This is a genomic window from Streptomyces sp. NPDC052396 (assembly GCF_044593195.1).
GTDB lineage: Bacteria > Actinomycetota > Actinomycetes > Streptomycetales > Streptomycetaceae > Streptomyces.
Window position 1 is genome coordinate 55,312 of record NZ_JBIUAW010000013.1, and the last position, 55,044, is coordinate 110,355.

The following is a 55,044-nucleotide window of genomic DNA, read 5'->3' on the forward strand; positions in this document are numbered from 1 at the left end:
GACGAGGGTGGGGCGCTGGTCGACCGGGCGCTGCCGGACCATCTGGCCACCGGGAACCGGCTGTTGGCCGGGCTGCCGGACGCCGAGCACGAGGCGCTCGCCGGCGTCCTGCGCCTGCTGCTGGGGTCACTGGGTGACGCCATGCCCTGAGCCCCGCCTGTCGTGGGCCCACTCCAGTAGCCGCTCGGCGCTCCAGGTGGTGAGGACGCGATCGGCCGGCACCCCGCACTCCTCGGCCCGGGCGCAGCCGTAGATCTGCCAGTCCAGCTGGCCGGGGGCGTGGGCGTCGCTGTCGATGGCGAACAGCGTCCCGGCCTCCAGGGCCTCGCGCAGCAGCCGCCGGGGCGGGTCCAGCCGCTCCGGCCGGCTGTTGATCTCCACCGCGGTGCCGAAGCGGGCGCAGGCGGTGAAGACCATGGTGGCGTCGAACCGGGACTCGGGGCGCGGCGAGTCGATGCCCACCAGCCGCCCGGTGCAGTGGCCCAGGACGTCCACCAGCGGGCTGGCCACCGCGGCCACCAGCCGGCGGGTCATCGCCGCGGCGTCCATCCGCAGCTGGGAGTGGACCGAGGCGACCACGATGTCCAGGCGGTCCAGCAGCTCCGGCTCCTGGTCGAGCGAGCCATCGGGCAGGATGTCGCACTCGATGCCCGTCAACAGCCGGAAGTCCGGGCCGAGTTGGTCGTTGACCTCGGCTACCTCGGCCAGCTGGGCGCGCAGCCGCTCGGCGGACAGGCCGCGGGCCACCTTGAGCCGGGGGGAGTGGTCGGTGAGCACCGCCCACTGATGGCCGAGGTCCCGGGCAGCGCGGGCCATCTCCACGATGGGGCTGCCGCCGTCCGACCAGTCGGAGTGCAGATGGCAGTCGCCGCGCAGCGCCGCCCGCAGGGCCAGCCCGCCCTCGGTCAGCGGTTCGCCGGCCTCCTCCTCCAGCCGGGCCAGATAGCCGGGGGTACGGCCGGCCAGGGTCTCGGTGACCACGGCGGCGGTTTTGGGGCCGATGCCCTTGAGGCCGGTCAGCGAGCCGGCGGCGGCATGGCGCCGCAGCTCGTCGGCGGGCAGGGCGGCGATGGTGCCGGCGGCGGTGCGGAAGGCCCGTACCCGGTAGGTGGGGGCCTTGGCGCGCTCCAGCAGGAAGGCGATGCGCTCCAGGGCGTCGACCGGTTCCATGGCCGTCACCGCCGCAGGGCCGCCGGGGGCAGGAACTCCCGGGCCAGGGTGCGGTGCCACCAGGCGCCGGTGGTGCGCAGCTCGTGCCAGGTGGTGAAGCGGTAGTGGTAGAGCCGGGCGCGCACATGGGTGGGCGGGGCGCCGGGGAAGGGGTTGTGCCGCAGCAGCCGCAGGGTGTCCCGGTCGCCGGTGAGCAGCCGCTCGATCAGCGGGCCGAACCAGTCATGGGCGAAGCCGGGGGAGATCCCGGCGAACCACATCAGCCAGTCCAGCCGCAGATGGTAGGGGGCGAACTGGCGGGGCAGCCGGCGGAGGTCGCCGGGCTTGCCGCGGAACTCGTACTCCCGCCACCGGGTCCGGTCGGTCAGATGCTCGTCCTCGGTGCCCTCGATGACCACCTCAAAGCGGGCGCGGTTGACGCTGCCAAAGGCGCCATAGGTGTTGACCAGGTGAAACGCGTTGAAGGACATATTCATCCGCTGCCGGGCGGAGAGCATATTGCGCACTGGCCACCAGCTGAGCACCACCACCAGCACGGTGGCCGCCAGCACCAGGACCTGGTACCACACCGGCGGTCCGGGCTGCGGCGCGTGGTGCGGCAGGCCGAAGAGATCCTCCCAGGCCGTGCCGTCCACCGCGGCGAGGGCGAGAACGATGGTCAGCCAGTTGAGCCAGGCGAAGTTGCCGGAGGCGACCAGCCAGAGCTGGGTGACGATGACCAGGCCCGCCGCCACACTGGCCAGCGGCTGCGGGGCGAACAGCGCAAAGGGCACCACCAGCTGGGCCAGGTGGTTGGCCGCGGTCTCCACCCGGTGCAGCGGCTTCGGCAGGCGGTGGAAGAACCAGCTCAGCGGACCCGGCATCGGCTGGGTCTCATGGTGGTAGTAGAGGCAGGTCAGATCGCGCCAGCAGCGGTCCCCGCGGATCTTGATCAGGCCGGCCCCGAACTCCACCCGGAACAGCAGCCAGCGCATCAGCCAGAGGATCAGCACCGGCGGCCCGGTACGGGCGTTGCCCAGGAAGACGGCCAGGAAGCCGGCCTCCAGCAGCAGTGACTCCCAGCCGAAGGCGTACCAGGTCTGGCCCACATTGACGATCGAGAGATAGAGCGCCCACAGCACCGCCCAGACCGCCATCGCCGCCCCCAGCGGCACGGCGTCCGCGCCGCCCGCCATCACGGCCGCGGACAGCAGCGCCCCGCCCCAGGCGCACAGGGCGAAGAAGCGGTCGGAATAGTGCAGCCGGAAGAGGCTGGGTGAGCGCCGGGTTGGGACATAGGCGAGGAACCGCGGTACCGGCAGCATGCCCCGCTCCCCGATCAGGGCCCGGAACTGCAGGGCCGCCGAGAGAAAGCCCACCAGGTAGAGCGCGGCCAGGGCACGCTGCAGCACCAGCCTGCTCAGCCAGTACCCGGAACCGGTGAACCACTCCATGCCGCTCCCTGGACCAGGCCCCCTGCCTATGGGTACCCCCAGGTGCGCCCGGGACCGTGTCCCTCCTGTCGAAGAAATAAAGAAATATCGAAGAAAAGGGCAAAAAGTGACAGAGTGGCCCCATGGTTGATCGGGGAGCGACGCCTGCCGCCGTACCGCCGCCGGACGACTGGCCCGCCCGCCCGGAGCTGAGCCTCGCCCTCAACCGGATGGGAAGCTTCGACTGGGATCTGGTCAGCGGCCGGCTGCACCTGGACGCCTCCGCGCTGGCCGTCCTCCAGGTGCCGCCGGAGGCCTTCGACGGACGCCTGGCGGACCTGGCCGGCCGGGTGCCCAGGGCCGAGGCCGCCCGGCTGGACGCCCTGGTCTCCCAGGCACTCAAGGACGGCAGCCAGAGCTATGGCGCCTACTACCGCATCCGCACCGACGACGGCTCGCTGCGCTGGACCTACACCCAGGGCCGGATCCACCGCGACCGGCAGGGCCGGCCCTGCCGCATCATCGGCATCGTCCGGGACGCCACCGAGGAACTGGGCCACACCGGACCCCGCGAACCCGACGAGGAACACCGCCACCAGACCACCGTGGTGGAGAAGACCACCGCCGCCCTCGCCCACGCCCGGACCGTCCAGGACGTCATCGACTTCTTCAAGGACCCCCAGGCCGTCCAGCACCTCGGCTCCGACCTGCTGGTCCTCGGCCTGGTCGACGGCGGCCGGATCCACCTGGTCGCCGAGGGCCCCTCCGAGCACTTCATTCCCGGCACCCGCTACACCCGGGTCGACGACAACTTCCCGATGAGCGAGGTCATCCGCACCCTGACCCCCCGCTTCATCGAGTCCCGCGAGGAGTTCGCCGCCTGCTACCCCTGGCTGTGGGAACGCATCAAGGACATCGGCATCTCCTCCGCCGCCTACCTTCCGCTGATCGCCCAGGGCCGCCCCATCGGCGCCCTCGGCCTGCTCTACAGCGACTCGCGCGGATTCACCCGGCAGGAACGCAACCTCTTCATCGTGCTGAGCAGCAGCCTGGCCCAGAGCATCGCCCGCGCCATGCTCTTCGACCAGGAACACGACCTGGCCGAGGGCCTCCAGCAGTCCATGCTGCCGCGCCGCATCCCCGACATCCCCGGCGCCCAGATCGCCGTCCGCTACCGGTCCGCCCGGATGGGCCGGGACATCGGCGGCGACTGGTACGACGTCATCCCGCTGCCCGGCGGCCGGGTCGGCGCCGTCATCGGCGACGTCCAGGGCCATGACACCCACGCCGCCGCCGTGATGGGCCAGCTCCGCATCGTGCTGCGGGCCTACGCCTCCGAAGGCCACTCACCGGCCACCGTGATGGCCCGGGCCTCCTCCTTTCTCCATGAACTGGACACCGACCGCTTCGCCACCTGCTCCTATGCCGAAGCCGACCTGACCACCGGAATGCTGCAACTGGTCCGCGCCGGGCACATAGACCCGATGCTGCGCCACAACGACGGCACCTGCCGCCGGCTCCCGGTGGCCGGCGGGCTGCCGCTGGGGCTCTCCGCCGAGTTCGGCCGCCTCGACTACCCGGTCACCGCCGTGGAACTCGACCCCGGTGAAACCCTGTTGCTGTTCACCGACGGCCTGGTCGAGCAGCCCGGTGCCGACCTGGACGAGGGCATGCAGCTGATCACCGCCCTGGTCCGGGACGGCTCGCACGAACTGCAGGAACTGGCCGACCAGTTGTGTGACGTGGGGGACGAACGGGTCGGCGGCGACGACATGGCACTGCTGCTTCTGCGCCGCCATGGCGCCACCTCCCAGGCGGGCGGACGGCTCCAGCAGCACATCGCCCCCGCCGACCCGGAGGCGCTGTCCGCCGCCCGCCATATGATCCGCAACGCCGTCCAGGCCTGGGGAGCGCGCGATCGGGCCGATGAAATCGAGCTGGTCTCCGATGAGTTGGCCACCAACGCCCTGCTGCACACCGATGGGCCGGCGGTGGTGACCATCCGTATGGTGGCCGGCCCGGACCGCCGGGTGCGTGTCGAGGTCGAGGACAGGTCCAGCGCCCTGCCCCGCCGGCGCGACCCCGGCGAGGCCGGAGTCTCCGGACGCGGACTGCTGTTGGTCGACCGGCTGGCGGATGTCTGGGGAGTCGAACCACGCGGCACCGGCAAATCGGTCTGGTGCGAGTTCGTGGTACCCGCCGCCGGCGGCGAGAAGTGGTAACACCATGCCGGACAACGGGAAGAGGCAAAGGTCACAGCCGTTGCCCCTGCTGCGGGCGGGGGCCGCTCGCCTAGCCTTCCCTCCATGACGGTCCTGCCTGACGAAGGCTTCTCACCGGCCGCCGAATTCCCCGACGCCACCCGCGAGCAGTGGCAGCGCCTGGTCGAAGGCGTGCTGCGCAAAACGGGCAAGGATGTGACGGGCACGGCGGCCGAGGACGCGCTGGCCACCGCGCTCCAGGACGGGCTGGCGACCCGCCCGCTCTACACCGCCGAGGACACCGCGCCCGCCGCCGGCTACCCGGGCCTGCCGCCGTTCACCCGCGGCTCCCGCGCCGAAGGCACCGCCCTCACCGGCTGGGACGTCCGCCAGCACCACGCCCACCCGGACCCGCGCCGCGCCAACGAGGCCGTGCTCGCCGACCTGGAGAACGGCGTCACCTCGCTCTGGCTGGCCGTCGGCGCCAACGGGCTCCCGGTGGACGGCCTGCCGGCCGCCCTGGACGGCGTCTACCTCGACCTGGCCGGCATCACCCTGGACGCCGGCGCCGAGTTCCCGGCCGCGGCCGACGCCCTGTTGCGCCTCTATGACGAGCGTCAGGTGCCCGCCGGCGCGGCCACCGGCACCCTGGGCGCCGACCCGCTGGGCACCCTCGCCCGTACCGGCACCGCCGCCGACACCGCCGCCGCGGCCCGGCTGGCGCTGCACTGCGCCCGGCAACGCCCCGGACTGCGCGCCCTGGTGGTGGACGCCCTGCCCTACCACGAGGCCGGCGCCTCCGCCGCCCAGGAACTGGGCTGCTCACTGGCCACCGGAGTGGCGTATCTGCGCGAGCTCACCGCGGCCGGCCTGAGTGTCGAAGAGGCCTGCGCCCAGCTGGAGTTCCGCTACGCCGCCACCGCCGACCAGTTCCTGACCATCGCCACCCTGCGTGCCGCCCGGCGCCTGTGGTCCCGGGTCGCCGAGGTCAGCGGAGCGGCCCCGGCCCACCGCGCCCAGCGCCAACACGCCGTCACCTCACGGGTGATGATGACCCGCCGGGACCCCTGGGTGAACATGCTGCGCACCACCGTGGCCTGCCTGGGCGCGGGCGTCGGCGGCGCGGACGCGGTCACCGTGCTGCCCTTCGACGAGGCGCTGGGCCTGCCCGACGCCTTCGCCCGCCGTATCGCCCGCAACACCTCGGCCATCCTTATGGAGGAGTCCCACCTGGCCAGGGTCATCGACCCGGCGGGCGGCTCCTGGTACGTGGAGCGGCTCACCGAGGAACTGGCCCAGGCCGCCTGGGCCTGGTTCCAGGAGATCGAGCGGGCCGGCGGCCAACAGGCCGCACTGGAGAGCGGATTGACCGGGGAACGGCTGGCAACCACCTGGCATGAGCGCTCCGCCCGCCTGGCCACCCGGCGCGAACCCATCACCGGCGTCAGCGAGTTCCCCCACCTCGGCGAACAGCTCCCCGAGCGGGAACCGGCCCCGGCCCGCCCGGCCGGCCTGCTGCCCACGGTGCGCCGTGACGAGGCGTACGAGGCGCTGCGCGCCCGCTCCGACGCCCACCTGGCCGCCACCGGCGCCCGGCCCAAGGTCTTTATCGCCGCCCTGGGACCGGCCGCGGCGCACACCGCGCGGGCCACCTTCGCCGCCAACCTCTTCCAGGCCGGCGGCATCGAACCGGTGCACCACCCCGCCACGGTCGACGCCGCCTCGGCGGCCGGGGCGTTCACCGCCGCCGGCGCCGCCATCGCCTGCCTGTGCTCCAGCGACACCCTCTACGCCGAGCAGGCCGAGGACGTGGCCGCGGCCCTGAAGTCGGCCGGAGCCCAGCGGGTGTTCCTGGCCGGACGCCCCGGCGAGCACCGGGAAGCCCAGCTGCGGGCCGGGGTCGACGAGTTCGTCTTCGCGGGCGGCGACGTGGTCGCCGTTCTGTCCTCCGTCCTCGACCTCCTGGGAGTGGCGTGATGCGGCCCGATTTTTCAGGTATTCCGGCCGACTTCTCCGACATCGAACTGGGCCCGGTCAACGCCCCGGCCGAAGCGGGCACTTGGCGCGCCGCCCTCAAGGAGAGCACCGGCAAGAGCGATGGGGACCTGCTCTGGGAGACCCCCGAGGGCATCGGCGTCAAGCCCCTCTACACCGCCGAGGACCTGGACGGGCTGGACTCCCTGGCCACCTACCCCGGCATCGCGCCCTATCTGCGCGGCCCGTACCCCACCATGTACGTCAACCAGCCGTGGACCATCCGGCAGTACGCCGGATTCTCCACCGCCGAGGAGTCCAACGCCTTCTACCGGCGCAATCTGGCGGCCGGCCAGAAGGGCCTGTCGGTCGCCTTCGACCTGCCCACCCACCGCGGCTATGACAGCGACCACCCCCGGGTCACCGGCGATGTGGGCATGGCCGGAGTGGCCATCGACTCCATCTACGACATGCGGCAGCTCTTCGACGGCATCCCGCTGGACCGGATGAGCGTGTCGATGACCATGAACGGCGCGGTGCTGCCCGTCCTCGCGCTCTATATCGTCGCCGCCGAGGAACAGGGCGTATCGCCCGAGAAGCTGGCCGGGACCATCCAGAACGACATCCTCAAGGAGTTCATGGTCCGCAACACCTATATCTATCCGCCGAAGCCCTCGATGCGGATCATCTCCGACATCTTCGCCTACACCTCGCAGAAGATGCCGCGCTACAACTCCATCTCCATCTCCGGCTATCACATCCAGGAGGCCGGGGCCACCGCCGACCTGGAACTGGCCTACACCCTGGCCGACGGGGTGGAGTACCTGCGCGCCGGACTGGGCGCCGGCCTGGATGTGGACGCCTTCGCGCCCCGGCTCTCCTTCTTCTGGGCGATTGGCATGAACTTCTTTATGGAGATCGCCAAGTTGCGGGCGGCCCGGCTGCTCTGGGCCAAGCTGGTCTCCCAGTTCGAGCCGGAGAACGCCAAGTCCCTGTCGCTGCGCACCCATTCCCAGACCTCGGGCTGGTCGCTGACCGCCCAGGATGTGTTCAACAATGTGGCGCGCACCTGTGTGGAGGCCATGGCCGCCACCCAGGGACACACCCAGTCGCTGCACACCAACGCCCTGGACGAGGCGCTGGCGCTGCCCACCGACTTCTCCGCCCGTATCGCCCGCAACACCCAGCTGCTGCTGCAACAGGAGTCCGGCACCTGCCGGGTGATCGACCCCTGGGGCGGCAGCGCCTATGTGGAGAAGCTCACCCATGACCTGGCCCGCCGCGCCTGGCAGCACATCCAGGAGGTCGAGGCGGCCGGCGGCATGGCCCAGGCCATCGACGCCGGCATCCCCAAGCTGAGGGTGGAGGAGGCCGCGGCCCGCACCCAGGCCCGGATCGACTCCGGCCGTCAGCCGGTGATCGGCGTCAACAAGTACCGGGTGGCCAGCGACGAGCAGATCGAGGTGCTCAAGGTCGACAACTCCGCCGTGCGCGCCCAGCAGATCGACAAGCTGCGGCGGCTGCGCGCCGAGCGCGACGAGGCCGCCTGCCAGGCCGCGCTGGCCGCCCTCACCCGGGCCGCCGAGTCCGGCCCCGGCCGCGGCCTGGAGGGCAATCTGCTGGCCCTGGCCGTCGACGCGGCCCGCGCCAAGGCCACCGTCGGCGAGATCTCGGACGCCCTGGAGAAGGTCTATGGGCGGCATGCCGGCCAGATCCGTACCATCTCCGGGGTGTACCGAGAGGAGGCGGGGGAGTCGTCCCAAGTGGAGCGGACCCGGCAGCTGGTGGCGGCCTTCGAGCGCGAGGACGGGCGCCGGCCGCGCATCCTGGTCGCCAAGATGGGCCAGGACGGCCATGACCGCGGCCAGAAGGTGATCGCCACCGGCTTCGCCGACCTGGGCTTCGATGTGGACGTCGGCCCGCTGTTCCAGACCCCCGCCGAGGTGGCCCGGCAGGCGGTGGAGGCGGATGTGCACATCGTGGGCGTCTCCTCGCTGGCGGCCGGACATCTGACGCTGGTCCCGGCACTGCGCGAGCAACTGGCCGAGGAGGGACGCGAGGACATCATGATCGTGGTGGGCGGGGTGATCCCGCCGCAGGATGTCCAGCCGCTGCTGGACGCCGGCGCCGCCGCGGTGTTCGGACCCGGCACGGTGATCCCGGACGCCGCCCAGGACCTGCTGCGGACCCTGGCCGGGGCCCTCGGCCACGAGCTGTGACATGGCGCGGCAGATCGATGTCGACGCCTATGTGAAGGGCGTGCTGGACGGCAGGCGGGCGGCCGTCGCCCGGGCCATCACCCTGGTCGAGTCCACCCGCGCCGACCACCGGGAACTCGCCCAGCGGATGCTGGTCGAGCTGCTGCCGCACAGCGGCGCCGCCCGGCGGGTGGGCATCACCGGGGTGCCCGGTGTGGGCAAGTCCACCTTTATCGACGCGCTGGGCACCCTGCTCACCGGGCTCGGCCACCGGGTGGCGGTGCTCGCGGTGGACCCCTCCTCCAGCCGCACCGGTGGCTCCATCCTGGGCGACAAGACCCGGATGGAGCGGCTGGCCGTGGACCCCGCCGCCTTTGTCCGCCCCTCGCCCACCGCCGGCACCCTCGGCGGGGTGGCCAAGGCCACCCGGGAGACCATGGTGGTGATGGAGGCGGCCGGCTATGACGTGGTGCTGGTGGAGACGGTCGGCGTGGGCCAGTCCGAGACGGCCGTCGCCGATATGGTCGACACCTTTCTGATGCTCACCCTGGCCCGCACCGGCGACCAGCTCCAGGGCATCAAGAAGGGTGTGCTGGAACTCGCCGATGTCATCGCCGTCAACAAGGCGGACGGGCCGCATGAACGCGACGCCAGGTCGGCCGCCCGTGAACTGGCCGGCGCGCTACGGCTGTTGCGCGCCCCGGACGCGGCCTGGAACCCTCCGGTGCTCACCTGCAGCGCCCGTGAGGGCACCGGCCTGGAAGCGCTCTGGGAACGACTGGAACAGCACCGCCGGGTGCTGGAAGCCACCGGCGCCCTCCAACAGCGCCGCCGGGAGCAGCAGGTGGAGTGGGCCTGGTCCATGGTGCGCGAGCAGCTGCTGACCGAACTGCGGACGCACCCCGGGGTGCGGGCGGCCGCGCCGGGGCTCGAACAGCGGCTGCGCGAGGGCACATTGACCGCGACGCTGGCGGCGGAGCGGCTGCTGGAAGCGTTCCGGTCGCCGGCCGGGCCGGATGGCTCCTGACCAACCGCTCGGCTGTCCAGGGGCGCCCCGTAAGGGGCGCACAACGGGGCACCCCCGACCCAGCGGAAGCGCTCAGCCCAGCCGCTCCAGCACCGGCCGCAGTCCGTCCGGGCGTTCCGTCACCGGCAGGTGATCCACCAGCAGGACCTCACACCCCAGCGCCGCCGCGCCGCCGTCTGCCCGGGCATCGTCCCCGACCATCAGCACCTGCTCCGGCGCCACCCCCAGGGCATCGCAGCCAATGCGGAACAGCCGTGGATCCGGCTTCTGCACCTGGTGTTCATACGACAGCACAAAGGCATCCACCCACCGGTCCAGGCCATGCCGCCGGAACACCGGCCGCAGGTCCCAGCCGATATTGCTCACCACGCCGACCGGCACTCCGCGCCGCCTCAGCTCCGCCAGCACCTGGGCCGCGTCCGGATACGGAAGCCAGGCATCCGGCTCCATGTGCCGGGCGTACAGCGCCTCGTATAGCTCCGGCTTGGGCAGCCGGGCCTCCCTGGCCAGCCCCAGATAGGCGGCCCGGTGCTCCTCGGTGCTGCGGTCCCGCTGGGCCCACGCCGCCGCCAGCGGCTCGGGCACCACCCGTGGCGCCGGACCGCCGGGCAGTGCGCCGCACTCGCGCAACTCCCTTTCCATCCGGCCGAATTCCGCCTCCTCCGGCCGGAGGCCGGCCCGGTCCAGCACGGTGCGCAGCCAGGAAGTGGTGGACTCGATACGGAAAAGGGTGCCGGAGAAGTCAAAGAGGACGCCATGGACAGTCATGCCGTCAGTCTTTCAGCCCCCGCTAGGGCGCACCTCGAACCCGGCCAGTCCCTCCGGCTCCTCCGCCCTGACCTCCACCCCTTCCACCTCGGCCCGCACCGGCCCCCGGCCCGCCCACCGCACCATCCGTTCCACCGCGTCCCCATCCCCCTCGAACACCGCTTCAACGGTGCCGTCGGTCCGGTTCCGCACCCACCCGGCCACCCCGTTCCGCGCGGCCTCGGTGCGGCAGGTGTCCCGGTAGTACACGCCCTGGACCAGGCCGGAGACAACGATGTGCTTGCGGATCACGGTGGGCCTCATCTCGGGGTCGGTGGATTGGCTTTGGGCGGAGTGTAAGCCTCCGCCTGGCCGGGGCCGATGGGCTCGCCGTGAGGTCAGCGCACCCGCCCCCGCGCCTTGAGCGGCACCGGCGGCAGCATGGGTGCCGGCAGCGGAGGCCCGTCGTAGCCCTGGACCTCCCCGAACCGGGACCCCGTCATCCAGTCCTCGCGGGCCTGCGCGATTTCCTCCATGGAACGGCCGACGAAGTTCCACCACATCAGGATCTTCTCCTCGAAGGGCTCGCCGCCCAGCAGCATCAGGGCGCTGTCCACCTCGGCGCGCAGCGGGAGTTCGGAGCGGCCGCAGCCCAGGTAGAGCAGGGCGCCGGGGGTCAGGCGGACGCCGTCGACCTCGGCTTCGCCGGACATGGCAAGGGCCGCGTACTCGAAGTCCGGCTCAAGGGGGAGGCGGGCGGCGGTGCCGGAGGGGAGGGTGAGGTCGGCGCCGACAAGGGGGGTGTAGGTGGTGGCGGGGGAGGCGGTGCCGGCCAGTTCGCCGAGGATGACGGTGGCGCGCAGGCCACCGCCGGTCACCTGGGGGAGTTGGGAGTGGTGTTCCCAGCTCGGCGCGGTGTTCCGGTGGGCCTCGGGCAGCGCCACCCATAGCTGGGCGCCATGCAGCAGCCGGGCGTGCTCGCGCGGGGACTCCTCGGAGTGGGCGATGGCCCGGCCCGCGGTCATCAGCCCCAGCTGTCCGGGGCGCAGGGTCTGCAGGCTGCCCAGGCTGTCGCGGTGCAGCACCTCGCCGTCGTGCAGCCAGCTGACCGTCTGCAGGCCCAGGTGCGGGTGCGGGGGCACCTGCATGCCGGGCTCGTCGGCGATGTCGTCCGGACCGTAGTGGTCGACAAAGCACCAGGCCCCCACCATGCGCCGGCCCAGGCTGGGCAACAGCCGCCGGACCACGGTGCTTTCGCCCAGCGGGACGTTCTTGGCGGGCAGCAGGTCGCGTACCGGGCCGGAGGAGGTGCCCCCGCACAGGGTGGTGGCGGGTTTGCGGTCGAGGTTGCTCATGGCCGCACCGGTCCGGGCGGGAGAGCGGTCAACTCGTCCATCCGCTGCGCGACATGGCGGGCGTGCCGGTCGAGGGTGGCCGCCGGGTCGTCGGCGAAGCGGTGCAGCGCGGTGGCGGCGGTGATGATGACATCGCACAGTTCCGCGGCCACATCGGCCCGTTGGTGGGTGACTCCCTTGCGCGGGTTCTGGCCGGTCATGCCGATGTATGCCTGCATCACCTCGCCGGCTTCCTCGGCCAGTTTCATCAGCCGCATCGCCGTCTCATGCTCGCCGGCGCCATTGGCGGCGTCCAGCCAGGCGGCGGACTTGCGGGCCACCGCCCACAGCTGGGCTTCTTCCATGGATGTCGTCTCCTTCACAGCAGACAGCCTGCCAGGCCCACCGGCTGGCCGCCCGGCCGGTGGGCGGGTGCGGTCAGCCGAGTTCCAGCGTGGTGACGCCGAAGGTGCGGTCCACCCCGGTGGCCGGAGCGGGGCCGCGGTACATCCGCACCGTGTGCGAGACGGCGGCCAGGCCGAGGGACTCGGCGAGGGCGCAGGCGGCCGCGTTGGGCTCGGGGATGTCCAGGGAGACCGTCGCCTCCGGGCCGAGCGGGGCGGTGAGGGAGGACAGCAGTGCGCCCGCGTCCTCGGCGGTGTCCGCGAACAGCGGCCCCACCCGGTGGCCCTCGGCGGCCGGGCGGATCACGCCATAGCCGGTCACCCGGCCCTCGCGCAGCCGGACCAGGGAACGGTGGCCCTCGGCGGTCAGCCAGCGTTCGACGAAGGCGGGGCGCTCGGCGGGGAAGCAGGCACGGTCGTACTCGGCGATGGCGGTGCGCAGTCCGGGGGCGTACGGCAGCACATCGGCGGCGGGGGCGGCGGCCGGCCGGCCGGTGTAGCGGACGGTGCGGTGGGCGGAGGTGAAACCGGAGCGCTTATAGGTGTTCTCCTGCTCGGGCACCGCGTCCAGGCCGACCGTACGCTCCCCGGCATGGGCGAAGGCGGCCCGCCAGGTGGCCAGGCCCAGGCCCCGGCGCCGGAACCCGGGATGCACCAGGTAGAAGCCGAGGAAGGCGAAGGCGGGGGAATAGGTGACCACGGATATCGCGGAGACCACCTGCCCGTCGTCCAGACGTCCCAGGAAGAAGCCCCGCGGGTCGGTGGGGTGGAAGCAGACCTCGTCTCCGTCGCCGGGGTTCCAGCCCTCCGACCGGGCCCAGGCGACGGCCTGCTGCCATTCGTCCAGCGAGGCACGGGAAACGGTGAGGTTCATGGGTGCGGAGTCCTTTTCCGTAAAGCGGTCGGTACAGCGGTTCAGATCAGGTCCATCGCGGCCACCTCGTCGGGACTGCCATAGCTCACCGGTCCCTTGAAGCGGCGGCGGGCGGTGGCGAACCACCAGACCGTGGCGATCAGCAGCACCACGGCCAGGGCGATGGGCGCGTAGTTGAAGGATTCGGCGGTGATGGGCGACGCCTGCGGCAGCATGAACAGCACATTGCTGAGGCCGATCCACACCACCGCCAGGGCCGCCACCGGCCGGCCCCAGCGCCCCAAGTGCCAGGGGCCCGGCCGGAATTCGCGCAGCCGCAGGCGGAGGAAGATCGGTACTCCATAGGCGAGGAAGAGCCCCACCACATTGATGCTGACCACGGCGGTGAAGGCGACCTTGGACCACCAGCCGGGCAGCACCAGCACCAGGGCACAGACCGCGGCCAGCCACACCGCCTTGACGGGGGTGCGGGTACGCGGGGAGACCGAGTGCCACAACCGGGAGCCGGGCATGGCGCCGTCCCGGGAGAAGGCGAAGATCTGCCGGGTGTTGCTGGTCATATTGGCCAGCCCGCAGAACAGCATGGCGCCGATCACCACCAGCAGCAGCAGTTTGGCGGTGGTCATGCCCAGCGCGTCGATGAGGATCTGCACCGGCGGTGCGTCGGCGGCCGCCTCCTGGGCGTAGTCGGCGATGGCATAGACCAGGGCCAGCATCAGGATCAGCCCGGTGAGGGCGGAGTAGCCGATGGAGCGCACGATGCCCCGGGGAGTGTTCACGGTGGCCTGCACGGTCTCCTCGGACATATGGAAGCTGCCGTCGAAGCCGGTGAACGTCCAGCTGGTGACCAGCAGACCGAGCAGCCCGGCGTACAGGGCGCTGCCGAAGCCGGTGTTGTTGACCGAGTGCAGGACATAGGAGGCCGACCGGTGGTGTGAGGGCACCGAGACCAGTGCGGTGACGATGACCACCAGGCCCACCAGCAGCCACCACACCGAGATCCGGTTCACCACCGCGACCAGCCGTACCGTATAGGTGTTGGCCAGCGCCTGGACCAGCAGGATGGCCGCGGTGATCAGCACGGTCTGCTGCTGGGTCGCCTGGTACGACGGCCACTGCATGGCGATGAACGCCTGGACGAAGGTGGCCGCCGCATAGTCGGTGGCGGCCGTACCGCCCACCTGCCCCACGAAGTTGAGCCACCCGGTGTACCAGGACCAGGCGCCCTGGTGCCGCTTGGCGAGCTTGCCGGCCGAGAAGTACAGGGCCCCGCTGGTCGGGTAGGCGGAGGCGATCTCGGCCATGGAGGCACCCACGAACAGCACCATCACCGAGACCCCGATCCAGCCGAAGACCAGCACCCGCGGCCCGCCGGCGTTCATCCCGAAACCGAAGGAGGAGAAGATCCCGGAGAGGATGTTGATGATGGTGAAGGAGATGGCGAAGTTGTCGAACGCCCGGAAACGCCGGGTGAGTTTGCGGGGATAGCCCATGGCGTGCAGGGTCGCGTCGTCGTCCAGGGCGACACTGGCGGCGGCCTGCCGGTGTGCTCGGTCCTGAGCGGGGGACGGGATCTCCGTCATCTGCGCCTTCCTTATGGTGGGTTGGGGTACCGGAATCAGTCCGCGCCGGGCACCGGCAGCCGGCAGCGCCGCCGGGCTCTGGTCAACTGCTCCTCCGGAGCGCCGAACGCGCTCCAGGGCATGCGCGAGGCATAGGGGCCCATGGCCGCCAGCACCGTCCGGGCCTGCTGCTGGCACTCGGCCATCAGCAGCGCATGGGCCAGATAGGCCAGATCGACGACGGGCGTGAAGCGGTAGTCGGCCACTTTGGGGAACCAGTGGCGGTAGATGTCCAGGGCCAGGCTCCGGCACCGGTGCTGCTCCCAGATCCGGTCCGCCAGCGGGTCCGCCCTGGGGTCGTAGTCCTCCACCCGGGCCACCAGCGGCAGCAGCCGCACCGGGGAGCCGGCCGGCGCCCGGTTGCTGAGGAACTCCACCACGTCCCAGCGGGCGCTGGCCGAGCCGCCGTGCCGGGCGAAGTAGAAGGCCAGGAACCGGTGATGGGCCTCGCGGTTGAACGGGTCCAGGGTGAGTGCCCGGGAGAACAGCACCCAGGGACCGCGGGGCGCGGTCAGCATGCCGCGTGGCGCCGGGTCATGGGGGCGGTCGATACGGGCCAGCGCCAGCCGGGCCACCCAGGGGGTGGGGTCCTGGGGCGCCATCAACGCCGCCTGGTCACAGGCGGCCTGGGCGATACGGACCAGGGAGTCGGCCCGGGCGTCCCCCGCGTCGGCCATCCGCAGCGCCCGCAGCATGGCCACCCGGGCCCACAACAGGGCGGCGTCCGCGCTGGGTTCCTCGGCCAGCCGGCGCTCGGCCAGGTCGGAATCGGCGGTTATGGACGCCAGCACCAGCGACCGGTGGGCACGCAGTCCGAAATCCTCCCGGGCGTCCTCGAGCACCGCCAGCGCACTGTGATAGTGCCCGGCCTGGACATCCACACACGCCTGGGCCAACTCATGGTCATCTGCTGCCGGATGCCATACGTACCGGCCCTCGAACGTGCCCGCGATCATCCTCACCTGCCACCCATCGGCGCCGTCTTGGGACAAACCCCCGTCATCGCACGCCCCGCTTATGCTGGGCCCGGCCGAAAAGTGCTTACCGTTCGCATCGGCAGGCTCACCGTTCGCACCGGCAGCAGGTCACACCTTACTCATCAAGCTCTCGCCGGGAAGTCCATCCGGAGGATCGACTCCCGTATCCTGTCCGGCAGTTACCGGAATATGGTGTTCCGTAAGATTTTACCTCTGCTACCGGCACGAATTGGTCTCGGTGAGCGCCATTACCGGCGGAGGGCAGAGAAGGATGTCGTCCCTCGGGGCTGTGGACGGACGCGGGGGAGCGGCCCGCCCGGCCCGGCTCACCACCATCACAACCGGAGGGATCCCCAGTTCCGTGAACCCACATCACGCAGGCGCTCGGCGAACGGACCGGCGGCGAGGGGGCGAGCGTTGACGCCCTCCTGCCGCACGAGCACGCTTCCCGTGACCGAGCTGCCTGCCGATTACCGGGCCTTCCACCAGCTGTACCGCGGTGCCTATGTGCACTGGGCCGAGCTCTACCTGGGCAACCGTCATGACGCCGAGGAGGCCGTGGACCAGGCCTTCGAGGACCTCTACTTCGTGTGGAGCGATGTGCTGCGGGCGGAGAACCCCAACGCCTACGCCTGGGCGGTGGTCCGGCACCGCACCATCGACTGCGCCCGGGCCCGGGGACGGCGCCCCACCGTCATAGACACCGCGGTCTTCGAGACCGAGGCGCTGTGCCGGGCCGTCGACCCGATCGGCGAACTGGAGCTGAGTCTGGCCGTCTACAAGGCCATCAGCGCCTTACCGGCCCGCCAGCACGATGTCATCGTGCTGCACTACTGCCTGGGCTACAGCGTCCGGGAGACCGCCGACATCATGGGGATCACCCAGGGCGGGGTGCGTTCCACGGCCCGTCACGCCAGACACCGCCTGCACGACGCGCTTGGATTGCAGAAGGAAGAGGAGCACCGGTGACCGGATCACTCGACCATGTGCTGGCCAAGGCCCGCCTGGACCGGCGCCCCTATGCCAGTGACGAGATGGACCGGGCGGAGGCCCGGCTGGCCGCCCGCCTCACCGAGCGGATGTGGCTCGGGGCCCTGTGCTTCGACGACCAGATGGAACCGGCCCGGGCGGCCGCGGCCCGTGCCGCACAGCGCAACTACCTGCCGCACCGGGCCTTCTACCGGAGCCTGCGCAGCCTGTGCACGACCGTGGTGGCCCAGGACCTGCACAAGCTGGGCACCTTCCTGGCCCACCGGCTGCTGGAGCCGGAGGGCGCGCTGGTGCTGGGCTGTGTACTGCAGCTGGCCGACCGCGAGGACAGCGCCCGGTTCTGGTGGCAGTTCGCGGCCGGGGCCGATGCCGCCTGGGCCGCCTGCTGTCTGTATCTGCACCATATGGCGCTGGGAGAGCGCCAGGAGGCCGAACTGTGGCGCAGGCACGCCGGGTTGGAGTCGCTGATTCCGGAGACTCCCGAGGAGATCGACCGCAATGACCTCAATACCGCGCTGCAGATGCTGGACGGGCTGCGCGACGGTGAGGGCTTCTCGCCCGCGGCCTCCGCGGTGATCGCCTATGTGCCGGACGCGCTGGGCTTTGTGGACGAGGTCGATCTGCCGTTGCCACAGCCGGACTTCCCGGAACGGATCGAGGAACTCACCGCGGTGAACTAGGGGTTGGGCGCCCCGTTGGGGGCGCGGGGAACTGCGCGACCGGCCACGGGCGGCCCGCACCCGAAACGCACCCGGACCCGGCAATGCCCAGGGTCAACGGCCGAGGGCGCTCAGCCCCGGGATAAAGGTCACCAGCAGCGGTACCACCGGAACCAACGCCGCCGTTGCGGTCAGCCGCAGCCGCCGGGCAACGGTCAGCCGGGGTGCCGGGGCCAGCAGCCGGTCCACCCGGCCGGGCAGCTGGCCCAGCTGGGACCGGCCGGGGCCGAACGCCCCGCGCTCCTCGTTGAGTTCGACCAGGGCGAGGGCGGTGGTCAGCCGGCCGAAGCGCCGGGAGGCCGCGTCATCCGCCGCCAGCTCCACCAGCCGGTGCACCTGGTCCCGGAAGGCCGCGAACACCGGCACCTGCGGAAAGCCATGGGCCAGGGCACCGGAACAGTGCAGCAGCCAGTGGTGCCGGGCCCGGGCATGGCCCTGTTCATGGGCCAGCACCGCGTCCAACTGGGCGTCGTTCAGCCGCCGCAGGGCGCTGGTGGTGATCACCAGCTGGGGAGGCCGCCCACCGCGCAGCAGCCAGGCCTCGGGCCGGTCGCCCTCCAGCAGCACCAGCCGCTCCCCGCCCGGCTCCTCGCCCGGCAGCCGGGGCGAACGCTCCCGCAGCCCGGCCCGGCGCCGCCGGCGGTCGGCCCGTGCGGCACGGACCTCCCGGGTGAGCATCGCGGCGGTCCAGGCGGCACCACAGGCCAGGATGACGGCCAGCGGAGCGGCCCAACGGCCGTACCCGGCAAGGGAGTACGCCTCCATCACCCCGCTCGGCGCGGGCGCGAACACATTGCCGCGCACCTCCGCCCAGGCCGCGGCGGCACTCAGCGCCATGGCCAGCGCGCAGCACAGCAGCACGGCGGCCACCACGCACTGCCACACCCACAGGGCCAGTACGGGTTCGCGATCGGGCCAGTCGGCACGGGCCAGCACCCGGGGTGCCAGGGCCGCGACCAGCCCGCCGATAGCCAGCAGCGCGAGCGGGACCATCATGGGCATCAGCCTATGAGCGCGGCGGCCCCGCCAGAAACGTCTTGCCGCGGGAAAGTGACGTAGACCACGCGCCGTTGGCGGCCGGCCGTACCGGCTCACATGGTGAGCAGCATGCTCACCATGCCTATGCCCATGGACAGCCGGCAGGCCCGGGTCAGCTCCGGCCGCCGGACCGGGACGGGCGGGGCCGGTGCGCCGGGCGCGGCGGCCGCCGGGAGCAGGGCGGGCACCGTACGGATCACATACGCCGCGAAGTACACCAGCAGCAGCCCGGTGAGCGGCGGGGCCCCGGCCGGCCGGTGGCCGGTGTGCCCGCCATGGCCGCCCTCGGGAGTGGCGGCCATGGCGAGGGTCATATAGACCATGGCGAACGCGCCTATCGCATGGTGCAGATGGTGACCGCCGCCATGGCCGCCACCGCGCGGGCGCACCAGGGTCAGCGCCCGCAGGCCCGCGGCCGCGAACACCGCGGCGAACAACGATGCCGCCCAGGGCGGGGCGCCGGACATCCACACCGGCAGTGCCATCACCGCCATGCCCAGCGCCATCAGCGCATCACCCCGCGCGGCCCGGCGCTCCCCCGCGCCGCCGGCCCGCACCCCGCCCAGGCAGTAGACGCCCGTGGCGGTGCACATCACCACCAACAGCCAGCCGACCAGCGGCGGTTGATGCATGGCACACCTCCCCGGGGCACGACGTCCACCCCGGGAGGATGCCCAACCCGGCATGGGTGCACGGGAGCGCATGGGCGCATGGGGTAGCGCGGCCAGGCTCCATCCTGCGCCCGGGCGGAGGGTGTGCGCCGGGGAATGCCCTAGATTCCCGGGCGGTAACGCAAGGGGTGTCCCTCCGGCACCTCCACCACCGCGATCCGCACCCCATCGGGATCGGCGATCCACATCTCCACCAGCCCCCAGGGCTGCCGCAGCGGCGGCTGGAGAATCTCCACGCCCCGGCCCGCCAGCTCCCGGTGCGCCTCGGCGGCATCGGCCACCTGGAGCCACAACTCCAGCCCGGGCGCCGGGGGTTCGGCCGAGCGCCCCGAGACCTCCAGGAATCCGCCGCCCAGAAAATAGACGGTGCCGCGCTCGGGCCCCTCGCCGAACTCGCGATAGACGGCGAGACCCAGTGCCCCGCCGTAGAAGGCCCGGGTCCGCTCGGGATCGGTGGGCCGCAGAAGCATCCGGCTGCTCAGCACGTGCACCATGCCCGCAAACTGTACGCAAACCTCTCCGGTTACGCTCGATCGTGGCGCCGTACGGCGGCCGGAGCACCATGGAGAGGACGCGGGCAGCAGATGGAGACCAGGGCAGTGGAATCCCAGGAAGGGGCCGGTGCGACCCGGCTCGCGGAGCCGGTCTTCCGGTTCGCCACCGCCGCCGATGTACCGGATCTTGTCGCCTTGATCGAGTCGGCCTACCGGGGCGATGCCAGCCGGGCCGGCTGGACCACCGAGGCGGACCTGCTCGACGGGCAGCGCACCGACCCGGAGGGCGTGCTCGCCGTGGTCTCCGACGAGTCCGGCCGGCTGCTGGTGGTGGAGTCCGGCGGTGAGCTGGTGGCCTGCTGCCAGCTGGAACACCGGGGCGGCCATGCCTACTTCGGCATGTTCGCGGTCCGTCCGGCACTGCAGGGCGCCGGCCTGGGCAAGCTGGTGATCGCTGAGGCGGAGCGGCTGGTCCGGGCCGAGTGGAGTGCCACGGAGATGCATATGACCGTCATCCGGCAGCGCGCGGAACTGATCGCCTGGTACGAGCGGCGTGGCTACCGGCGCACCGGGCGGATGAGCCCCTTCCCCTATGGCGACGAGCGGTTCGGCATTCCCCGCCGGACCGACCTGGAATTCGAGCTGCTGGTCAAGGAACTCGGCTAGCGGCGAGCGCGGAGTGGCCGGAACCCAACTGACACAGCGTCGGAGGCATGCGCGACCCCTGGGGCGAGGAATAACGGCAGAGGTCTCGGGTGGGCCCCTACGACAGGAAATTCCCCGGCGCAACCGGGGGTCCGGCAGGATAATTTATTGCCTCACCCCTTGAGAGGAAGAACCTGGCATGGATACGGTGTCTTAACGCCAGGTTCTCCCGAGGAGGGGCAGTCATGACGGAAATCCTTTCGTCCGCAGCGATAGGCACCGGCGTTTTGCCCGTGGACCGGGTGGTCGATCACCCCGTCTGGGCAGCGCTCAAGGACGCCGTGGAGACGATCCGGCCGTGGCAGTCCCCGGACGGCTCCATCGACCTCGCCCGCGAGGGCGCGCCACCGGGGGAACGGGTACACGCCGAGTTCGACCGGGTCATCAGCGCGATCCAGGAGCTCTCCCCGCTGCTGCCGCACGACGCCGAGTACCACCGGGCGCTGGCCGCCGATCTGCGCCGCTGGGCCGACACCGGCTTCGGAGTGCCCGACTTCCTGGACTCGCTGCTGGCCTTCCAGCCCGCCGCGGAGCGCACCGACGGCCGGCAGCACCTCGTGGTGTTCCCGATGTACACCCAGAACGGCAACCCCGACCGCAACCTCGAGGCCGTGGTGCTGCGCGTGGTGTGGCCCGAGTGGCTGGCCGAGCTGGAGCGCACCCGCTACGACAACCCGCTGTTCGTCGGCATCACCTTCGAGGACTTCACCTCCGGCTATGACACCAACTCCGCGGTGCTCTTCCCGGAGACCGTCGCCGTCCGCCAGGCCCCCGACCGCTTCACCTGGGGCGCCATCTTCTGCGACCGGGAGGCGGCCCGCTTCCGCCGGGTCACCGAGTCCGCGGTGGCGACCCTGGGCCTGGAGCTGCCCGCCGACATCGCGGACATGCTCCATGACCAGCAGCGCTGCCAGCAGGCCTTCGTCCTGTGGGACATGGTCCACGACCGCACCCACAGCCATGGCGACCTGCCCTTCGACCCCTTCATGATCAAGCAGCGCCAGCCGTTCTGGATGTACGGCCTGGAGGAACTGCGCTGCGACCTGACCGCCTTCAAGGAGGCCGGGAAGCTGGCCGCGGACGGCTGCCCGCAGGGCCGTGATGTGCAGTACGCGGTGCTCTTCGACCGGATGTTCCGCTTCCCGGTCACCGGTGAGCGGGTGCGCAACTACGACGGCCTGGGTGGCCAGCTCCTCTTCGCCTACCTCCACCAGCACGACGTCGTACGCTGGACGGACAACACCCTGCATATCGACTTCGACCGTGCTCCCCAGGTCACCAACCAGCTGTGCGGCGAGATCGAGAAGCTCTACCGGGACGGCATCGACCGGCCCAAGCTGGTGCACTGGCTGGCCGCCTACGAGCTGGTCTCCCGCTACCTCGCCCCGCACCCCGGCTCGGTGTGGGCCAAGGGCCCCGAGGCCCTGGATCTCACCCAGCCGCCCCGCAAGCTGGTGGACGACGTGCTTCCGGACGAATTCCCGCTCAGCATGTTCTACGAGGCCCTTGCCAAGAAGCTGCGCGGCGTGATCGCCTCGACCAAGGGGATCACCGCCGAGCAGGCCGGGCAGGTGGCCGCGTGAGCGAGCGGAAGAAGGAGGCGACGGCCATGAGCACACCCGGAAACGGCAACGGCCGGCTGGACGGGGCCGTGGTGGCGGTGGCGGGAGCCGCCGGACCGGCGGGCCGGGCGGCCCTGCTGCGGCTGGCCGAGGCGGGGGCCAAGGTCATCGCCGCGGACGCCGACGCGGCCCGCCTCGCCGAGGCGGTGGACGCGGCCCGCTACGCCCATGGCGGGGCCACCGTGGTCGGCGACACCGTCGACCTCCTCGACCTGGCGGCGGCCCGGGCCTGGGCCGACCGCACCGAGAAGGAGTTCGGCCGGATCGACGGCCTGGTCCACCTGGTCGGCGGCTGGCGTGGCTCGGCCACCTTCGCGGAGACGGACCTGGCCGACTGGGAGCTGCTGGAGAAGCTGCTCATCCGCACCGTGCAGCACACCTCGCTGGCCTTCGAGAGCCCGCTGGCCCGTAGTGGCAACGGCCGGTACCTGCTGGTCAGCGCGGCCGGCGCCAGCAAGCCCACGGCCGGCAACGCCGCCTACTCCGCGTCCAAGGCCGCCGCCGAGGCATGGACCCTGGCCCTGGCCGACTCCTTCCGCAAGGCGGGCGGGGAACAGGAGCCGCCGGCTGCCGCCGCCATCCTGATCGTCAAGGCGCTGGTGCATGACGCCATGCGCGCCGAACGACCCAACGCCAAGTTCGCGGGCTTCACCGACGTCAAGGACCTCGCCGAGGCCATCGTCGGAACCTGGCAGAAGCCCGCCAGTGAAGTGAACGGATCCCGTCTGTGGCTGACCGCGCAGTGACCGAAACCGACGCCATACGCCGGCATGACCCCGATGCGCGCGGCTTCGCCAGTGACAACTACGCGGGCGTCCACCCCGAGATCCTCACGGCGCTGGCCCTGGCCAACGAGGGCCATCAGATCGCCTATGGCGAGGATGTGTACACCGCCCATCTGCAGGAGGTGATACGCGGCCACTTCGGCCCCTCGGCCGAGGCATTCCCGGTGTTCAACGGCACCGGCGCCAATGTGGTCGCCCTGCAGGCCGCCACCGAGCGCTGGGGAGCGGTCATCTGCGCCGGCACCGCCCATATCCATGTGGACGAGTGCGGGGCGCCGGAGCGGGTCGGTGGCCTCAAGCTGCTCACCGTTCCCGGCGAACACGGCAAGCTCACCCCGGAGTTGATCGACCGCGAGGCCTTCGGCTGGGACGACGAGCACCGGGCCCAGCCGCAGATCGTCTCCCTGGCGCAGACCACCGAACTGGGCACCTGCTACACGCCCGAGGAGATCCGGGAGATCTGCGACCACGCCCATGAGCGTGGCATGAAGGTCCATATGGACGGCTCCCGGCTGGCCAACGCCGCGGCCACCCTGGGCCGTCCGCTGCGGGAGTTCACCACCGACGCGGGAGTGGACCTGCTCTCCCTCGGCGGCACCAAGAACGGGCTGATGTTCGGCGAGTTGGTGGTGGTGCTCAACCCCGGTGCGGTCCGCGCCATGAAGCACCTGCGCAAGCTGTCCATGCAGCTCGCCTCCAAGATGCGTTTTCTCTCGGTGCAGTTCGAGGCGCTGCTGGCCGGGGACCTGTGGCTGCGCAGCGCCGGTCATGCCAATGCCATGGCCGCCCGGCTCGCGGCCGGCGTAAGCACGGTGGACGGCGTGGAGGTGCTGCACCCGGTGCAGTCCAACGCCGTCTTCGCCCGGCTGCCGCACGATGTCTCGGAGCGCCTGCAGAAGCGCTACCGGTTCTACTTCTGGGACGAGGCCGCCGGGGATGTCCGCTGGATGTGCGCCTTCGACACCAAGGAGGAGGACGTGGACGCCTTTGTGACGGCGCTGCGGGAGGAGATGTCCCGCAGCTGAGACGTCAGGCCGTCCGGGATCCCTGGTTCAGTGGGCTTCCCGGGCGGCTGCCTGGGCCGGAGTGGGGGCCGTGCCGCCCAGGTGGGCCGGTACCCACCAGGTGTCCTCCGGGCCCTTGGGGCGGACGGGATAGGCCCGCTGAGCCGCCTCCAGCAGGTCCTGCACCCGGGCGCGCACCCGCTCGGTGACGGATTCCGCGTTCTCCTCGCGCTCGACCGCCATTGGCTCGCCCACCCTTATCGCCACCGGCAGGTGGCTGCGCCGCATATCCCGCTTGTGCCCCTTGGTCCACAGCCGCTGGGTGCCCCACAGCGCCATCGGCAGCAGCGGCACCCCGGCCTCCTGGGCCAGCCGGGCCGCCCCGGACTTGAAGTTCTTCAGGGTGAAGGAGGTGGAGATGGTCGCCTCCGGGAAGACCCCGATGATTTCCCCGGAGCGCAGTGCGTCCAGGGCGTGCTGATAGGCCCCGGCGCCCGCGGAGCGGTCCACCGGAATGTGCTTCATGGCCCGCATCAGCGGCCCGGAGACCTTGTGCCGGAAGACCGACTCCTTGGCCATGAACCGCACCAGCCGCTTGGCCGGCCGGGCGGCCAGGCCGCAGAAGACGAAGTCCAGGTACCCGATGTGGTTGCTCACCAGCACCGCCCCGCCGCGCTGCGGCACATGCTCGGTGCCCTGGATGTCGAAGCGCAGATCGAGCGCCCTGAACATGGTGCGGGCGACACCGATCACCGGGGGGTAGACGAGTTCTGCCATGTCGGGCAAGTCCTTAGGGGCCTGGGGAGGGGTCTCCCGGCTGAAGTTACGCGGCCGTAACTTGGCGGTTCCGGCAGATCGTGCCTGAATGTCCGGCCTGTGGGCCAGTCGAGGGGTGCTCCTGGCCGGGAGATCCTCATCACGTCGGCCTGACTGTCCCGCCCGGGGCCCGGAATTTCCGGGACGCCGCCGGACGCTGGATGCTGGGGAAGGGCCAGGAACGAGGAGAGGACGAGCGTGCTCGGGCAGACGGACCGCGACCAGGACGGGCGGCTGAGCGCCGCCGACATCGGTGCGGAGCTGGGGGAGCGGGCCACGCTGGTGCACTTCTCCACCGCCTTCTGCCAGCCCTGCCGGGCCACCCGGCGGGTGCTCTCGGAGGTGGCGGCGCTGGTCGAGGGCGTCATCCATGTGGAGATCGACGCCGAGGCGCGCCTGGACCTGGTGCGCGCCCTGGGCGTCAGCGCCACCCCGACCGTGCTGGTGCTGGACGCGGGCGGGCGGGTGGTGCGCCGGGCCGCCGGACTGCCCGGCAAGGCGCAGGTCATCGCGGCTCTGGGCGCGGTGCTGTAGGCCGTGGCGATGCGGACCGTGGTGATCCACCTCCCATCTGCCGGGCGGCACTTGACGCTGTCCGCCCGTGATCGTCACTGTGACGCCATGTGGCGCGACGGTACCGCTCGGGCCGACTCACCAGAAGGACGGCTTCCATGACGGCCTCGCCCGAACTGGGCACCAGCCCCTCCGATTTGCTGCGGTCGGTCTTCCGCCGGCACGCCGCGGGAGTCGCCGTCATCACCGCGCGGGGCGCCCGGCCGGCCGGTTTCACCGCCACCTCGCTGACCTCGGTGGCCGCTGAACCCCCACTGGTTTCCTTTGGGGTGGGCACCGGCTCCTCCAGCTGGCCGGTGCTCGCCGAGGCCGGCCATGTAGGGGTGCACATACTCGGTGAACACCAGCGGGAGCTGGCGGCCACCTTTGCGCGCAGCGGTGCCGACCGGTTCGCCCCGCCCACCCGCTGGCACACCGGGCCCGAGGAGGTCCCGCTGCTGGAGGGGGTGCTGGCGTGGATGGTGTGCCGGGTGGTGGCCCGGGTGCCGGCCGGGGACCACCGGCTGGTGCTCGCCGAGGTGGTGGCCGGCGATCCCACCGGCGACGGCCGTCCGCTGCTGTACCACCAGGGGCGCTTCAACGGTCTGCGGGACTGATACGTCCCTGCGCCACGCGTTGGACAGATCACAGCTCACCGGCCTTGCAATCGACGGACCGGCTGTATGTACTGACGAGTAACATTCCGCTCGGGGCGTAGCCCTCCCGCAGGGGAAAACACCCACCGGAATCCCGCCCCCAAGGCGCCTATGCTGCCTGCCAAGGCAGCTACGAAGAGACGATGCAGTAGGAGAGCCGGCGTGAGCTTGAGGATCGTTGTCTGTGTGAAGTACGTGCCCGACGCCACCGGCGACCGGCACTTCGCCGAAGACCTGACCGTCGACCGTGACGACGTGGACGGCCTGCTCTCGGAGCTCGACGAGTACGCGGTCGAGCAGGCGCTGCAGATCGCCGAGGAGGCGGACGACGCCGAGATCACGGTGCTGACCGTCGGCCCCGAGGACGCCAAGGACGCGCTGCGCAAGGCCCTGTCCATGGGCGCCGACAAGGCCGTCCACGTGGAGGACGACGACCTGCACGGCACCGATGCGCTGGGCACCTCCCTGGTGCTGGCCAAGGCTGTTGAGCACATCGGCTACGACCTGGTCATCTCCGGCATGGCGTCCACCGACGGCGGCATGGGTGTGGTTCCGGCGATGCTCGCCGAGCGCCTGGGCGTCCCGCAGGTCACTCTGCTCTCCGAGGTCGCGGTGGCGGACGGCAAGGTCACCGGCCGACGCGACGGCGACGCGGCCAGCGAGCAGCTGGAAGCCGCGCTTCCGGCCGTGGTCTCGGTCACCGACCAGTCCGGCGAGGCCCGTTACCCCTCCTTCAAGGGCATCATGGCCGCCAAGAAGAAGCCGGTGCAGAGCCTGGACCTGTCCGACCTCGGCATCGAGGCGGACGAGGTCGGCCTGGAGGGCTCCTGGACCAAGGTCGACGAGGCCGCGGAGCGCCCGGCCCGTACGGCCGGCACCATCGTCAAGGACGAGGGCGAGGGCGGCAAGCAGCTCGCCGAGTTCCTCGCGGGCCAGAAGTTCATCTAAGGCCCCGTTCCCAACCGCCCTCACCATTCCCCAGGAGAGCAACGCCATGGCTGAAGTCCTCGTCTATGTCGACCACGTGGACGGTGCCGTCCGCAAGCCCACCCTCGAACTGCTCACCCTCGCCCGCCGTATCGGCGAGCCGGTCGCCGTGCACCTCGGCGCGGGCGCCGAGGAGGCCGCCAAGACGCTCGGTGAGTACGGCGCCGTGAAGGTGCTGGCCGCCGACGCCGCCGAGTTCGCCGACTACCTGGTGGCGCCCAAGGTGGACGCGCTTCAGGCCGCCTACGAGGCCGTCTCCCCGGCCGCCGTGCTGGTCCCCTCCTCCGCGGAGGGCAAGGAGATCGCCGCCCGCCTGGCCGTCCGCATCGGCTCCGGCATCATCACCGACGCCGTCGACCTGGAGGCCGGTGCCGAGGGCCCGGTGGCCACCCAGTCGGTCTTCGCGGCCTCGTACTCCACCAAGTCCCGGGTCACCAAGGGCACTCCGGTGATCACCGTCAAGCCCAACTCCGCCGCCCCCGAGGCCGCCCCGGCCGCCGGCGCGGTGGAGCAGCTGGCCGTCACCTTCGGCGAGAAGTCCACCGGCACCAAGGTCGTCTCCCGCACCCCGCGCGAGTCCACCGGCCGCCCCGAGCTGACCGAGGCCGCCATCGTGGTCTCCGGTGGCCGTGGCATCGGCGGTGCCGAGAACTTCCCGCTGATCGAGGCCCTGGCCGACTCGCTCGGCGCGGCCGTGGGCGCCTCCCGCGCCGCGGTGGACGCCGGCTGGTACCCGCACACCAACCAGGTCGGCCAGACCGGTAAGTCGGTCTCCCCGCAGCTCTACATCGCGGCGGGCATCTCCGGTGCCATCCAGCACCGGGCCGGCATGCAGACCTCCAAGACCATCGTGGCCATCAACAAGGACGCCGAGGCCCCGATCTTCGAGCTGGTCGACTACGGCGTGGTCGGCGACCTGTTCACGGTCGTCCCGCAGCTGACCGACGAGGTCAAGACCCGCAAGGGCTGACCCTGTTGCGCGATGCGGCCCCCGTCCTCGCTTCAGTTCTAGTGGTCGTTGCAACACCCCAGTTCAAGGGGTGCGATGGACTTCGAGATTCGTAAGGACAGGAAGCAGCGGGGGCCGAGGCCGTTGATCCGTGAGCGGGCCGCATACTTCCAGCTCATGGAGCAGGGCTACAGCACCCGGGAAGCGGCCCGGATCGTCGGCATCGATCGGCGCACGGGCAAGAAGTGGCGTAACGGCCACCACGCGCCGGGGAAGGGCCTCAAGGCGGTTCCCCCGATCTGCCAGGACCACGGACAGGCGTCCGCACATCAGGCAGGTCCGGGGGAACCGCCCTCCGGGCCGTCGCGGTACTTGCAGGAGCGCGACCGCATCCATATCGCTGACCGGCTGCGGGAGAAGGCGTCCGTCCGGCAGATCGCAGCCGAGCTCGGCCGTAGCCCCTCCACGGTCAGCCGCGAGATACGCCGCAATCGGCGCCCCATGCCCAAGGGCGGCTTTGCCTACCAGCCGTTCCACGCTCACCGCCGGGCAGAAAGACGGCGCGCCCGGCCGAAGCCGGGGAAGATCAGTCAGAACCCCGAGCTGCGGGACTTCATCCAGGACCACCTCACGATGCGATGGAGCCCCGAGCAGATCTGCCACGCTCTGCGGGCACGCTTCCCCGACCGGCCGGAGATGCACGTGACCCACGAGACCATCTACCAGGCCCTCTATGTCCAGGGCCGTGGTGAACTACGCCGGGAACTGACCCGCGCTCTTCGTACTGGCCGGGCCCGCAGGCGCCCGCACCGCCACGCCCACAAGCGCATCTCCCGCGCGATCAAGGACATGGTCCTGATCAGCGAACGGCCGGCGGAAGCCGACGACCGGGCCATCCCCGGCCACTGGGAAGGCGACCTCATCATTGGCAAGGACGGACGGTCAGCCATCGGCACGCTGGTCGAGCGGTCCACCCGCTACGTGATGCTCATGCACCTGCCGGCTGGTCACAGCGCCCTTGCCACCCGCAACGCGCTCGCCACCACCGTCCAGACCCTCCCGCCACATCTGTGGCGTTCCCTGACCTGGGACCAGGGCTCAGAGATGGCTGCCCACCGGGCCTTCACCATCGCCACTGACGTCCCGGTCTACTTCTGCGACCCGGCCAGTCCCTGGCAGCGCGGCTCGAACGAGAACACCAACGGCCTGCTCCGGCAGTATTTTCCCAAGGGCACCGACCTGAACAGCCACACCCCCGAGCACCTGGAGGCCGTGGCCGCCGAACTCAACAGCCGCCCACGCAAAACGCTCGGCTGGGAAACCCCAGCCGAGCGCCTCGCTAAGCTACTGGACCTAGCCAGCTGACCAGCAGTGTTGCAACGACCCCTCGAATTCGCCTCGCGGCGGGGGCCGCATCGCGTTGTCCGGGGCCGTCCGGGGTGTTGACCGCCTGCCATGCGCCTGGCTAGCTTCCTTCAACGAATTGTTGATTCAAGTGACACTTGAGCGGCGGTGGCCATGGGCAGGATGGCGCGGACCCTGGACAGCACGGTGGCCGAGCGGATAGGTGCCTCCCTCGCCGCGGTGGACGCCGAACTCGCCCGCCGCTACCCGGGAGATCCGGGCACCCGGCAGCCGGTGCACACCGTCTACGTCCCCGCCGATGTCTTCGCCGCGGACACCGTTCGTTCCTGGGGCGAGCGGGCACTCGCGGCCCTTGACGAACACGCTCCCGACGCAGGCGAGTTCGCCGAGGTGTTCGCTCTCCCGGAGTCCATCGCCGGGCCGGTGTACCAGCGGGTGCGGGCCAAACTGGCCCAGGAGCCGGTGGAAGACCTGCGCATCGACTTCGAGGACGGCTACGGCCGGCGTGCCGACCGCGAGGAGGACGAGGCGGCGGCCCGCGCGGCGGAACTGCTGGCCGGCGCCCAACGGGACGGTACCGCCCCGCCGTTCACCGGCATCCGTGCCAAGTGCATGGAGGCGGCGGTACGTGACCGGGGCATCCGCACCCTGGACATCTTCCTCACCGGCCTGATGGCGGCGGGCGGCCTGCCCGCGGGGCTGGTGCTCACCCTGCCCAAGGTCACCTTCGCCGAGCAGGTCACGGCCATGGCCCAGCTGATCGAGGCGTTCGAGAAGGCACACGCCCTTCAGCCGGGCCGGATCCGCTTCGAGGTCCAGATAGAGACCACCCAGGCGATCCTGGGCCCGGACGGCCGCGCGACGGTGGCCCGTTTCGTGGAGGCCGGCCAGGGTCGTGTCTCGGCCCTGCACTACGGCACCTTCGACTACAGCGCGGCCTGCGGAATCGGCCCCGCCCACCAGACACCGGACCATCCGGCGGCGGACCACGCCAAGGCGGTCATGCAGGTCGCGGTGGCGGGCACGGGCATACGGCTGTCCGACGGCTCGACGAACGTCCTGCCGGTAGGCACCCGGGAACAGGTGCGGGCGGCATGGCGATCGCACGGCGCGCTGGTGCGGCGGGCCCTGGCGCGCGCCTACTACCAGGGCTGGGACATGCATCCCGGGCATCTGCCGAGCCGCTATGCGGCGGTCTACGCGTTCTACCGGGAGGGGCTGGACGCGGCGGCTCGGCGGCTGGCCGCGTACGCGGCCGGAAGTGGTGCGGCCGGCCCGGTACTTGACGAGCCCGCCACGGCTCGGGCGCTGAGCGGGTATGTGCTGCGCGGGGTGGACTGCGGCGCGGTCGACACGGCGGAGGCCGCCCGGCTGACCGGCTTGGCACGGGCCGAACTGGAGGTGCTGGCGGGGCGGGTGTGAGGGGCCCGCTGTTACGTTGCGGGTGCGGGCCGTTGGTGGCTGGTCGCGCAGTTCCCCGCGCCCCTTGCGGGGCCCTAGCCGGACAGGTCGCTATGGGTGGCGGCGACTGCGGTGACGAAGGCCGACCAGGCGGCGGGGGGTATGAGGAGGGCGGGGCCGGTGGGGGCCTTGCTGTCGCGGACGGGTATCGGGCCGGGGAGGTGGTCGGCGATTTCGACGCAATTGTCATCCTGGAGCGTGCTGTAGGTGCTCTTGCGCCAGCTCGCCGACGTCAGGTCGGGCCGGGTTATGCACACGGGTACTTCTCCTCAATTGCCTTACGAATGAACGCTCTTGATTCTTCTTCCGTCAGAGCCTCGCGTTGCACGTGATCGTATAGAGCGTTGTGCCATTCGACGTCTCGTGAGTTCGTGTTGAAGACGCCTCGGCCGAACATGGCCGTATAGAGCGTCGGAGGCTTTCCGGTCTTGGGGGACAAGATCGTCATCTGTCCGTGCGAGACCGGAACGTGATTGTCGAACGGGACCACTCGGAGGTGCACATGTGGCCGTTCGGAGGCGAGCGATAGGTGTTCGAGCTGTTCTCGCATGATCTCGGCAGTGCCCACCACCGTGCACAGTGCGGATTCGCCGATGACGGTGGAGAATTCCGGGGGGTTGAGCCCAAATAGGATGGATTTCATTCGCATGCGGTACTGGACCTTCTCCTCCAGGTTTCCTCCATAGATCTCTATGCCACGGGCCAGCACCGCTCGGGCGTAGTGTTCGGTCTGGAGGAAGGCTGGAATACCGTTGGTGAGGTGGCGGATCGCCCCCGCACTCGCTTCGAGTCTCTTCATCCGTCGGGCCCACCGCGCGTCCGGGCTGTCGTTGATGCTGTCCCATGCCTCGAAGAGGGAACCCTTCGCGTCGAGCGCCCTGTCCAGCCCTTCGGCGATGTCCTGTGTGGGGACTCTTTCGCCAGCCTCAAACTTCGCGATCGCGCTGTAGCTCATAGCGACTGCTTTGCCGAGCTGGGCCCGGGACCAGCCCTTGCGTAGTCGCTGCTCGCGAAGTCGCGCCCCATACCGCGCGACAATGTGCTGGGAAGGATCAAGTCGCTCTGGATCAGCCATAGTTGCAGTCCCCGCCGGGCGGTCCAAGTCGTCACATCTCCGGTCTGTAGTGAGCTTAGGGCTCCCGGCAAGCGACGGGAACCAGTTGCTCCACTGACCGAAAGCCGCTCCCGCCTCCTCGCCGGGCGCGGCCCAGCTCAGCTGGGGTGTTGGACAATGCCCGCTGTCCCACACGGTTGAGGAGACCCCGTTGACGTACCCCCTCCGCCTGACCGGCGGCAAGGTCGTCCTACGCGACTTCACCCTCGCGGACGTGGACGACATGCTGCGCGTCTTCGGTGACGACCGCGTCACCCGGTGGCTGTCCTTCGACAGCCGCGACCGCGACCAGACGCGGGCCCGAATAGAAAACGCGGTCAAGAACGCGCAGCGCACCCCGCGAACCGAGTTCTACCTGGCGGTGGCCACCCCCGACGACGATCGTGCGATCGGCTTCGTCCGCCTGGTGCACTCCGGAAACCGGGGCGAGGACATCGGCTGTGCCATCGCGGCGGACGCATGGGGGCGCGGCTACGGTGCCGACGCCCACCGGCTGATCCTGGACTTCGCCTTCCGGGACCTCGGCGTGGAGCGGGTCTGCGGGTGGATCCCGCTGGACAACACCACCCGGATGACTGCGCTCGAAGAGAACGGAGCACTCGGCAAACTCGGCTTCGCCCCGGACGAAGTACGACGCGATCACGTATTCATCAACGGTGCGTGGCGCGACTGCATGCTGAACTCCGTGAGCGCGGAGGAATGGGCCAGGCGCCGGCCGTAGCCGCCGGTCGTACGCTCGCGGAATGCGCGGACAACGGTGTGGCGCCTGCCGGAGACCGATGTGGGCGCCGCACCGTTCGCCGTGAGATCGGATTTCTGGCGCGGGACGATTCTTGCCCGTGCCCCCAAGCGCTACCAGGCAGGGAACCGGCCAGTCGGCATACGACCGGATCCGTATTCCATGAGGTTCACCGCGCATATGCGACGGTCGCGAATCAGCCCTCGGTGGGCGGGAGTTCGCCCGAACCCCGGACGATCAGCCGGGTCGGGAGTTCCACCCGGCGAGGCTCCTCCGTGCCGCCCCGCAGGCGGCGGAACAGCAACTCGGCCGCGGTACGCCCCAGTCGGGCCGCGTCCTGGGCGATCACCGTGATGGCGGGGGACAGCAGGTCGGCCAGTTCGAGGTCGTCGAAGCCGACCAGGGCGACCGGACGGGGCAGCCGGGCGAGCACGCGCACTGCTGTCGCGGTGACGCGGTTGTTGCCGGTGAACAGGGCGGTGACCGGCCGCGGTCCCATCAGCATGTGCTCCGTCGCGGCCCGTACCCGCTCGGGGGAGGTGGAGCCGAGGGAGACCCAGGCTTCGTCCACCGGCAGCCCGGCCGCCGCCATCGCGGCCCGGTAGCCGCGCAATCGCTCGACGGCGGTGTGGATATGGGGCTGGTCGCCGATGAAGCCGATCCGGCGATGGCCATGGGCGATCAGATGGGCCACGCCCCGGCGGGCGCCGCCGAAGCCGTCCGAGAGCACCGCGTCGGCGGCTATCAGCCCGGCCGGGCGGTCCACGAAGACCGTGGCCACGCCGGCCGCCATCTCCGGTTCCAGATAGCGGTGGTCCGAGCCGGCCGGGATGACCACCAGCCCGTCCACCCGGCGGGCGCAGAAGGCCAGCGCCAGCTCCCGCTCCCGCTCCGGGTCCTCCGCGCTGGAACCGTTGATCAGCAGCGCCCCATGGTCCCGGGCCACCTCCTCCACGGCACGTGCCAGCGGGGCGTAGAAGGGGTCGGCCAGGTCCTCCAGGATCAGGCCGATGGAGGCGGTGCGCCCCTTGCGCAGCACCCGGGCGCTGTCATTGCGGCGGAAGCCCAGCGCGGCGATGGCCTCCCGGACCCGGCGCTCGGTGTCCGGGGTGACCCCGGACTCGCCGTTGACCACACGGGAGACGGTCTTCAGGCCCACCCCGGCACGGGCGGCGACGTCCTTCATGGTGGGGCGGGCGCCGTAACGGGCCTGCGGACGGCGGGAGTTCTGCGGCACGGCGATATGTCCTTTGCGGTCCTCGGCGCGGTGTACAGGGTCCGGTGCGGAGGTGGGGCGAGCTCGAGCATAGGGCCTGGACAACGTTGTCATCGCTGGGGAGACTGACGGAGAGCACCCCTTGAACAGGAGAGACCGCCGCCTATGCACACCGACGTGGACGCCCTGGTCGCCGCACTGGACATCGGCGGTACCAAAATCGCCGGAGCACTGGTGGACGCACGCGGTCGCCTGCTCGCCCGCGCCCGGCGGGCCACACCCGCGCGGGGCGAGGCGGCCATGGTGCTGGACGCGGTGGCCGAAGTGCTGGCGGAGCTGACCGGTTCGGCTCGGTGGCCCGGGGTCAGGGCCGTGGGAATCGGCAGCGCGGGCCCGGTGGATGCCGCGGCCGGCACCGTCTCTCCGGTCAACATCCCCGCCTGGCGCGGCTTTCCGCTGGTCGCCGAGGTGGCCGCGCGGGCCGGCGGACGGCCGGTGACCCTGGTCGGGGACGGTGTGGCGATGGCCGCCGCCGAGCACTGGCAGGGCGCGGCCCGCGGCCGGGCCAACGCCCTGGGCATGGTGGTCTCCACCGGCGTCGGCGGGGGACTGGTGCTCGACGGCCGGCTGCACACCGGCCCCTCCGGTAACGCGGGGCACATCGGACACATCACGGTGGACCTGGACGGAGACCCCTGCCCCTGTGGCGGCCGGGGCTGTGTGGAGCGCATCGCCAGCGGCCCCAACATCGCGGCGCGGGCCCTGGAGTCGGGCTGGCGCCCGGGGCCGGACAGCGAGGTGAGCGCGGCGGCGGTGGCGGCGGCCGCCCGGGCCGGGGACCGGGCCGCGCTGGCCTCCTTCGCCCGGGCCGCACAGGCTCTGGCGGCGGGCATCGCCGCCACGGCGACCCTGGTGGAGATCGAGGCCGCGGTGATCGGCGGCGGGGTGGCGAACGCGGGCGAGGTGCTCTTCGGCCCGCTGCGCCAACGCCTCGCGGACTACGCCACGTTGTCCTTCGCCCGGGGCGTGGAGATCGTCCCGGCCAGGCTGGGCTCCGACGCCGGGCTGGTGGGCGCGGCGGCAGCGGCGGCGCAGGAATCGGGGTTGTGGGGGTAGCGGGTCACCGCGTGCGCCCGCTGGCCCCGCAGCCGGTAGGACAGCGCCAGGTCCCGCACCTCCACCGAGCGGACCGGACCGCCGGCCGACTCCTCGGGCAGGTGGGTGTCGAGCAGCGCGAGGACCGCCTCGGACAGCCGGGCCTTCTGCCCGTCCGGACGCCCCCGCAGCAGGCCGATGTCCACATGGACGAAGGCCGCCTCGTCACGGCCGCCTATGAAGGTCTCGGCCGCGGGCCGGAAGAACATCTTGCAGACGCCCGGTGAGTCGACCGCCTCGACCACGAGGGGGTGCAGCTCCTCCGCGAAGGCACGGCGGTCGAAGACCGCGGCCAGCTCTGCGGAGTAGTCGACGGTGATGTGTGGCATGGGCGCTCCGGCTTACCGATGGGCAATGCAACCATTTTCGCCGATGGGCCGGAGAGGCGGACGGGCGGGTTGCCCGGCCGGTGCCCGCACCGCGATCCGCCGGCCGCCTCGCAGGTCGTGGCAGGTGGGGCGCCATGCCGTTCGCACGCACTTCCGTGGCAAGGTGTTCCGGGCAACTTTTGGGCGCCTTGCGGACAAGGGGGGAACCGTGATCGTCTGGCTCAACGGTCCGTTCAGTGGCGGAAAGACCAGCACGGCAAGGGAGTTGACCGGTCTCATCCCAGACAGCCATATCTACGATCCCGAGATCACTGGTGGGGCGCTGCGCCACCTGTTGCCACCGGAGCGGATGGCAAGGGTGTCCGACTACCAGGACCTGCCCATCTGGCGCCGGCTGGTCGCGGACACCGCGGCGGCGATGCTGGCGGAGCTGGGCGGGGTGCAGATCATCCCCATGACCCTGCTGCGGCAGGAGTACCGGGACGAGATCTTCGGGGCGCTCGCGGCTCGCCGGATACGGGTGAGGCATGTGCTGCTGACCTCTGATGAAACGATACTGCGAGCGCGTATCGAACAGCGGGTGGAGGCTGTTGGCGACCCGATGCTCAGCGAGTCCTGCCGCCAGTGGTCGCGCGACCATATCGCCCCCTACCAAGGGGCGTTGGACTGGCTGCGGGAGGACGCCTTCGCCGTGGACACCAGCCGGCTCACCCCCCGGCAGGCCGCCGAGCGGGTGGCGCAGGCGGTGCGTGACGGGACCGCCGCGGCCTGCCCGATCGTCCAGACCCCCGAGCCCAGGGCCGAGACGCTCGCCGCGGGCGTCCTGCTCTTCGACGAGGAGGACCGGGTGCTGCTGGTCGACCCCACCTATAAACCTGGCTGGGAGTTCCCGGGCGGGGTGGTGGAACCGGGCGAGGCCCCGGCCAGGGCCGGGATGCGCGAGGTGGCCGAGGAGGTCGGCATTGAACTGGCCGAGGTGCCACGGCTGTTGGTGGTGGACTGGGAACCGCCCAAGCCGCCGGGTTTCGGCGGACTGCGCCTGCTCTTCGACGGCGGACGGCTGACCCGGGCCGAGGCCCGCCGGCTGCTGCTGCCCGGTGCGGAACTGCGTGGCTGGCGCTTTGTCACCGAGGAGGAGGCGGCCACGCTGCTGCCGCCGGTCCGGCTGAACCGGCTGCGCTGGGCCCTGCGGGCCCGGGAACGGGGACGTCCGCTCAATCTGGAAGCGGGCGTCCCCGTGGGCTGACCGGGGTGCGGCTCAGCCCCGCTTGCCGGCGTAGTCGAGCAGGAACAGCGCCTCGGCGAGGGAGAGCCGCTCCAGCTCCTCGGGGGACACGCTCTCGTTGACCGCGTGGATCTGGGCCTCCGGCTCGCTCAGCCCGATCAGCAGGATCTCCGCCTCGGGGTAGAGACCGGCCAGGGTGTTGCACAGCGGGATGGAGCCGCCGACACCGGCGATCTGCATCTCCTGGCCGTCATAGGCGGTGCTCAGCGCGGCCGCCATGGAGGCATAGGCGGGGCTGCTGGTGTCGGCGCGGAACGGCTGGCCCTGGCCGACCTGCTTGGTGGCCACCCGGGCACCCCAGGGCGCCGCCGACTCCAGGTGCGCGCGCAGCAGCCGGGTGGCCTCCGCGGCGTCGACGCCCGGGGGCACCCGCAGGTTCACCAGGGCCCGGGCACTGGCCTGCACCGACGGGGTGGCGCCGACCACCGGCGGGCAGTCGATGCCCAGCACCGTGACGGCCGGGCGGGCCCAGATCCGGTCGGCCACCGTGCCGGAACCGATGAGCTCCACGCCGTCCAGCACCTTGGCGTCCGCCCGGAAGTCGTCCTCCGGGTACTGCAGGCCCTCCCAGCTGCCCTCGCCCTCAAGGCCCTTGACGGTGGTGGAGCCGTCCTCGGCGCGCAGCGAGTCCAGGATGCGGATCAGTGCGCCCAGCGCGTCCGGCGCGGCACCGCCGAACATGCCGGAGTGCAGATTGCCCTCCAGGGTGTCCACCTGGACCTGGACCAGGGTCATCCCGCGCAGGGTGGCGGTGACGGTGGGCAGGCCGAGGCGGAAGTTGCCCGCGTCGCCGATCACCACGGCGTCGGCGGTCAGCAGCTCGGGGTGGGCCTCCGCATAGCGCTCCAGGCCGCCGGTGCCCTGCTCCTCGGAGCCCTCGACGATCACCTTGACGCTGACCGGCACCCCGCCGTGCGCCTTGAGCGCCCGCAGCGCGGTCAGGTGCATGATCAGGCCGCCCTTGCAGTCGGCGGTCCCGCGCCCGAACCAGCGGCCGTCGCGCTCGGTCAGCTCGAAGGGCGGGGTGAGCCAGGCGTCCTCGTCCAGCGGCGGCTGGACGTCATAGTGCGCGTAGAGCAGCACCGTCGGGGCGCTGGCCGGGCCGGGCAGCAGGCCGTAGACCGACTGTGTGCCATCGGGGGTGTCCAGCACGGCCACGTCCTGGAAGCCTTCGGCGCGCAGGGCCTCGGCACACCAGTTGGCGGCGGCCTCGCACTCGCTGCGGGGGAACTGGGCCTCGTCCGCCACCGACTTGAAGGTGACCAGCTCCGCCAGCTCCGTCCTGGCCCGGGGCAGCAGCGAGGCAACGGTCGCCGCCAGCTCGGCGGAGGCTGGCTGCGGGGTGGGGGACGATTCCATAAAACGCTCCTTGGGGCGCGACTGAGCGATCCGTACGTACGGCCGATTACCCCTCCGATCCTGCCATGTCCCCCGGAACCCGCTCTCGCGGCTTCCCGCGGCGGGCCGCCCGGGGCGTGGGCCGTAGGATGCGGGCGGTAGCCGTAGCCGGTGATCGAGCGGGAGTAGAAGCACAGGTGAGCAGCGACAACGCGGCCCAGGACGCGGGCCGGGAGGCTCCTTTGGACAGCGAGCCGGTGTGGGATGTCATCGTGGTGGGCGCGGGCCCGGCCGGAGCCTCGGCGGCCCATGCCGCGGCGGCCGCCGGACGCCGGGTCCTGCTGGTGGAGAAGTCGGAACTGCCGCGCTACAAGACCTGTGGCGGCGGGATCATCGGCCCTTCCCGCGACGCCCTGCCGCCGGGCTTCCAACTGCCCCTGCGTGACCGGGTGCATGCCGTCACCTTCTCTCTCAATGGAAAGCTCTCCCGCACCCGCCGCTCCAAGCGGATGCTCTTCGGGCTGATCAACCGGCCGGAGTTCGACGCCGCCCTGGTGGAGGCGGCCAGGAGCGCCGGTGCCGAGGTGCGCACCGGGGTGGCGGTCTCCCGGGTCGAGCAGCATGGCCCCGCCGTGCCCGACCGCCGCACCGTGGCCGTGGTGCTCGGTGACGGCAGCACCCTGCACGCCCGCGCGGTGGTGGGCGCCGATGGAAGCGCCGGCCGGATAGGCGCCCATGTCGGGGTGAAGCTGGAACAGGTGGACCTCGGCCTGGAGGCGGAGATCCCGGTGCCGGCCACCGTCGCCGAGGACTGGGCGGGGCGGGTGCATATCGACTGGGGCCCGCTGCCGGGCAGTTATGGATGGGTCTTCCCCAAGGGTGACACCCTGACGGTCGGAGTGATATCGGCACGCGGCGACGGCGCCGGAACCAAGCGGTACTTGGAGGACTTCATCGCCCGCCTGGGGCTGGCCGGCTTCGAACCGGCCATCTCCTCCGGGCATTTGACCCGCTGCCGTGCCGCCGACTCCCCGCTGTCCCGGGGCCGGGTGATTGTCTGTGGCGACGCCGCCGGACTGCTGGAGCCCTGGACCCGGGAGGGCATCTCCTACGCCCTGCGCTCGGGCCGCCTGGCGGGGGAGTGGGCGGTGCGCATCGCCGAGGCCCAGGATGCTGTGGACGCCCGGCGTCAGGCCCTGAACTACGCCTTCGCCATCAAGGCCGGACTGGGGGTGGAGATGGGCGTGGGACGCCGGGTGCTGGCCCTCTTCGAGCGCCGCCCCGGGCTCTTCCACGCCGCGGTGACCGGCTTGGGCCCGGCCTGGCGCGCCTTCGCCGAGATCACTCAGGGCAAGACCTCGCTGGCCGAGATAGTCCGTACCTGCCCGATGGTCCGGCGCGCGCTCTCGGCGATGGACCGAGACTGACCGCCGACGCCGACGCCGCAGCTGACGGCCGGCGCCGACGCTGACCGCCGTGCCATCCGGTCCGCCCCCGAGCGGGCCGGACGGCACGGCGCGGCCGGACGGCGCGGCCGTTCCCGCATCCCGCCGTGGCCCCTGTGGTCAGGCCACATCCGATATCCGGAAGACCGGGTGCCGGGCGGCGATCCTCAGCAGCTCCTCATTGCCGGCTTCGGCGGTCACCCCTTCGAAGAACCGGCCCACCTGGCGCCCCCAGCGCTCCAGATAGGCCCGCAGCACCGCGGGCTTCTCCTCGTCGGGCAGCTCGACGGCGGTGAACCGGCGCACCGAGGACCCCACTTGGAGACGGCCCTCGCCGGCCGCGCGCAGATTGCGCACCCACTGTCCCTCGCCGCGGGCGGAGACCAGATAGTGGCCATCCCGGAACTCCAGCGGGTTGACCGGCAGTTGCCGCCATTCCCCGCTGACCCGGCCCCGCACCGACAGTTCGGCCGCACCCGCGAGGCTCACCCCATGCCGGGCCAGCCGGCTGACGGCAGCGCCCAACAGGCGGTCGGCGAAGCCCGGCTTGATGTAGTGCGACATAAGAATCCCCCAGGATCGGAGAGAGCGGTGCTCTCGGCTGAGATCAGTGTGCACGGTCCGCTGCTCTCACGCAAGAGCACTGCTCTCGTTGTTGTGCATCGCTCCGTTCGCTGGCAGACTTGACCCCATGAGCGCCATCAGAGGAGCCAGGGAACGGGCCAGGGACGAGATCGTCGCGGCCATCAAGGAGGAGGCGCGCCGCCAGCTCGCGCGGGACGGCGCGGCCAAGCTGTCGCTGCGGGCCGTCGCCCGTGAGCTGGGCATGGTCTCCTCCGCGCTCTACCGCTACTTCCCCAGCCGCGATGAGCTGTTGACGGCCCTGATCGTGGACGCCTATGACGCGGTGGGCGCCCGGGCGGAGGCGGCGCTGGCCGCAGCCGGTCCGGCCGATCCGGCGGCCCGCTGGGCGGCGGTGTGCGGGGCCGTGCGGGAGTGGGCGCTGGATCACCCCCATGAGTACGCGCTGATCTACGGCTCCCCGGTGCCCGGTTACCAGGCCCCGGAGGCCACCATCGAGCCCGCCGGCCGGGTGGCGCTGGCCCTGGTGGCCATCGCCCGGGACGCGCACGCCGCCGGGCAGCTCAAGGAACTGCCGGTGCAGCCCGCGCCGGTACTCTGCACGGATCTGGAGCGGCTCACCGCTGAACACGCATTGGGCCTGCCCGCGCCGGTCGCGGCCGCGCTGGTCGCCTCCTGGGCCCAGCTCTTCGGCCTGATCGGCTTTGAGCTCTTCGGCCAGTTCAACAATGTGGTGGAGGCCCGGGAGGCGTTCTTCGCCCACTCGGTGCGCGGGCTGGCGCACCAGATAGGGATAGCGGATCCGGAGGCCGCGCCGGCCGGCTCCTGAGCCGGCCCGGCCGGTGGCGGCCGGCCCGGGACCGGAACCCGGCCCGGATTCAGAACAGCGGCTGCGGCCCGGCCGGTTCGGGGGCACGCACCGATGCGGTGGTCCGAGCGTCCGGCGCCGCGGCGGTGAGCGTCCAGCCTGCCAGCAGGCGTGTGTCGACCAGCAGCAGCCGTCCGTCCGCCGCGTGCAGATAGAGATCCGGTCCGCAGACGGCCGCCACCTGTCCGGCCACCGTCTGCCCCGCGTCCAGCGCCACCAGGGCGCCTTCCGAGGGGAGCCGGTCGAGATGGAAGGCGTCGTCATGGTGCACGGGGGTGAAGGGCAGCACGGTCAGCGACTCCGGCAGCCGGGGCAGTTGACGGGCCTGCTGGTGCAGTGCGGCCAACTGCCCGGTGCGCAGCGACCGGTCCGGCAGCGGATGCCGGGCGGCCCGCTTGGCGGCGTAGGGGAAGCGGTCCGGGACGGCGAGTGCCGCGCCCAGTACGGCCTCGGCCCGCCGGGCGGCCATCAGGGGGCCGTGGCCGAGCAAGGCGTAGGAGAGCGCGGCCTGTTCGAGGAGCCGGGCGCCCTCCCGCTCGGCGGCGGTGATGCCCACCTTGATCAAGTAGGGCCCGAACCAGGCGAGATAGACGTCATAGGGGCGCGGATCGTCCGCCATGGTGTCGGCGGCCACCGAGCGCGAGCGGTCCAGCCGGGCGCAGTCGGCGCACTGGGCCGAGACGGCCGTCACCGCCGGCTCGGCGTCCACCGGGCATGGGGTGTGCCGGCCACCCCGGCGCACCCCTGTGCAGTGCCGCCGGCTGCCGGTGGTGAAGCCCAGGGGCCGGCCCACCGGCAGGGGCGAGAGGCGCTCCATGCCATCGGGGCCGAGCCACACCAGCGCCGGACCCTCCAGCAGCCAGCGCACCCCCGCGCACCGCCAGTCGTGCCCGGTCATCCGGCCCGCCGCCAGTCCTGCCGCGTCATCCGGCGCACCACCCGTCCTGCCGTGTCCTATCGGTTCTCTGCGTCATACCGACTCCCTGCCCCGGGACTCACCGGGTACCCGCCCCGCGAGTCAACCAGGCGATCGCCGCCGCCAGCGCGGCGAGTCCCGCGACCGTGGTCAGGGCCACCGGCAGTGAGGAGCGGTCGGCCAGCAGGCCGATGGCGGGCGGCCCGAGCAGCATCCCGCCGTAGCCCAGGGTGGAGGCGGCCGCGACACCATCCGGTCCCGCCAGCTCGCCGGCCCGTCCCACCGCCACCGGGAAGATATTGGCCAGGCCCAGCCCGGTGATGACAAAGCCGGCCAGGGCGGCCCACAGGGTCGGGGCCAGCGAGCCGAGCAGCATGCCCAGGGCGGCGGTGGTGCCGCCGGCCACCAGGGTCCTGGTCTGGCCCAGTCGTTGCAGCAGCGCGGAGCCGCTGAGCCGGCCGGCGGTCATGGCCAGAGCGAAGACCGAGTAGCCGGCGGCCGCGACACCGGCGCCGGTGTCCAGGTCCTGCTGGAGGTGGAGGGCGCCCCAGTCGGCGAGCGCTCCCTCGCCATAGGCCGTGCACAGGGCGATCAGACCGAACACGGCGACCAGGCCGTACCGGCCACGCGCGGCGGACGCCGGGGCGGGCGTCGCGGCCGGCGCGGCCGTGGCCGGCGGTCCGGCGAGCGGTGCCGGATGGGCGAGCAGGGCGCGTCCCGCCAGCAGACTGACCAGCAGGCCGACGCAGGTCAGCAGCAAGAGGTGCCGGGTGGCGGAGAGCTGCCCGGCGACCAGGGCGCCCAGGCCCGCGCCCAGCATGCCGCCGACGCTGAACGCGGCGTGGAAGCTTGGCATCACCGGCCGGCGCAGCGCGGCGATCAGGTCGACGGCGGCGCTGTTCATGGCGACATTGATGCCGCCGTAGGCGGCGCCGAAGACCAGCAGCACCAGGCCCAGGACGGGCGCCGAACCGGCCAGCGGCGGCAGCGCGATACCCAGTGACATGGCCAGTCCGGCCACCACCGTCACCCGGTGGTTGCCAAAGCGCCGGCACAGCCGTCCGGTGAGCATCATGGTGGCCACGGCACCCGCGGAGACGCCCAGCAGGGCCAGGCCCAGGGCGCCGGTGGAGGCGCCGGTCCGCTGTTTGACAGCGGGGATGCGGACCACCCAGCCGGCGAACAGAAAGCCGTCCAGGGCGAAGAAAACGGTCAGGGCGATGCGGAGGCGGCGGAGGGCGGAATCGGCCGGAGCCGTCCGCTGTCCCCCCGGAATGGCCGTCCGTGTTTTGTTTAGCGTCGGCACAAAGTCAGAATAGAGGCGTGACCCAGACTCGGACAACACGTTTGGAGCGGGGCCGTGGCGCCCTCGGCCCCGCCCTGGAGCTCGTACACACCGGTCGCGCCCCCACGCGCGCCGTGCTCACCGCCGAACTCGGGGTGACCCGGGCGACCGCCGGAGCCGTGGCCGCCGAGCTCGAGGCGCTCGGGCTGATCCAGGTCGACGCCCGCCCGGGCGCGGCCGCAGGCTCCCAGGGCCGCCCCTCGCACCGGCTGGGCATCGCGCCGGACGGCCCCGTGGTGCTGGCCGCCCAGCTCCACGCGGACGGCTTCCGGGCCGCCCTGGTGGGCCTGGGCGGCCGGATGATCGCCACCGCGCCCGCCTGCCTGGCGGTGCCGCCGGACCCCGCGCAGATCATCGACGCCGTGGTGGAGGCCGGGGCGGGCCTGCTGCGGGAGACCGGCCGCCGTTGCCTGGGCGCCGGACTGGCGATGCCCTCGGCGGTGGCCGAGCCGGAGGGCAACGCCCTCAACCCGATCCACCTCTCCTGGCCGGCCGGTGTGCCGGTGCGCCGGCTGTTCACCGAGGCCCTGGCCAAGGCGGACGTACGAGGTCCCGGCGGCCGGCTGCTGGACGGCCATGCGGGCAATGACATCAACCTCGCCGCGCTGGCCGAGCACCGCCATGGCGCCGGGCGCGGCGCACGGCACCTGCTGTGCGTGGCCACCGGTCACCGGGGCGTGGGCGGGGCGCTGGTCCTCGACGGCCGCCTGCACACCGGGAGTTCGGGCCTGGCCCTGGAGGTCGGCCACCTCACCGTCAACCCGGCGGGGCTGCCCTGCTTCTGCGGCAGCCGGGGCTGTCTGGATGTGGAGGTCGACCCGCTGGCCTTCCTGACCGCCGCCGGCCGCAAACCCGGGCCCGATGTCTCCCTGCTGCGCCAGTCCGCCGACCTGCTGCGCACCGAGTACACGGACCCCGCGGTACGGGCCGGGGCCGAACTCATCGTGGACCGGCTGGGGCTGGGCCTGGCCGGACTGGTCAACATCCTCAACCCGGACCGCATTGTGCTCGGCGGACTGCACCGTGAGCTGCTCAATGCCGACCCCGAGCGGCTGCGGGCGGTGGTCGCCGACCGCAGCCTGTGGGGGCGCAGCGGCAGTGTGCCGATCCTGCCGAGCACGCTGGACCACAGCAGCCTGATCGGAGCGGCCGAGGCGGCCTGGCAGCCGGTGCTGGACGACCCGCTGGCGGCGCTCGGCTGAACGCCCTGGCCGATAGCGGTGGTTGGCCGCCTCAGCCGGCCACGGCGGAGGGCTTGCGCAGGGCTGTCGGCCGCAGTTCGCTCCCCGGTGCGCCCAACGCGCCCTGGTCCAGCGCCTGGAGCGCGGGGGCGCGCCGGCGGCCGGTGCGGGTCCGTACCGCCGGTGCAGGCCGGGCGGCCGCGGCGGCGGGGGTATTGGTGCTGAGGGTGAACCAGACCACCTTGCCGCCCTCGCGGTGCCGTTGCACGCCCCAGCCGGCGCTCACCGCGGCGACCAGGGCCAGGCCACGGCCATGGGTGCTGGCCCGGCCCGGGGTGGCCAGGTGGGGCAGCCGGGGACCGTGATCCCGCACCGAGACGGTGAGCTGGCCGTGGACCAGGGCCAGTTCCACCGTGCAGCGCTTGTCCGGGCCCGCGTGCTGGTGGACATTGGTGAGCAGCTCGGTGACACCGAGCGCCGCGGTGTCGATAAGGGAATCGAGGTGCCAGTAACGCAGTTGCGCCGATACGATTCTGCGCACCTGGCCGATCCGCTGCGGGAGAGCCTGGAGTTCAACGGTGCAGTGCTTGTTCACTCGGCTGATCACGGCTGCGACTCCCTGAAGAAGTAGGGCTAGCCTGATGCAGATACGCGCCCAGGAGACGCGTCTGTCCATTCCGGTCGTGACGCTTCCGGCCCGTCCGGCGGAAACCGTTCCAGAACGCAACCGCCGATAAACCCTCGGTGAGGCTGTTGAGTCAAGGTTCCGGCCTGGCCGTCGCCTTCGCAACTTCTGCGCTACCGGCCCGGGGCCGCCTCGCCGCGTGCCGAGCGCACCGCCTCCAGGAACCCGTCGACCGCTGAGGCCGCCGGCTCGTCGCCGGAGTGGGCGCCCGGCCCCAGAGTGAGCAGGTAACGCGTGCCGTTGACCACGGCCCGGGCCCGGTCGCCCAAGGCAAACCACGGTTTGCTGGCGTGAACCGTATCCACCGGGGCGCTGTCGATCTCCCGGCCGTAACTGGTCAGCAGCTCCAGCCGGCCGTCATGGATCTTCACCTGGCCGGCCCGGGTGAGGGAGCGCAGGAAGGGCTTGTCGATCCGCACCCCGGTCGCAGTGAACTCCGGTTCCGCCACGGCGTACCGCCTTTCCGGACGAAAGGTCTTCTCTCGTGCGCAGTGTGCCCTTGAGACGGCCGCCGCACCAGGGCCCGTTTATGATCGTACGATCGAAATGTCCCGGTGATCCGGAGGGACCCGGACGGACATCGTGAGGTGCGCCGTGAACCAGGCAGTGAACCCGGGGGCGACCATCGATGTGGACCGCAGCGATCCCGGTTACCGCACCTGGCTCAAGGAGTCCGTGCGCAGGATCAGGGCCGAGGCCGGCCGGTCCGCCGACACCCATCTGCTGCGCTTCCCGCTGCCCGGGGAGTGGGACATCGACCTCTACCTCAAGGACGAGTCCACCCACCCCACCGGCAGCCTCAAACACCGCCTGGCGCGCTCGCTGTTCCTCTACGGGCTGTGCAACGGCTGGATCCGTCCCGGAGTCCCGGTGATCGAGGCGTCCAGCGGTTCCACCGCCGTCTCCGAGGCGTACTTCGCCCGTCTGATCGGGGTGCCGTTCATCGCGGTCATGCCGCGCAGCACCAGCGCGGAGAAGTGCCGCCTCATCCAACTGCACGGCGCACAGTGCCACTTCGTGGACGACCCGCGCGGAATGTACCAGGAGGCGGCGGTCCTGGCGGAGCGCACCGGGGGCCACTATCTGGACCAGTTCACCTACGCCGAGCGGGCCACCGACTGGCGGGGCAACAACAACATCGCCGAGTCCGTCTTCGGCCAGCTGAGCCGGGAACGCCACCCGGAACCGGCCTGGATCGTGGCCACCGCGGGCACCGGCGGCACCTCCGCGACCATCGCCCGGTATGTGCGGTATATGCAGTACGACACCCTGCTGTGCGTCGCCGACCCGGAGAACTCCTGCTTCTTCGACGGCTGGTGCCACCATGACCCGGACGCCCGCTGCGAACGCGCCTCGCGGATCGAGGGCATCGGACGGCCGCGGATGGAGCCCAGCTTCCTGCCCGAGGTGATCGACCGGATGATGAAGGTCCCGGACGCCGCGACGGTGGCCGCGGTACGCGCCCTGGAACAGGTCCTGGGACGCAAGGCCGGCGGTTCCACCGGCACCGGGCTGTGGAGCGCGCTGAAGATCATCGCGGAGATGCTCCAGGCCGGCCGTGCCGGCAGCGTGGTCACCCTGATCTGCGACCCGGGCGAACGCTATCTGGACCGCTACTACTCCGACGCCTGGCTGGCCGCGCAGAAACTGGACATCGAGCCCTACGCCCGGACCATCACCGACTTCCTGGCGACCGGCCGGTGGTCCGGCTGAGCCCGGCCAGCCGGACGTCCAGGGACGCGGCCGCCGCCCGGAAGGCCCGCCAGAACGCGGGCCGGGCCAGCCGCAGCAGCCACCGCACCGGCAGCGGAGCATCCAGCGCCACGGTCCAGTGCAGCACCGTACCGGCCCCGGTGGGGGAGAGCCGCCAGTCCTCCAGCATGCCCCGCACCGCGGGGACATTGGTCTCGTCGATCCGGTAGGTGTACCGCCGGGCCGGCTCCGCCGCCATGATGGTTTCCCGGAACCGGGCCCCGCCCGCCAGGCCGATCACCCGCCCCCGGCGCCCGGCGGTCTCCGCCGGCCGGGCCAGCGTCACCGCGCGGAACCAGTGCGGCCAGGCCGTCACCTCCTCGGCCAGTGCCTGGTAGACCGCTTCCGGACCGGCTGCCAGCAGGGCGGTGAAGGTCATCCGCAACCGGGCGGTTCTGGCGAAATCCATTCCCACAGGGTGAAGTTGACGCGCCATCGAGGTAACCCCCAGGGGGTCGGCTGGTCGACCGGGCCCGCACACCTTAGCCCCTGCGCACCCGGATGTCTTCAGGGGCCGGCGGCCTCCTCGGTGCCGTCCGCCACCACCAGGCGCGGCAGCCGCTCGGCCATCTCGGCCCGGGCGGCGGGCGACAGCCCCGAGTCCGTCACCAGCGCGTCCACCTCCGCCAGCGAGGCGAAGGAACTCAGGCCCACCGCGCCCCACTTGGTGTGATCGGCCAGCACCACGACCCGCCGGGCCGCCCGGACGAAGTGCCGGTTGGTCTCCGCCTCGGCCAGGTTGGGTGTCGACAGCCCCGCCTGCGCGGATATCCCGTGCACCCCGATGAACAGCACATCGAAGTGCAGCGAACGGATGGCGGCATCCGCCACCGGACCCACCAGGACATCCGAAGGGGTGCGCACCCCGCCGGTGAGCACCACCGTCGCCGCGCCGGGCCGGGCGGCCGACGCCGAACCGCCCACCGGACGGCGGGCGTTGTGGAACACCTCGGCCACCCGCACCGAGTTGGTCACCACCGTGAGATCCGGCACCTCCACCAGCCGCTGCGCCAGGGCGTAGACCGTGGTGCCGCCCGCCAGGGCTATCGCACTGCCCGGCGCGGCCATGGCCACCGCCGCCCGCGCGATCTCCTCCTTGGCCCGCAGCTCCAGCGCCGACTTGGCCTCGAACCCCGGCTCGTGCGCGGTGGCCTCGGGGACCGGCACCGCACCGCCGTGCACCTTCTCCACCACGCCCTGCCGGGCCAGCGCGTCCAGATCGCGGCGCACCGTCATATCCGACACATTGAGCCGGCGCGTGAGCTCATTGACCCGCACCCCGCCGCGCCGCCTGACCTCGTCCAGAATCAAGGCCCGCCGCTGCTCCGCGAGCAGGTTCTGGCTGTCACCCACCACTGCCACCCCCTCCTTCACCCACCACCCGGCCATCCTCGCACGAGGTACCGACAGGACCGTCCGGCTCAGGCGGGCCGGGGCAGGTCGGCCGCGTACAGCAGGGTCAGGTCCTCGGTGCTGGGGTCGGGCATCTGCGCCACCCGGCCGGCGTGCCGCTCCACCATGGCCTCGAAGGTCTGCCGCGCGGTACGGCCGTTGCCGAAGGCCGGGCCCTTGGGCAGGTCCCGGAAGTAGCCCAGCAGCGCCCGGGAGGTGTCCGCCGCGATCCGGTACTCATGCTCCTCCGCCTGCTGTTCCACGATGCGCAGGAGCTCCTCGGGGGTGTAGTCGCCAAAGGTGATGGTGCGCGAGAACCGCGAGGCCACGCCCGGATTGACGGTCAGGAAGCGCTCCATCTCCGCGGTGTAGCCGGCCGCGATCACCACCACCGCGTCCCGGTGGTCCTCCATCAGCTTCACCAGGGTGTCGATGGCCTCCCGGCCGAAGTCCCGCCCGGAGTCCTCCGGGGCCAGGGCGTATGCCTCGTCGATGAACAGCACCCCGCCGCGGGCCCGGTCGAACGCCTCCTGGGTGCGGATGGCGGTGGAACCGATGTGCTCGCCCACCAGGTCCACCCGGGAGACCTCCACCAGGTGCCCGCGCTCCAATACCCCCAGGGAGGCCAGGATCTCGCCGTAGAGCCGGGCCACGGTGGTCTTCCCGGTGCCGGGGGAGCCGGTGAACACCAGGTGCCGGCGGACCGACGCGGCCTTCAGCCCGGCCAGTTGACGCCGGCGCCCCACCTCGATCATGTCGGTGAGCGCCCGCACCTCCCGCTTGACGCTCTCCAGCCCCACCAGCGCGTCCAGTTCGCCCAGCACCGAGGTCGAGGGACGGGTGGACGGCGCCGGGGCCTGGACCTGGGCCGGGACGGCCGGCTCCGGAGCGCGCGGCGTGGGCACGCTGACCACGGGCACCCTGGGCGGGCGGACGGCCGTCTCCACCACCAGCGCCCCGGTGGTGCGCACGGCTCCCTCGTCACTGGTGCACCGCTCGGTGAGCGGACCGCCCCCGGCGCCCTCCGCGAACTCATAACCGCCGCGCGCACAGCGCTCGGTGTGGCACTCGGTCAGCATCGCCCGGCAGCCGTCGATGACATGGAAGCCATAGCCGCCGCTTCCGCTCACCCGGCAGCCATGGAAGGTGCCGCGGCCCTCCGCCGAGACATAGAACCCCGCCTCCAGCGGCGAACTGACCGTGCAGCGCTCGAGCACGGGGTCGGCGCCCTTGGTGACGATGACGCCGGTCGCGGTCCCGTCGATCACACAGCCCGCCAGGGTGCCGCCGCTGCCGTGGTCACGGAACCAGGCCCCGGTGGTCGCCTCCCGGATCCGGCAGTCGTCCAGGCGCGCGAAGGCACCACCGCTGACCGAGACGGCCGTGCCGCGCACCCGGGAGAGATCGCTGTCGGTGACCTCCGCCGCCGAGCCCCGGTCCAGTACGAACAGCGCGTCCGGAACATCGTGCACCCGGCAGGAGGCCAGCGCGGCACTGGCGCCGTCGCTCACCCAGACCGCCGGATAGTCGCCCGTGCTGTCCTGGATCTCGCAGTGGCCGGCCTCCGCCCTGGTCCCCGGGTCCCATACCGACAGCCCATTGCGCCCGAAGCGGCGCACCGTGCAGCGGGTCATGGTGAGCACCGAACGGGCCCGCAGATCAACCGCGTTCTCCGGGATGTCATGGATGTCGCAGTCGGACAGGGCCAGCACGGCCTCGTTGTCCAGGGTCACGCCGTCGGCGGTGACCCGGTGCACCCGGCAGTCGGTCAGCCGCCCCGCCGCGCGGGCCGTCAACTGCACACCGGCGCCCTTGATTTCGTACACCTCGCAGCCGAACGCCTCCAGGGTGCTGCCCTCGTCGGTCACCGACAGACCGGCGCCCCGGGTGTGGTGCACCCGGCAGCGCTCCAGCCGTGGCTGGGCGCCGCCGCGCACCACCACCCCGGACTGGCCGGCCGCCACCACCTCGCACTCCTCGAAGACCCCGCCCGCACCCTCCAGCACACTGATGCCCACGCCCGTCAGATTGTCAATGGTGCAGTGGCGTACGGTCGGACGCGCGCCCCCGCGCACCTCGATGCCCGCCGAGGAGCGCGTCACCACCCGCAGACCCGCCAGCTCCGGGGCGCCGTCCGCCACCAGCACCGCCGGCACCGCCGCGTCATGGCCCTCGATATGCAGGTCGAGCAGTGCGGCGGCGGCCCGTACCGTGACCGCCACCCCCTCGGTGGGTGCGATCCGTACCGAGCCCAGCGAGCCATCGGCACCGCGCAGGGTCACCGCACGGGACACCACCAGATTCTCCCGGTAGGTGCCCGGGGCGATGGTGAGCACATCCCCGTCGGCCGACGCCTCCAGAGCCGCCGCGAGCGAGTCGTACTCTCCCGTACGCCGCCGCCACCGCGACGTGCCGGTGTGCGTCACCTGGACCGAGCCCTGTGCCATGGTGCTGCTGTGCCCCCACCTCGTGCGTGCGTCCACCGGGACCGGTGTCCCGCCGCTCCACCGTAGCGTGCGCGGGACAAGGGAGTTGACCGGTCAGCTTCCCGCGTCCGCCCGGCCCCAGGTGTGCCGGGCCCGTTCCCAGTCCTGTTCCCAGCGGGCGTACCGGCGGCGCATCAGCCGGCGCACCGCCAGTACCCGGGCCCCCTGTATGACGCCCGCGGTGGCGGCGGCCGCGCCGATCCCCGCCAGCACCGAGTGGACCTGTGCGGTGGCACCGTCCAGCGGGCGGGCGGCCGCCCCGCCCCGGTCGTCGGTCCACAGGGCGAAGCGCCGCCCGGGCTCGGCGGTGCCGTGCACCGGTACCACCCCGGTGTGCGGCGTGCCGTCCGGGCCGGGCCAGCGGGCTATCGCCCGGTGATGGCCCTCGTGTTCGGCGCCGGGCTCGCGGTCGGTGTCCATGGCACGGCTGGGCAGCGCCTTGAGCAGCACGGCCTCCACCTGGTGCCGGTGCAGGCGCTGTTCACGCACCGCGTGCCACAGCGCGGCATGGGCGTGCGAGCCCGAGGTCCAGCCGGCCACCGACCCGGCCACCAGCATCAGCAGCACCGCCACCAGCCCCAGCCAGGCCTCCACGGCATCGCTGCGGCGGCGCAGCGGATTGCGCCGCCAGCGCCAGGCGGGCCGCCGCACCAGCCGGCCGAACCATCCCCAAGGCATCATGCGCACGGTGCTCACCCCCTTTGCCTCGGTCTTTCCGCGCGGGCGTCCCGGCATACCGGGACGGACGGCGGAGAGAGTGAAATCACTCCCGGTGACCGGAGGTTGGGGCGTCGCATTGACGTCGTGTTCCCTTGCTCAGCCGAGGATCTCGACCCGGTCGCCGACCCGCAGCACTCCGGTGTGCTCGGGGATCAGATGCTGCCCGAAGATCAGCCCGTTCTCCCGGCGGCGGTGCCGGGCCAGGGTGCGCAGCGGTTCCTTGCCGCGCGCGGCGGTCGTCTGGTCGGTGGTGGTGATCACACAGCGCCCGCAGGGTTTGGCGACCCGGAAGGTCACCTCGCCGACCCGCAGCCGCCGCCAGTCGTCCTCGGCCCAGGCGGTGGTGCCGTCCACCACCAGATTGGGGCGGAAACGGTTCATCGGCAGCGGGCCCTCGCCGGGGTGATCGCCCTGTGCGATCAGGGAGTTGAGGGCGTCCAGCGAGGCCGTGGTGGTGACCAGCAGCGGATAGGCGTCGGCGAAGCTCACCGTGTCGCCCTCGCGGGCGTACTTGGGGTCGACCGCGCGGCGGCTCTCCGGCCGGTCCATATGCATCAGCCGGACCGGTATGCCGAGGAAATCGCTCAGCCAGGCGTGGGCGGAGGCGGCGGCGGGCACCGACTCCACCTTGTCCTGGAACAGTTCCACGACACATGTGCCGTGCTCCCGCTCCGAGGGCACGGCGACCTCCAAGGGCTCGGTGCCCGGCGCCGTCAGCAGCAGCCCGCCGCCCGGGGCGGGCCGTGCCGAGACCAGGGTGAGCCGGGGCTGCTGCCGCTGGGTGACGGCCCGGCCGTCGGCGTCGGCCAGCAGCCACCTGCGGTCCCCGGCGAGCCCCCACGGCTCCACGGCCGCCTCGCCGGGTGCGCAGCCTGCCATCGACTTCACCGGATAGAAGTGGATGGCCTTCAGTACAGGTACGGACATGAGGCCATCTTGCCAGCGATCTTGGGCAGTTGACCGGGCCGAGCCCCCCGGATTCGGGAGAGATCGGGAGATTCGTCAGTATCCGCCCTGGTTCGGGTACTGGCTGCCGTACGGGCCTTCCTGCTGCGCCGGGCGCGGGGCGACCGGGCGCATCGCGTCATAGCCGGCCGGGGCGGCGGGCCGCTGCTGGTACTGCTGCGGGCCCGGGTAGCCGCGCGGCGCCGAGGCCTGCTGCGGGATGTACGGGACGGCGGCCTGCTGCAGCCCGGCGGGCTGCGGGGCGGCCTGCTGCCCGTACTGCTGGGGCTGTTGGGTGTAGCCGGTCTGCTGGGGCTGCGGTGCCTGGTAGCCGGCGGGTGCCGGAGCCGCGGAGGGCCCGGACGGCAGCGCGGGCAGCGCCGGCAGCGAACTGCCGCCCATGGATCCGCCCATGTCATAGGGGGCGGAGACCCGGATCGGCGCGATCTGAGGGGTGCCCCGCTCGGCGACGAGGCTGTCGTAAATGGGGGTGTCCTTGAAGGACGACGCGGTGTAGTAACCGCTGCCGTAGGCACTGCGCGGGGAGGTCATAGCCCATAAGGTAAGCCCCCGGTGTGCCGGTTGGGGAGTCAGGTACGGGGGTTGATTCCGGCACCTCGGGTGCCGCCGATGAAAAATCCGGGCGAACGCGGAGAATTCTCCGGTCCGGGGGCGTTGAGCAGGTGTAACGACCGACCCGACCGGGGCTCCCGGAGCCCGATTCAGGGGTGGAACATGGGGATGCGCAAGGGCGCCAACATCCGGATATCCGCGCGGACGGTGCGGGTTGAGCTGGGCTGGAACCCGGGCCCGGGGGTGCCGGACGTCGACGCGTCGGCGCTGCTGCTGGCTCATGGGCGGGTGCGCTCCGACGACGACTTCGTCTTCTACAACCAGGGGGCGCACCCCTCCGGCGCGGTACGGCACCTCGGCAAGGCGCCCATTGGCGCGATCCTGACGGAGTCCCTCATGGTGGACCTGGCCGCCGTCGAGCCGGAGATCGAGTCCGTGGTCCTGGCTGCCTCGGCGGACGGAGGCGCTTTCGGCCAGGTTCCCGGGCTGTACATCCGGGTGCTGGACGCGGCGGACGGGGCCGAACTGGCCCGCTTCGACAGCCAGGACGCCACCGTGGAGACGGCCTTTGTGCTGGGCGAGCTCTACCGCCGGCAGGGGGAGTGGAAGTTCCGGGCCGTCGGCCAGGGGTACCACAGAGGGCTGGCGGGGCTGGCGACGGACTTCGGCATCACGGTGGACGAGGTGCCGGCGGCCGTGCCGGGGGCACCGGATCGTGCCCCGGTGGCACCGCCCCAACTGCCGCCTTCCCCGCCGCAGTTCCCCCCGGCCCCACAGGGCGCGCCCGCGCCGGAAGCGCAACCGTTCGCGCCGCCCGCGCCCCTGGCGGCACCGGCGCCCGGGTCCGCCCCGCGCCCTGAGCCACTGAGTCCCGTGTCACTGAACCCCGTATCGCTGAACCCCGTATCACCGAGCCCTGTGTCACTGAGCAAGGTGACGCTCACCAAGGACCGCCCCACCGTCTCGCTCGCCAAACAGGGCGGTACCTCCGGCACCATGCGGGTCAACCTCAACTGGCAGATGCGGGAGGCGTCCCAGGGCGGCTGGGCCCGGCGGCTGAGCAAGGTGATGGCACCCCAGCAGCAGCTGGACCTGGACCTGGGGGCGCTGTACGAGATGACGGACGGCACCAAGGGGGTCGTCCAGGCGCTGGGCAACGCCTTTGGCGCCGTGCACCGCCCGCCCTATATCCACCTCGACGGGGACGACCGCACCGGGGCGGTGGACACCGGCGAGAACCTCACCATCAACCTCGACCATCGCAGCGCCTTCCGGCGGATCCTGGTGTTCGTCACCATCTACGAGGGCGCCACAAGCTTCGCCGGGCTGCACGCCACCGTCACCCTGCAGCCGCAGCACGGCGCACCCGTGGAGTTCTCGCTGGACGAGTGCACCGTGCCGTCGAACGTCTGCGCACTGGCCCTGATCACCAATGAGGGCGGTGATCTGATGGTCCAGCGCGAGGCCCGCTATCTGGTGCCGGCCCGCGGGGTCAGCCCGCAGCGCACCCTGGACCACGCCTATGGCTGGGGGATGAACTGGCGGCCCGGCCGCAAATGAGCTGCCCGGGCCGCCCTCAGGGCGCGGCCTCGGGGCGGGTGTAGGTCCGCCCCTTCCAGGCCGCGCCCCGGCCCCGGTGGTGCTGGACCGCCGAGTCCACCGTCATCAGCAGGTACAGCAGCGCGGTGACCGGCAGCAGCGGGGCCAGCCACCAGGGCTGCCGGTAGTGGCGCAGCATCGGTGCGTAGGTCCCGGCCATCACCGCCCAGGCCATGGCCCCCGCCGCCAGGGCCACCCGGTCACCGGTGAGCGCCCCCGTCACCACGGCCGCGGGCGGCGCCAGGTACACCAGCGCCAGGCCGGCCACCGTGGCCGCCAACAGCGGTGGGCTGTAGCGGAGCTGGGCATAGGCGCTGCGCGAGACCATCCGCCATAGCTCACCGAGCCCGGGGTAGGGCCGTACGCTGTCCACCTGTTCGGCGAGCCCCAGCCAGATCCGGCCGCCGGAGCGCTTGACGGCGCGGGCCAGCGAGACATCGTCGATCACCGCGTGCCGGATGCTCTCCGGGATGCCGGCCCGCTCGGCGGCCTCCCGGCGCAGCAGTACACAGCCGCCGGCCGCGGCGGCGGTCCGGGCGCCCGGCCGGTTGACCCGGCGGAATGGATAGAGCTGGGCGAAGAAGTAGACAAAGGCCGGGATGACCAGCCGTTCCCAGGGCGTGGC

The 55,044-nt window shown here is 71.8% G+C and carries 55 protein-coding genes (2 of these 55 cut by a window edge); 25 read left to right on the forward strand and 30 right to left on the reverse strand.

Annotated elements, in window-relative coordinates:
* On the forward strand, nt 1–150 hold the end of the coding sequence (locus ACIHFE_RS28460) for a MarR family winged helix-turn-helix transcriptional regulator (RefSeq protein ID WP_400110999.1). 351 nt of this gene lie to the left of the window's left edge; the window shows 150 of its 501 coding nt (coding positions 352–501); its start codon lies beyond the left edge, outside the window; the stop codon is at nt 148–150.
* Here the strand turns inward: ACIHFE_RS28460 and ACIHFE_RS28465 are convergent.
* Together ACIHFE_RS28465 and ACIHFE_RS28470 are read right to left on the reverse strand one after the other, a co-directional pair.
* Nucleotides 127–1,170 carry a PHP domain-containing protein gene (locus ACIHFE_RS28465; protein WP_400111000.1) on the reverse strand — a complete coding sequence of 348 codons (1,044 nt, stop codon included), beginning with the start codon at nt 1,168–1,170 and terminating at the stop codon, nt 127–129. The genes ACIHFE_RS28460 and ACIHFE_RS28465 overlap by 24 nt on opposite strands.
* A gap of 5 nt (nt 1,171–1,175) precedes the next feature.
* Entirely contained in the window at nt 1,176–2,603 is a 1,428-nt protein-coding gene (locus ACIHFE_RS28470) for a lipase maturation factor family protein (RefSeq protein WP_400111002.1), read from the reverse strand.
* Nucleotides 2,604–2,725: 122 nt separating this feature from the next.
* Between ACIHFE_RS28470 and ACIHFE_RS28475 the strand changes: the two genes are divergently transcribed.
* From ACIHFE_RS28475 to meaB, 4 genes are all read left to right on the forward strand, one after another.
* Entirely contained in the window at nt 2,726–4,804 is a 2,079-nt protein-coding gene (locus ACIHFE_RS28475; RefSeq protein ID WP_400111004.1) for a SpoIIE family protein phosphatase, read from the forward strand.
* A gap of 84 nt (nt 4,805–4,888) precedes the next feature.
* Complete coding sequence (mutA, locus tag ACIHFE_RS28480; RefSeq protein WP_400111005.1) at nt 4,889–6,760, forward strand: methylmalonyl-CoA mutase small subunit; 1,872 nt, start codon at nt 4,889–4,891, stop codon at nt 6,758–6,760.
* Complete coding sequence (scpA, locus tag ACIHFE_RS28485; protein ID WP_400111006.1) at nt 6,760–8,976, forward strand: methylmalonyl-CoA mutase; 2,217 nt, start codon at nt 6,760–6,762, stop codon at nt 8,974–8,976. The genes mutA and scpA overlap by 1 nt, the downstream gene beginning before the upstream one ends.
* Before the next feature lies 1 nt (nt 8,977).
* Complete coding sequence (gene meaB, locus ACIHFE_RS28490) at nt 8,978–9,982, forward strand: methylmalonyl Co-A mutase-associated GTPase MeaB (RefSeq protein WP_400111008.1); 1,005 nt, start codon at nt 8,978–8,980, stop codon at nt 9,980–9,982.
* 72 nt (nt 9,983–10,054) lie between these two features.
* Here meaB and ACIHFE_RS28495 read toward each other — a convergent pair whose 3' ends face one another.
* The 7 genes from ACIHFE_RS28495 to ACIHFE_RS28525 all read right to left on the reverse strand — a co-directional run bounded on the left by ACIHFE_RS28495 (nt 10,055) and on the right by ACIHFE_RS28525 (nt 15,919).
* A complete protein-coding gene (locus ACIHFE_RS28495; protein ID WP_400111010.1) occupies nt 10,055–10,750 on the reverse strand; it encodes an HAD family hydrolase in 696 nt (231 codons plus the stop codon).
* A gap of 12 nt (nt 10,751–10,762) precedes the next feature.
* A complete protein-coding gene (locus tag ACIHFE_RS28500; RefSeq protein WP_400111012.1) occupies nt 10,763–11,053 on the reverse strand; it encodes an acylphosphatase in 291 nt (96 codons plus the stop codon).
* Between the two features lie 74 nt (nt 11,054–11,127).
* Complete coding sequence (locus ACIHFE_RS28505; protein ID WP_400111013.1) at nt 11,128–12,084, reverse strand: pirin family protein; 957 nt, start codon at nt 12,082–12,084, stop codon at nt 11,128–11,130.
* Nucleotides 12,081–12,428, reverse strand: a complete 348-nt coding sequence (locus tag ACIHFE_RS28510) for a hypothetical protein (protein ID WP_400111014.1) — start codon at nt 12,426–12,428, stop codon at nt 12,081–12,083. Before ACIHFE_RS28510 ends, ACIHFE_RS28505 begins: the two co-directional genes overlap by 4 nt.
* Before the next feature lie 73 nt (nt 12,429–12,501).
* Nucleotides 12,502–13,341 carry a GNAT family N-acetyltransferase gene (locus ACIHFE_RS28515; protein ID WP_400111016.1) on the reverse strand — a complete coding sequence of 280 codons (840 nt, stop codon included), beginning with the start codon at nt 13,339–13,341 and terminating at the stop codon, nt 12,502–12,504.
* Nucleotides 13,342–13,382: 41 nt separating this feature from the next.
* Nucleotides 13,383–14,834, reverse strand: coding sequence for an amino acid permease (locus ACIHFE_RS28520; RefSeq protein ID WP_400111173.1), 1,452 nt, complete (start codon nt 14,832–14,834; stop codon nt 13,383–13,385).
* Between the two features lie 125 nt (nt 14,835–14,959).
* Complete coding sequence (locus ACIHFE_RS28525; protein ID WP_400111018.1) at nt 14,960–15,919, reverse strand: hypothetical protein; 960 nt, start codon at nt 15,917–15,919, stop codon at nt 14,960–14,962.
* A gap of 471 nt (nt 15,920–16,390) precedes the next feature.
* Between ACIHFE_RS28525 and ACIHFE_RS28530 the strand changes: the two genes are divergently transcribed.
* Nucleotides 16,391–16,909 carry an RNA polymerase sigma factor gene (locus tag ACIHFE_RS28530; RefSeq protein ID WP_400111020.1) on the forward strand — a complete coding sequence of 173 codons (519 nt, stop codon included), beginning with the start codon at nt 16,391–16,393 and terminating at the stop codon, nt 16,907–16,909.
* Nucleotides 16,906–17,610: a hypothetical protein gene (locus ACIHFE_RS28535; RefSeq protein ID WP_400111021.1), complete on the forward strand. Its 705-nt coding sequence runs from the start codon at nt 16,906–16,908 to the stop codon at nt 17,608–17,610. Before ACIHFE_RS28530 ends, ACIHFE_RS28535 begins: the two co-directional genes overlap by 4 nt.
* A 93-nt stretch (nt 17,611–17,703) precedes the next feature.
* On the opposite strand, the gene ACIHFE_RS28540 is transcribed toward ACIHFE_RS28535, so the two are convergent.
* The 3 genes from ACIHFE_RS28540 to ACIHFE_RS28550 form a co-directional block, all read right to left on the reverse strand.
* Complete coding sequence (locus ACIHFE_RS28540) at nt 17,704–18,645, reverse strand: M56 family metallopeptidase (RefSeq protein WP_400111023.1); 942 nt, start codon at nt 18,643–18,645, stop codon at nt 17,704–17,706.
* A 95-nt stretch (nt 18,646–18,740) separates the two neighbouring features.
* On the reverse strand, nt 18,741–19,319 hold the full coding sequence (locus tag ACIHFE_RS28545) for a DUF5134 domain-containing protein (RefSeq protein WP_400111025.1): 579 nt from the start codon (nt 19,317–19,319) through the stop codon (nt 18,741–18,743).
* Nucleotides 19,320–19,459: 140 nt separating this feature from the next.
* Complete coding sequence (locus tag ACIHFE_RS28550; protein WP_400111026.1) at nt 19,460–19,852, reverse strand: VOC family protein; 393 nt, start codon at nt 19,850–19,852, stop codon at nt 19,460–19,462.
* Nucleotides 19,853–19,942: 90 nt separating this feature from the next.
* Here ACIHFE_RS28550 and ACIHFE_RS28555 point away from each other — a divergent pair, with 90 nt between their 5' ends.
* The 4 genes from ACIHFE_RS28555 (at nt 19,943) to ACIHFE_RS28570 (ending at nt 23,989) form a co-directional block, all read left to right on the forward strand.
* Entirely contained in the window at nt 19,943–20,518 is a 576-nt protein-coding gene (locus tag ACIHFE_RS28555; protein ID WP_400111027.1) for a GNAT family N-acetyltransferase, read from the forward strand.
* Between the two features lie 224 nt (nt 20,519–20,742).
* A complete protein-coding gene (locus tag ACIHFE_RS28560) occupies nt 20,743–22,140 on the forward strand; it encodes a DUF6421 family protein (protein ID WP_400111028.1) in 1,398 nt (465 codons plus the stop codon).
* A gap of 26 nt (nt 22,141–22,166) precedes the next feature.
* Complete coding sequence (locus ACIHFE_RS28565) at nt 22,167–22,925, forward strand: SDR family NAD(P)-dependent oxidoreductase (protein WP_400111029.1); 759 nt, start codon at nt 22,167–22,169, stop codon at nt 22,923–22,925.
* A complete protein-coding gene (locus ACIHFE_RS28570; RefSeq protein ID WP_400111031.1) occupies nt 22,907–23,989 on the forward strand; it encodes a threonine aldolase family protein in 1,083 nt (360 codons plus the stop codon). The genes ACIHFE_RS28565 and ACIHFE_RS28570 overlap by 19 nt, the downstream gene beginning before the upstream one ends.
* Nucleotides 23,990–24,016: 27 nt before the next feature.
* Here the strand turns inward: ACIHFE_RS28570 and ACIHFE_RS28575 are convergent, their stop codons facing one another.
* Nucleotides 24,017–24,745 carry a lysophospholipid acyltransferase family protein gene (locus ACIHFE_RS28575; RefSeq protein WP_400111033.1) on the reverse strand — a complete coding sequence of 243 codons (729 nt, stop codon included), beginning with the start codon at nt 24,743–24,745 and terminating at the stop codon, nt 24,017–24,019.
* A gap of 237 nt (nt 24,746–24,982) precedes the next feature.
* On the opposite strand from ACIHFE_RS28575, the gene ACIHFE_RS28580 reads away from it, so the two are divergent.
* The 6 genes from ACIHFE_RS28580 (at nt 24,983) to ACIHFE_RS28605 (ending at nt 30,715) form a co-directional block, all read left to right on the forward strand.
* Nucleotides 24,983–25,318 (forward strand): thioredoxin family protein, encoded by a 336-nt coding sequence (locus tag ACIHFE_RS28580; RefSeq protein ID WP_400111034.1) that lies wholly within the window; start codon nt 24,983–24,985, stop codon nt 25,316–25,318.
* Between the two features lie 137 nt (nt 25,319–25,455).
* Entirely contained in the window at nt 25,456–25,953 is a 498-nt protein-coding gene (locus tag ACIHFE_RS28585) for a flavin reductase family protein (RefSeq protein WP_400111036.1), read from the forward strand.
* A 201-nt stretch (nt 25,954–26,154) separates the two neighbouring features.
* Nucleotides 26,155–26,940, forward strand: a complete 786-nt coding sequence (locus ACIHFE_RS28590) for an electron transfer flavoprotein subunit beta/FixA family protein (protein WP_400111038.1) — start codon at nt 26,155–26,157, stop codon at nt 26,938–26,940.
* 46 nt (nt 26,941–26,986) lie between these two features.
* Nucleotides 26,987–27,949 (forward strand): electron transfer flavoprotein subunit alpha/FixB family protein, encoded by a 963-nt coding sequence (locus ACIHFE_RS28595; protein ID WP_400111039.1) that lies wholly within the window; start codon nt 26,987–26,989, stop codon nt 27,947–27,949.
* A 48-nt stretch (nt 27,950–27,997) separates the two neighbouring features.
* Entirely contained in the window at nt 27,998–29,293 is a 1,296-nt protein-coding gene (locus tag ACIHFE_RS28600; RefSeq protein ID WP_400111041.1) for an IS30 family transposase, read from the forward strand.
* A 162-nt stretch (nt 29,294–29,455) separates the two neighbouring features.
* Nucleotides 29,456–30,715: a DUF6986 family protein gene (locus tag ACIHFE_RS28605; RefSeq protein ID WP_400111043.1), complete on the forward strand. Its 1,260-nt coding sequence runs from the start codon at nt 29,456–29,458 to the stop codon at nt 30,713–30,715.
* Nucleotides 30,716–30,789: 74 nt separating this feature from the next.
* Here ACIHFE_RS28605 and ACIHFE_RS28610 read toward each other — a convergent pair whose 3' ends face one another.
* A complete protein-coding gene (locus tag ACIHFE_RS28610; protein WP_400111044.1) occupies nt 30,790–31,011 on the reverse strand; it encodes a DUF397 domain-containing protein in 222 nt (73 codons plus the stop codon).
* On the reverse strand, nt 31,002–32,093 hold the full coding sequence (locus ACIHFE_RS28615; protein ID WP_400111046.1) for a Scr1 family TA system antitoxin-like transcriptional regulator: 1,092 nt from the start codon (nt 32,091–32,093) through the stop codon (nt 31,002–31,004). Before ACIHFE_RS28615 ends, ACIHFE_RS28610 begins: the two co-directional genes overlap by 10 nt.
* Between ACIHFE_RS28615 and ACIHFE_RS28620 the strand changes: the two genes are divergently transcribed.
* Complete coding sequence (locus ACIHFE_RS28620) at nt 32,020–32,589, forward strand: GNAT family N-acetyltransferase (RefSeq protein ID WP_400111047.1); 570 nt, start codon at nt 32,020–32,022, stop codon at nt 32,587–32,589. The genes ACIHFE_RS28615 and ACIHFE_RS28620 overlap by 74 nt on opposite strands.
* Before the next feature lie 214 nt (nt 32,590–32,803).
* On the opposite strand, the gene ACIHFE_RS28625 is transcribed toward ACIHFE_RS28620, so the two are convergent.
* On the reverse strand, nt 32,804–33,793 hold the full coding sequence (locus ACIHFE_RS28625; RefSeq protein ID WP_400111175.1) for a LacI family DNA-binding transcriptional regulator: 990 nt from the start codon (nt 33,791–33,793) through the stop codon (nt 32,804–32,806).
* A 195-nt stretch (nt 33,794–33,988) separates the two neighbouring features.
* Between ACIHFE_RS28625 and ACIHFE_RS28630 the strand changes: the two genes are divergently transcribed.
* On the forward strand, nt 33,989–34,939 hold the full coding sequence (locus tag ACIHFE_RS28630; RefSeq protein ID WP_400111049.1) for an ROK family protein: 951 nt from the start codon (nt 33,989–33,991) through the stop codon (nt 34,937–34,939).
* On the opposite strand, the gene ACIHFE_RS28635 is transcribed toward ACIHFE_RS28630, so the two are convergent.
* Nucleotides 34,822–35,307 (reverse strand): 5-carboxymethyl-2-hydroxymuconate Delta-isomerase, encoded by a 486-nt coding sequence (locus tag ACIHFE_RS28635; protein WP_400111051.1) that lies wholly within the window; start codon nt 35,305–35,307, stop codon nt 34,822–34,824. The two genes, ACIHFE_RS28630 and ACIHFE_RS28635, sit on opposite strands and share 118 nt — an antisense overlap.
* 208 nt (nt 35,308–35,515) lie before the next feature.
* On the opposite strand from ACIHFE_RS28635, the gene ACIHFE_RS28640 reads away from it, so the two are divergent.
* Entirely contained in the window at nt 35,516–36,553 is a 1,038-nt protein-coding gene (locus ACIHFE_RS28640; RefSeq protein ID WP_400111052.1) for an NUDIX domain-containing protein, read from the forward strand.
* A gap of 12 nt (nt 36,554–36,565) precedes the next feature.
* Here ACIHFE_RS28640 and ACIHFE_RS28645 read toward each other — a convergent pair whose 3' ends face one another.
* Nucleotides 36,566–37,951 (reverse strand): dipeptidase, encoded by a 1,386-nt coding sequence (locus tag ACIHFE_RS28645; protein ID WP_400111054.1) that lies wholly within the window; start codon nt 37,949–37,951, stop codon nt 36,566–36,568.
* A 176-nt stretch (nt 37,952–38,127) separates the two neighbouring features.
* Here ACIHFE_RS28645 and ACIHFE_RS28650 point away from each other — a divergent pair, with 176 nt between their 5' ends.
* Nucleotides 38,128–39,357 carry a geranylgeranyl reductase family protein gene (locus ACIHFE_RS28650; RefSeq protein ID WP_400111056.1) on the forward strand — a complete coding sequence of 410 codons (1,230 nt, stop codon included), beginning with the start codon at nt 38,128–38,130 and terminating at the stop codon, nt 39,355–39,357.
* A 138-nt stretch (nt 39,358–39,495) separates the two neighbouring features.
* Here the strand turns inward: ACIHFE_RS28650 and ACIHFE_RS28655 are convergent, their stop codons facing one another.
* Nucleotides 39,496–39,939, reverse strand: a complete 444-nt coding sequence (locus ACIHFE_RS28655; RefSeq protein ID WP_400111058.1) for a nitroreductase family deazaflavin-dependent oxidoreductase — start codon at nt 39,937–39,939, stop codon at nt 39,496–39,498.
* Nucleotides 39,940–40,066: 127 nt separating this feature from the next.
* Between ACIHFE_RS28655 and ACIHFE_RS28660 the strand changes: the two genes are divergently transcribed.
* Nucleotides 40,067–40,786 (forward strand): TetR/AcrR family transcriptional regulator, encoded by a 720-nt coding sequence (locus tag ACIHFE_RS28660; protein ID WP_400111060.1) that lies wholly within the window; start codon nt 40,067–40,069, stop codon nt 40,784–40,786.
* Nucleotides 40,787–40,835: 49 nt separating this feature from the next.
* Here ACIHFE_RS28660 and ACIHFE_RS28665 read toward each other — a convergent pair whose 3' ends face one another.
* Both ACIHFE_RS28665 and ACIHFE_RS28670 read right to left on the reverse strand, forming a co-directional pair.
* A complete protein-coding gene (locus ACIHFE_RS28665; RefSeq protein ID WP_400111062.1) occupies nt 40,836–41,723 on the reverse strand; it encodes a DUF2797 domain-containing protein in 888 nt (295 codons plus the stop codon).
* Nucleotides 41,724–41,820: 97 nt separating this feature from the next.
* On the reverse strand, nt 41,821–43,047 hold the full coding sequence (locus ACIHFE_RS28670; protein ID WP_400111063.1) for an MFS transporter: 1,227 nt from the start codon (nt 43,045–43,047) through the stop codon (nt 41,821–41,823).
* Nucleotides 43,048–43,064: 17 nt separating this feature from the next.
* Between ACIHFE_RS28670 and ACIHFE_RS28675 the strand changes: the two genes are divergently transcribed.
* Nucleotides 43,065–44,288 (forward strand): ROK family protein, encoded by a 1,224-nt coding sequence (locus tag ACIHFE_RS28675; protein WP_400111064.1) that lies wholly within the window; start codon nt 43,065–43,067, stop codon nt 44,286–44,288.
* Nucleotides 44,289–44,319: 31 nt separating this feature from the next.
* Here the strand turns inward: ACIHFE_RS28675 and ACIHFE_RS28680 are convergent, their stop codons facing one another.
* Both ACIHFE_RS28680 and ACIHFE_RS28685 read right to left on the reverse strand, forming a co-directional pair.
* Nucleotides 44,320–44,874 carry an ATP-binding protein gene (locus ACIHFE_RS28680; protein ID WP_400111066.1) on the reverse strand — a complete coding sequence of 185 codons (555 nt, stop codon included), beginning with the start codon at nt 44,872–44,874 and terminating at the stop codon, nt 44,320–44,322.
* Between the two features lie 191 nt (nt 44,875–45,065).
* Entirely contained in the window at nt 45,066–45,401 is a 336-nt protein-coding gene (locus ACIHFE_RS28685; protein ID WP_400111068.1) for a hypothetical protein, read from the reverse strand.
* Between the two features lie 145 nt (nt 45,402–45,546).
* On the opposite strand from ACIHFE_RS28685, the gene ACIHFE_RS28690 reads away from it, so the two are divergent.
* The gene (locus ACIHFE_RS28690; RefSeq protein ID WP_400111070.1) at nt 45,547–46,665 is read left to right on the forward strand and encodes a PLP-dependent cysteine synthase family protein; all 1,119 of its coding nucleotides are present in this window, start codon (nt 45,547–45,549) and stop codon (nt 46,663–46,665) included.
* Here ACIHFE_RS28690 and ACIHFE_RS28695 read toward each other — a convergent pair.
* The 6 genes from ACIHFE_RS28695 to ACIHFE_RS28720 all read right to left on the reverse strand — a co-directional run bounded on the left by ACIHFE_RS28695 (nt 46,628) and on the right by ACIHFE_RS28720 (nt 52,799).
* The gene (locus ACIHFE_RS28695; protein ID WP_400111072.1) at nt 46,628–47,113 is read right to left on the reverse strand and encodes an SRPBCC family protein; all 486 of its coding nucleotides are present in this window, start codon (nt 47,111–47,113) and stop codon (nt 46,628–46,630) included. The genes ACIHFE_RS28690 and ACIHFE_RS28695 overlap by 38 nt on opposite strands.
* A gap of 98 nt (nt 47,114–47,211) precedes the next feature.
* Complete coding sequence (locus tag ACIHFE_RS28700) at nt 47,212–48,057, reverse strand: DeoR/GlpR family DNA-binding transcription regulator (RefSeq protein WP_400111177.1); 846 nt, start codon at nt 48,055–48,057, stop codon at nt 47,212–47,214.
* A gap of 68 nt (nt 48,058–48,125) precedes the next feature.
* Nucleotides 48,126–50,543, reverse strand: a complete 2,418-nt coding sequence (locus ACIHFE_RS28705) for a right-handed parallel beta-helix repeat-containing protein (protein WP_400111074.1) — start codon at nt 50,541–50,543, stop codon at nt 48,126–48,128.
* A gap of 93 nt (nt 50,544–50,636) precedes the next feature.
* On the reverse strand, nt 50,637–51,263 hold the full coding sequence (locus ACIHFE_RS28710) for a hypothetical protein (protein ID WP_400111179.1): 627 nt from the start codon (nt 51,261–51,263) through the stop codon (nt 50,637–50,639).
* A 135-nt stretch (nt 51,264–51,398) separates the two neighbouring features.
* The gene (locus ACIHFE_RS28715; RefSeq protein ID WP_400111076.1) at nt 51,399–52,229 is read right to left on the reverse strand and encodes an MOSC domain-containing protein; all 831 of its coding nucleotides are present in this window, start codon (nt 52,227–52,229) and stop codon (nt 51,399–51,401) included.
* A 75-nt stretch (nt 52,230–52,304) separates the two neighbouring features.
* Nucleotides 52,305–52,799: a DUF6643 family protein gene (locus tag ACIHFE_RS28720; protein ID WP_400111078.1), complete on the reverse strand. Its 495-nt coding sequence runs from the start codon at nt 52,797–52,799 to the stop codon at nt 52,305–52,307.
* Between the two features lie 189 nt (nt 52,800–52,988).
* Here ACIHFE_RS28720 and ACIHFE_RS28725 point away from each other — a divergent pair, with 189 nt between their 5' ends.
* Nucleotides 52,989–54,380 carry a TerD family protein gene (locus ACIHFE_RS28725; RefSeq protein WP_400111181.1) on the forward strand — a complete coding sequence of 464 codons (1,392 nt, stop codon included), beginning with the start codon at nt 52,989–52,991 and terminating at the stop codon, nt 54,378–54,380.
* Between the two features lie 16 nt (nt 54,381–54,396).
* Here ACIHFE_RS28725 and ACIHFE_RS28730 read toward each other — a convergent pair whose 3' ends face one another.
* Nucleotides 54,397–55,044: the 3' portion of a glycosyltransferase gene (locus ACIHFE_RS28730; RefSeq protein ID WP_400111079.1), read on the reverse strand. The gene runs 522 nt beyond the window's last position; 648 of the gene's 1,170 nt are visible here — the last part of the coding sequence; the start codon falls outside the window, past its right edge — the gene reads right to left on this strand; the stop codon is at nt 54,397–54,399.

Bases quoted from the DNA above. Each gene is read 5' to 3' on its own strand.
- ACIHFE_RS28550 (WP_400111026.1), bottom strand. From the start codon at position 19,852: ATGGTGCACGTGCTGAGCAGCCGGATGCTTCTGCGGCCCACCGATCCC.
- ACIHFE_RS28625 (WP_400111175.1), bottom strand. From the start codon at position 33,793: ATGAAGGACGTCGCCGCCCGTGCCGGGGTGGGCCTGAAGACCGTCTCC.
- ACIHFE_RS28605 (WP_400111043.1), top strand. From the start codon at position 29,456: ATGGCGCGGACCCTGGACAGCACGGTGGCCGAGCGGATAGGTGCCTCC.
- ACIHFE_RS28515 (WP_400111016.1), bottom strand. From the start codon at position 13,341: ATGAACCTCACCGTTTCCCGTGCCTCGCTGGACGAATGGCAGCAGGCC.
- ACIHFE_RS28575 (WP_400111033.1), bottom strand. From the start codon at position 24,745: ATGGCAGAACTCGTCTACCCCCCGGTGATCGGTGTCGCCCGCACCATG.
- ACIHFE_RS28505 (WP_400111013.1), bottom strand. From the start codon at position 12,084: ATGAGCAACCTCGACCGCAAACCCGCCACCACCCTGTGCGGGGGCACC.
- ACIHFE_RS28545 (WP_400111025.1), bottom strand. From the start codon at position 19,319: ATGCATCAACCGCCGCTGGTCGGCTGGCTGTTGGTGGTGATGTGCACC.
- scpA (WP_400111006.1), top strand. From the start codon at position 6,760: ATGCGGCCCGATTTTTCAGGTATTCCGGCCGACTTCTCCGACATCGAA.
- ACIHFE_RS28500 (WP_400111012.1), bottom strand. From the start codon at position 11,053: ATGAGGCCCACCGTGATCCGCAAGCACATCGTTGTCTCCGGCCTGGTC.
- ACIHFE_RS28470 (WP_400111002.1), bottom strand. From the start codon at position 2,603: ATGGAGTGGTTCACCGGTTCCGGGTACTGGCTGAGCAGGCTGGTGCTG.
- ACIHFE_RS28510 (WP_400111014.1), bottom strand. From the start codon at position 12,428: ATGGAAGAAGCCCAGCTGTGGGCGGTGGCCCGCAAGTCCGCCGCCTGG.
- ACIHFE_RS28660 (WP_400111060.1), top strand. From the start codon at position 40,067: ATGAGCGCCATCAGAGGAGCCAGGGAACGGGCCAGGGACGAGATCGTC.
- ACIHFE_RS28565 (WP_400111029.1), top strand. From the start codon at position 22,167: ATGAGCACACCCGGAAACGGCAACGGCCGGCTGGACGGGGCCGTGGTG.
- ACIHFE_RS28555 (WP_400111027.1), top strand. From the start codon at position 19,943: ATGGAGACCAGGGCAGTGGAATCCCAGGAAGGGGCCGGTGCGACCCGG.
- ACIHFE_RS28655 (WP_400111058.1), bottom strand. From the start codon at position 39,939: ATGTCGCACTACATCAAGCCGGGCTTCGCCGACCGCCTGTTGGGCGCT.
- ACIHFE_RS28495 (WP_400111010.1), bottom strand. From the start codon at position 10,750: ATGACTGTCCATGGCGTCCTCTTTGACTTCTCCGGCACCCTTTTCCGT.
- mutA (WP_400111005.1), top strand. From the start codon at position 4,889: ATGACGGTCCTGCCTGACGAAGGCTTCTCACCGGCCGCCGAATTCCCC.
- ACIHFE_RS28520 (WP_400111173.1), bottom strand. From the start codon at position 14,834: ATGGGCTATCCCCGCAAACTCACCCGGCGTTTCCGGGCGTTCGACAAC.
- ACIHFE_RS28645 (WP_400111054.1), bottom strand. From the start codon at position 37,951: ATGGAATCGTCCCCCACCCCGCAGCCAGCCTCCGCCGAGCTGGCGGCG.
- ACIHFE_RS28630 (WP_400111049.1), top strand. From the start codon at position 33,989: ATGCACACCGACGTGGACGCCCTGGTCGCCGCACTGGACATCGGCGGT.
- ACIHFE_RS28540 (WP_400111023.1), bottom strand. From the start codon at position 18,645: ATGATGGTCCCGCTCGCGCTGCTGGCTATCGGCGGGCTGGTCGCGGCC.
- ACIHFE_RS28465 (WP_400111000.1), bottom strand. From the start codon at position 1,170: ATGGAACCGGTCGACGCCCTGGAGCGCATCGCCTTCCTGCTGGAGCGC.
- ACIHFE_RS28715 (WP_400111076.1), bottom strand. From the start codon at position 52,229: ATGTCCGTACCTGTACTGAAGGCCATCCACTTCTATCCGGTGAAGTCG.
- ACIHFE_RS28710 (WP_400111179.1), bottom strand. From the start codon at position 51,263: ATGATGCCTTGGGGATGGTTCGGCCGGCTGGTGCGGCGGCCCGCCTGG.
- ACIHFE_RS28720 (WP_400111078.1), bottom strand. From the start codon at position 52,799: ATGACCTCCCCGCGCAGTGCCTACGGCAGCGGTTACTACACCGCGTCG.
- ACIHFE_RS28585 (WP_400111036.1), top strand. From the start codon at position 25,456: ATGACGGCCTCGCCCGAACTGGGCACCAGCCCCTCCGATTTGCTGCGG.
- ACIHFE_RS28560 (WP_400111028.1), top strand. From the start codon at position 20,743: ATGACGGAAATCCTTTCGTCCGCAGCGATAGGCACCGGCGTTTTGCCC.
- ACIHFE_RS28665 (WP_400111062.1), bottom strand. From the start codon at position 41,723: ATGACCGGGCACGACTGGCGGTGCGCGGGGGTGCGCTGGCTGCTGGAG.
- ACIHFE_RS28595 (WP_400111039.1), top strand. From the start codon at position 26,987: ATGGCTGAAGTCCTCGTCTATGTCGACCACGTGGACGGTGCCGTCCGC.
- ACIHFE_RS28615 (WP_400111046.1), bottom strand. From the start codon at position 32,093: ATGTCGTCCACGTCCGCGAGGGTGAAGTCGCGTAGGACGACCTTGCCG.
- ACIHFE_RS28695 (WP_400111072.1), bottom strand. From the start codon at position 47,113: ATGGATTTCGCCAGAACCGCCCGGTTGCGGATGACCTTCACCGCCCTG.
- ACIHFE_RS28705 (WP_400111074.1), bottom strand. From the start codon at position 50,543: ATGGCACAGGGCTCGGTCCAGGTGACGCACACCGGCACGTCGCGGTGG.
- meaB (WP_400111008.1), top strand. From the start codon at position 8,978: ATGGCGCGGCAGATCGATGTCGACGCCTATGTGAAGGGCGTGCTGGAC.
- ACIHFE_RS28725 (WP_400111181.1), top strand. From the start codon at position 52,989: ATGCGCAAGGGCGCCAACATCCGGATATCCGCGCGGACGGTGCGGGTT.
- ACIHFE_RS28525 (WP_400111018.1), bottom strand. From the start codon at position 15,919: ATGATCGCGGGCACGTTCGAGGGCCGGTACGTATGGCATCCGGCAGCA.
- ACIHFE_RS28635 (WP_400111051.1), bottom strand. From the start codon at position 35,307: ATGCCACACATCACCGTCGACTACTCCGCAGAGCTGGCCGCGGTCTTC.
- ACIHFE_RS28475 (WP_400111004.1), top strand. From the start codon at position 2,726: ATGGTTGATCGGGGAGCGACGCCTGCCGCCGTACCGCCGCCGGACGAC.